General features: G+C 46.7%; 39 protein-coding genes and 1 pseudogene (1 of these 40 running past the window's edge). 8 read left to right on the forward strand and 32 right to left on the reverse strand.

The window, feature by feature from the left end; genetic code table 11:
• Nucleotides 1–460: 460 nt before the first annotated feature.
• From CWB98_RS18030 to dapB, 11 genes and pseudogenes are all read right to left on the reverse strand, one after another.
• A complete protein-coding gene (locus CWB98_RS18030) occupies nucleotides 461–1,432 on the reverse strand; it encodes a transposase (RefSeq protein ID WP_138546118.1) in 972 nt (323 codons plus the stop codon).
• A gap of 214 nt (nucleotides 1,433–1,646) precedes the next feature.
• A pseudogene (locus CWB98_RS24465) lies at nucleotides 1,647–1,760 on the reverse strand (transposase); the annotation flags it as partial.
• 123 nt (nucleotides 1,761–1,883) lie between these two features.
• Nucleotides 1,884–3,191, reverse strand: coding sequence for an anti-phage deoxyguanosine triphosphatase (locus CWB98_RS18035; protein WP_138546119.1), 1,308 nt, complete (start codon nucleotides 3,189–3,191; stop codon nucleotides 1,884–1,886).
• 136 nt (nucleotides 3,192–3,327) lie between these two features.
• A complete protein-coding gene (locus CWB98_RS18040; RefSeq protein WP_138546120.1) occupies nucleotides 3,328–3,618 on the reverse strand; it encodes a hypothetical protein in 291 nt (96 codons plus the stop codon).
• A 173-nt stretch (nucleotides 3,619–3,791) separates the two neighbouring features.
• Nucleotides 3,792–4,337: a hypothetical protein gene (locus tag CWB98_RS18045; RefSeq protein WP_138546121.1), complete on the reverse strand. Its 546-nt coding sequence runs from the start codon at nucleotides 4,335–4,337 to the stop codon at nucleotides 3,792–3,794.
• Nucleotides 4,338–4,742: 405 nt separating this feature from the next.
• A complete protein-coding gene (locus tag CWB98_RS18050) occupies nucleotides 4,743–4,994 on the reverse strand; it encodes a YdcH family protein (protein WP_046003101.1) in 252 nt (83 codons plus the stop codon).
• Nucleotides 4,995–5,007: 13 nt separating this feature from the next.
• Nucleotides 5,008–5,322, reverse strand: a complete 315-nt coding sequence (locus tag CWB98_RS18055; RefSeq protein WP_054017181.1) for a TraR/DksA family transcriptional regulator — start codon at nucleotides 5,320–5,322, stop codon at nucleotides 5,008–5,010.
• Nucleotides 5,323–5,452: 130 nt separating this feature from the next.
• Complete coding sequence (gene greA, locus CWB98_RS18060) at nucleotides 5,453–5,929, reverse strand: transcription elongation factor GreA (RefSeq protein ID WP_046003103.1); 477 nt, start codon at nucleotides 5,927–5,929, stop codon at nucleotides 5,453–5,455.
• Between the two features lie 45 nt (nucleotides 5,930–5,974).
• Nucleotides 5,975–9,193: a carbamoyl-phosphate synthase large subunit gene (carB, locus tag CWB98_RS18065; protein ID WP_054017180.1), complete on the reverse strand. Its 3,219-nt coding sequence runs from the start codon at nucleotides 9,191–9,193 to the stop codon at nucleotides 5,975–5,977.
• 17 nt (nucleotides 9,194–9,210) lie between these two features.
• Nucleotides 9,211–10,347, reverse strand: a complete 1,137-nt coding sequence (gene carA / locus CWB98_RS18070; RefSeq protein ID WP_138546122.1) for a glutamine-hydrolyzing carbamoyl-phosphate synthase small subunit — start codon at nucleotides 10,345–10,347, stop codon at nucleotides 9,211–9,213.
• A 206-nt stretch (nucleotides 10,348–10,553) separates the two neighbouring features.
• On the reverse strand, nucleotides 10,554–11,357 hold the full coding sequence (gene dapB, locus CWB98_RS18075) for a 4-hydroxy-tetrahydrodipicolinate reductase (RefSeq protein WP_138546123.1): 804 nt from the start codon (nucleotides 11,355–11,357) through the stop codon (nucleotides 10,554–10,556).
• 444 nt (nucleotides 11,358–11,801) lie between these two features.
• On the opposite strand from dapB, the gene CWB98_RS18080 reads away from it, so the two are divergent.
• The 6 genes from CWB98_RS18080 to CWB98_RS18105 all read left to right on the forward strand — a co-directional run bounded on the left by CWB98_RS18080 (nucleotide 11,802) and on the right by CWB98_RS18105 (nucleotide 16,177).
• The gene (locus CWB98_RS18080; protein WP_054017177.1) at nucleotides 11,802–13,115 is read left to right on the forward strand and encodes a Na+/H+ antiporter NhaC family protein; all 1,314 of its coding nucleotides are present in this window, start codon (nucleotides 11,802–11,804) and stop codon (nucleotides 13,113–13,115) included.
• 133 nt (nucleotides 13,116–13,248) lie between these two features.
• Nucleotides 13,249–14,034 (forward strand): nucleoside-binding protein, encoded by a 786-nt coding sequence (locus tag CWB98_RS18085; RefSeq protein WP_249364717.1) that lies wholly within the window; start codon nucleotides 13,249–13,251, stop codon nucleotides 14,032–14,034.
• Between the two features lie 142 nt (nucleotides 14,035–14,176).
• Nucleotides 14,177–14,677: a DUF2867 domain-containing protein gene (locus CWB98_RS18090; RefSeq protein ID WP_138546124.1), complete on the forward strand. Its 501-nt coding sequence runs from the start codon at nucleotides 14,177–14,179 to the stop codon at nucleotides 14,675–14,677.
• Complete coding sequence (locus tag CWB98_RS18095; protein WP_138546125.1) at nucleotides 14,674–15,213, forward strand: TetR/AcrR family transcriptional regulator; 540 nt, start codon at nucleotides 14,674–14,676, stop codon at nucleotides 15,211–15,213. The genes CWB98_RS18090 and CWB98_RS18095 overlap by 4 nt, the downstream gene beginning before the upstream one ends.
• Nucleotides 15,210–15,602, forward strand: a complete 393-nt coding sequence (locus tag CWB98_RS18100) for a DUF6463 family protein (protein ID WP_138546126.1) — start codon at nucleotides 15,210–15,212, stop codon at nucleotides 15,600–15,602. Before CWB98_RS18095 ends, CWB98_RS18100 begins: the two co-directional genes overlap by 4 nt.
• A 101-nt stretch (nucleotides 15,603–15,703) precedes the next feature.
• Nucleotides 15,704–16,177 (forward strand): hypothetical protein, encoded by a 474-nt coding sequence (locus CWB98_RS18105; RefSeq protein ID WP_054017172.1) that lies wholly within the window; start codon nucleotides 15,704–15,706, stop codon nucleotides 16,175–16,177.
• 15 nt (nucleotides 16,178–16,192) lie between these two features.
• Here the strand turns inward: CWB98_RS18105 and CWB98_RS18110 are convergent, their stop codons facing one another.
• From CWB98_RS18110 to CWB98_RS18120, 3 genes are all read right to left on the reverse strand, one after another.
• Nucleotides 16,193–16,603, reverse strand: coding sequence for an MAPEG family protein (locus CWB98_RS18110; RefSeq protein ID WP_138546127.1), 411 nt, complete (start codon nucleotides 16,601–16,603; stop codon nucleotides 16,193–16,195).
• Nucleotides 16,604–16,686: 83 nt separating this feature from the next.
• Entirely contained in the window at nucleotides 16,687–19,491 is a 2,805-nt protein-coding gene (locus CWB98_RS18115) for a tetratricopeptide repeat protein (RefSeq protein WP_171045698.1), read from the reverse strand.
• A 260-nt stretch (nucleotides 19,492–19,751) separates the two neighbouring features.
• Entirely contained in the window at nucleotides 19,752–21,374 is a 1,623-nt protein-coding gene (locus tag CWB98_RS18120) for a methyl-accepting chemotaxis protein (protein WP_138546129.1), read from the reverse strand.
• A 206-nt stretch (nucleotides 21,375–21,580) separates the two neighbouring features.
• Between CWB98_RS18120 and CWB98_RS18125 the strand changes: the two genes are divergently transcribed.
• Both CWB98_RS18125 and CWB98_RS18130 read left to right on the forward strand, forming a co-directional pair.
• Nucleotides 21,581–22,654, forward strand: a complete 1,074-nt coding sequence (locus CWB98_RS18125; protein ID WP_138546130.1) for a porin — start codon at nucleotides 21,581–21,583, stop codon at nucleotides 22,652–22,654.
• 10 nt (nucleotides 22,655–22,664) lie between these two features.
• On the forward strand, nucleotides 22,665–23,072 hold the full coding sequence (locus CWB98_RS18130; protein WP_138546131.1) for a phosphate ABC transporter substrate-binding protein: 408 nt from the start codon (nucleotides 22,665–22,667) through the stop codon (nucleotides 23,070–23,072).
• A 210-nt stretch (nucleotides 23,073–23,282) separates the two neighbouring features.
• On the opposite strand, the gene CWB98_RS18135 is transcribed toward CWB98_RS18130, so the two are convergent.
• From CWB98_RS18135 to pepN, 18 genes are all read right to left on the reverse strand, one after another.
• Entirely contained in the window at nucleotides 23,283–23,990 is a 708-nt protein-coding gene (locus CWB98_RS18135) for a hypothetical protein (protein ID WP_138546132.1), read from the reverse strand.
• Nucleotides 23,991–24,185: 195 nt separating this feature from the next.
• Nucleotides 24,186–26,942, reverse strand: coding sequence for an Ig-like domain-containing protein (locus CWB98_RS18140; protein WP_138546133.1), 2,757 nt, complete (start codon nucleotides 26,940–26,942; stop codon nucleotides 24,186–24,188).
• Nucleotides 26,943–27,029: 87 nt separating this feature from the next.
• Complete coding sequence (locus tag CWB98_RS18145; RefSeq protein WP_138546134.1) at nucleotides 27,030–29,672, reverse strand: glycosyl hydrolase family 18 protein; 2,643 nt, start codon at nucleotides 29,670–29,672, stop codon at nucleotides 27,030–27,032.
• 20 nt (nucleotides 29,673–29,692) lie between these two features.
• A complete protein-coding gene (locus CWB98_RS18150) occupies nucleotides 29,693–31,282 on the reverse strand; it encodes a lytic polysaccharide monooxygenase (RefSeq protein WP_138546135.1) in 1,590 nt (529 codons plus the stop codon).
• Nucleotides 31,283–31,330: 48 nt separating this feature from the next.
• Complete coding sequence (locus tag CWB98_RS18155; RefSeq protein WP_138546136.1) at nucleotides 31,331–34,492, reverse strand: glycosyl hydrolase family 18 protein; 3,162 nt, start codon at nucleotides 34,490–34,492, stop codon at nucleotides 31,331–31,333.
• Nucleotides 34,493–35,074: 582 nt separating this feature from the next.
• Nucleotides 35,075–36,796 carry a DUF3466 family protein gene (locus CWB98_RS18160; RefSeq protein ID WP_138546137.1) on the reverse strand — a complete coding sequence of 574 codons (1,722 nt, stop codon included), beginning with the start codon at nucleotides 36,794–36,796 and terminating at the stop codon, nucleotides 35,075–35,077.
• An 11-nt stretch (nucleotides 36,797–36,807) separates the two neighbouring features.
• On the reverse strand, nucleotides 36,808–38,721 hold the full coding sequence (gene uup / locus CWB98_RS18165; protein WP_138546138.1) for an ATP-binding cassette ATPase Uup: 1,914 nt from the start codon (nucleotides 38,719–38,721) through the stop codon (nucleotides 36,808–36,810).
• A gap of 1 nt (nucleotide 38,722) precedes the next feature.
• Complete coding sequence (locus tag CWB98_RS18170; RefSeq protein WP_054017159.1) at nucleotides 38,723–38,953, reverse strand: glutaredoxin family protein; 231 nt, start codon at nucleotides 38,951–38,953, stop codon at nucleotides 38,723–38,725.
• Complete coding sequence (gene rlmKL, locus CWB98_RS18175) at nucleotides 38,946–41,057, reverse strand: bifunctional 23S rRNA (guanine(2069)-N(7))-methyltransferase RlmK/23S rRNA (guanine(2445)-N(2))-methyltransferase RlmL (protein WP_138546139.1); 2,112 nt, start codon at nucleotides 41,055–41,057, stop codon at nucleotides 38,946–38,948. Before rlmKL ends, CWB98_RS18170 begins: the two co-directional genes overlap by 8 nt.
• A gap of 118 nt (nucleotides 41,058–41,175) precedes the next feature.
• A complete protein-coding gene (locus CWB98_RS18180; protein WP_138546140.1) occupies nucleotides 41,176–41,703 on the reverse strand; it encodes a cell division protein ZapC domain-containing protein in 528 nt (175 codons plus the stop codon).
• A gap of 245 nt (nucleotides 41,704–41,948) precedes the next feature.
• Nucleotides 41,949–42,959 carry a quinone-dependent dihydroorotate dehydrogenase gene (pyrD, locus tag CWB98_RS18185; protein ID WP_138546141.1) on the reverse strand — a complete coding sequence of 337 codons (1,011 nt, stop codon included), beginning with the start codon at nucleotides 42,957–42,959 and terminating at the stop codon, nucleotides 41,949–41,951.
• A gap of 251 nt (nucleotides 42,960–43,210) precedes the next feature.
• Complete coding sequence (locus CWB98_RS18190) at nucleotides 43,211–48,049, reverse strand: NAD-glutamate dehydrogenase (protein WP_138546142.1); 4,839 nt, start codon at nucleotides 48,047–48,049, stop codon at nucleotides 43,211–43,213.
• 202 nt (nucleotides 48,050–48,251) lie between these two features.
• Entirely contained in the window at nucleotides 48,252–50,582 is a 2,331-nt protein-coding gene (locus CWB98_RS18195; RefSeq protein ID WP_138546143.1) for an efflux RND transporter permease subunit, read from the reverse strand.
• The gene (locus tag CWB98_RS18200; RefSeq protein ID WP_138546144.1) at nucleotides 50,582–51,580 is read right to left on the reverse strand and encodes a WD40/YVTN/BNR-like repeat-containing protein; all 999 of its coding nucleotides are present in this window, start codon (nucleotides 51,578–51,580) and stop codon (nucleotides 50,582–50,584) included. The genes CWB98_RS18195 and CWB98_RS18200 overlap by 1 nt, the downstream gene beginning before the upstream one ends.
• Nucleotides 51,581–51,689: 109 nt before the next feature.
• The gene (locus CWB98_RS18205) at nucleotides 51,690–53,057 is read right to left on the reverse strand and encodes a DUF1329 domain-containing protein (RefSeq protein WP_138546145.1); all 1,368 of its coding nucleotides are present in this window, start codon (nucleotides 53,055–53,057) and stop codon (nucleotides 51,690–51,692) included.
• Between the two features lie 11 nt (nucleotides 53,058–53,068).
• The gene (locus CWB98_RS18210) at nucleotides 53,069–55,186 is read right to left on the reverse strand and encodes a DUF1302 domain-containing protein (RefSeq protein WP_138546146.1); all 2,118 of its coding nucleotides are present in this window, start codon (nucleotides 55,184–55,186) and stop codon (nucleotides 53,069–53,071) included.
• A 236-nt stretch (nucleotides 55,187–55,422) separates the two neighbouring features.
• Entirely contained in the window at nucleotides 55,423–55,644 is a 222-nt protein-coding gene (locus CWB98_RS18215) for a DUF2835 domain-containing protein (protein ID WP_082353332.1), read from the reverse strand.
• A gap of 42 nt (nucleotides 55,645–55,686) precedes the next feature.
• Nucleotides 55,687–57,671 carry the 3' portion of an aminopeptidase N gene (gene pepN / locus CWB98_RS18220; protein ID WP_138546147.1) on the reverse strand. The gene runs 607 nt beyond the window's last position, so the window shows 1,985 of its 2,592 coding nt (coding positions 608–2,592); the start codon falls outside the window, past its right edge — the gene reads right to left on this strand; the stop codon is at nucleotides 55,687–55,689.

Below are 57,671 nucleotides of genomic sequence, written 5' to 3' on the forward strand. Positions count from 1 at the left end.
TCGTCGGGTTTTACGCAGGCAGGGTTGGACCTTTTTTCATCGTACTTTGGCAAACAGATAAGCGGTTGTCAGTGGCTCACTACACCCACACGGGTTCAATGACCCTTGTCCTCGCCGAGCTCACCTGACAACCTAACCCTTGATACATTGTGTCGCCCCCGATTGTGTATCCAGCCGGTGGGCAGTGGCCACAATGAAGTTTTTAAGTGACACCCACCGGTATAATAAATTTTAAGTGATGAAGTTTTTAAGTGACACCCACCGGTAAATTCGCAGACCAATTGTGGGCAGGTTCAATAAAAAAATGAAAGACTATCAAATGCTGCGCTTTCTATAAGTTCGGAGCAGTGAAAGTCGTAAGTTTAAGCACCAGACCCTGAAGAATAATCAGATTCGAACAATACGAGAACGTACCCAAACCTGAGCTTGGATAAATCGAGATGGTATTTACGTAAAGGTGTTAACCCAGTAATCGCTCGCACTGAGTCAAGTTGGCTCGTCGCCTTTTATGAAGATGTTCACAGTAATCTGTCATCGCTTGCTTTCGCCCTACCGCGCCATGAAAGACCTTCGTAAATTGCGTAGTGAGCTTGAGCCAATTGTCTGGCTCTATTTGCAATCGTGTCAGCAGTGGCTGACTATCGCTGATATAACCCCGCTTATCTGTACGCATGCATCGGCCTGTTAACTCTACCAGTTGAATGTAATAGGTCAGCTCAAACGGCAGTCCTTTGGGCATGTGCTTCCTTGGATTACCCGCAAAACGTAGTAGGCTTTTGGGCTGCTTTCCTTGCTGTGCATGCTCAATACGCTTTTTAATGCTGGTGTAGTCTGACGTTTCCGGTGTATCTGCCATTTTGGCTCTGACTGGATTCAGGTCAACATAAGCCAGGCACGCTGCCAATGCCGCTTCATCCAGCAAGGCTTGTGACTTAAATCGTCCTTCCCAAAACCGGCCTGTGCAACCATCTTCTTTATTGGCTCTGCGGGCAATGTCTTCATTGAGCACCCGCATAAACCAGCTGATGCTCGCAAGACGGAGTCTGAATTCAGCAATATCAGCTGCCAGCATACTATACTCGGATACGCTCAGCTCATCACCACCAATGAACTTGTGCGTCAGCCAGTTGCCCTTAAACAGCTTATGCCAGCGAAGTACTATTGCTTTATCTGATAACCTTTGTGCTTTCTTATCATCCACATACAACACAATATGCGTATGATTGCTCATAACAGCATAGCCACACACATCAATGCAAAACACCTTGCCAAGGGTCAGCAATTTTTCCTCAACCCAGTCTCGCCGATGTTCATAAGACTTGCCCGTGAGGCGGTCTTTGCCGCACAGAAATGCCCGGCGAACACACCGGGATATACAGTGATAGTACTTAGTGTCTGATAAGCTGACCTGCTTCTTCCTTGCAGTTGGCATAATTTGTCATCCTCAATCCATTGAGTATTACCTAAAGGTAGACGGCGTACATCCCGCACGCTATTTTCGGGTGGGTGTCCATTCAACCGTCCTAGTGGCTGATAAGCTGATCTGCTTCTTCCTTGCAGTTGGCATAGTTTGTCATTCTCAATCCGTTGAGCATTACCTAAAAGTAGACGACGTACATTCCGCACGCCAGTTTCGGGTGGGTGTCTCTGTTTGTCTCACTGTCTTTGCCGCACAGAAATGCCCGGCGAACACACCGGGATATACAGTGATAGTACTTAGTGTCTGATAAGCTGACCTGCTTCTTCCTTGCCGTTGGCATAATTTGTCATTCTCAATCCATTGAGCATTACCTAAAGGTAGACGACGTACATTCCGCACGCCAGTTTCGGGTGGGTGTCTCTGTTTGTCTAACCCGTTTGCCTCGGGTGTCAGTGTTTGCCGTTCACATTCTATCGAATATCGACCCCATATCAGGGCTGAATAGTTTATGGTAGAGTTTTGTCGCGTAGCTATCGGTCATACCTGAGATATAATCTGATATTACTCTCTTTGGATTTGGGCTTTCTGAATACTTTTCGTAGGTTGATAAAGGTAATAGACGCTTTGGATTGTCTTGGAGTACTTCAAAAAGACTAAGAACCATCTGTTGTCCTTTATATTCTAAAGTCTGAACCTCTGGGCGTTTTATAACATGCTTGAATACAAAGTCTTTTAGAACTTCTAGTGTTTTTGATGCGTCATCGGACATGACTGCTTGCAAATCAAGTAACGGCGTCTCGAATTTTTTTTGATTTTTTATCGTTATTTCTGGAATAAAATACCCAATTAATTTGCTGATTGCGTGTTTTCTTTCCTTATTGGAGTCTGAAAATAGCTTTTTGGTATAAAAAGCTATATCGTCAGAGATGGCATTGTTTCCGCTAAGCTTATCTATGACTTCATTATTCCACTCTCTTTCTGTGACAAGTCTAAGTGCAAGTGCATCCTCTAAATCATGAACGCCATAAGATATGTCATCAGCAAGCTCCATTATAGATGTGTCAAATGCCTTATACTTAGACTTCAATTTCCCATCTTTTTTCTTTCGAGATCTAAACTCACTCACATCATTTCTTGGAATTCCATCTAATATCCATCGTAATATTTCATCATCATCATCATGAATACATTTTGGTGGTTTATAAGCATCAATGTTGATTTTGGTTCGACATGAGCAAGCATTGTCGTATGATGCAACTTCATTATGAAGGACTGGATATTTCAAAAGTCCAAGCATGGTTCTTCGAGTTAGATCTAAGCCTCTATCGGGTGAGTATTCTCCTAACTGAGATACGATTCTTAAAGTTTGTCCATTTCCTTCAAAACCGCCTAATTCATGCATATAAAAGTTTAAAGCAACTTCTCCACCATGCCCAAATGGAGGATGCCCAATATCATGAGCCAAGCAGATAGCTTCGATTTGACTAAGTGTTGGTATCCAGTCAAGAAACTCTTTTTCAGACGAATATCTTTCTCTTAAGTTTTCGCAAATTCCTGACCCTATTTGGGCGACCTCTAATGAATGGGTTAATCGGGTTCTATAGAAATCACTTTCTCCAATGCCAAGAACTTGAGTTTTTGATTGAAGTCTACGAAAAGCAGAGGAATGTATTAATCTAGCCCTGTCCCTTTGTGCTTCACTATCACCTGTATCAGAGTTAAATGGCTTGGGTTTATACCCATCCAAATACCTTCTTCTATCATCCCACATAATATCTCTCTTAAATTAAATGTTGAGGCTTAATCTGTAATTATAGAACCCTAATAATGGGAAAATTATTGGCTAAAATATTGAGGAACGAAAAACCCAACTTTTCAACCTGATTTTATTGCTTATCATGCGCAATTTACATGGCAAGCATTTTTATTACTTTGAATGAAATAAATTCATTAAATACGTCTTGTACAAGAATATCGCAATCAAAATTATTACCTCGGTAATCGAACTGGATGTTCATCTCTTGTACTGCCTTCCATGACCCCACATCTTTTGCGTCACTCTCTAATTGTGTTAGAAAATCTGTATCATTTTTAAACTTTCCTCCATAAAGGTTGCCCATGCTATCAGTTTTGACTGAATGTAATTCAACTTGATATTTAAAGCCTGACTTTAAAGTTATTTCTCCATATGTAATCATTACATTTCCCTATTGTGAATTAAATTTATTAGTTATTGTATCATTGGTAGTGCTAGATACTGCTTTGCATACAACGCCCCAAGCAGGGGCAATTTTAAAGCAGACAAAAATTAGGAGCGAAGCGACGGGAGCCTGCTTAAAATTGTCCCATTGACTTGGCTTGTTAGCAGTACTTACTTGAATACCGTTAATAATTTTTTAACTAGCTCTTTAGGAATTTTCAGTCCTGCATGTTCAAAATCTTCTTCCTTTAGCTCATTCAGCATTGGCTTTATGGATCTTAATTTTTTAACGGCACCCTGATCTATTTGATGAAGCTGTGCTACTAGCAAAAATGCATGATAGTAATTGTTACTATATTCTTTTAGGTTGGAAATTACTTCCTGTACATTGCACAGGTTTTCAATTGCAAATAATGAAAAATAGGTTGATAGACCTTCATTTAAAACTGTAGTTGGTTTATTTATGTTTGTTACTATATCCATAGTAGGGTAAAGCATATGACATATTTCATGTGATAATTGAAAATGAAATTGTACATTGTCATTTCTAGCTTTCTGGTTTAAAGAAACTACTAGATTGCCAGTATCAGAAAAGTACCTTAAATGGGGTCGCATATTATTAAATTCAATACCTGAATAATTCCACGCATTAACCATTGGACCGTAAAGTTCTTGAGCTACTTTTAGGTAATCTTTTACTATTTCATCGTAATCCAAATTTACACCTTAACAACGCAATTTATGCAAAATGCTTCAGTACTGCTAACAGCTTACTCTATCCCTCTTTAGTAGTTCAAAACACACCAAAGCGGCTCATATCACATAGCTTCATAATTCCACTATTAACTGCCAATGTAAACAGAAAGATAGCATAGCGTTACATCTCATTTTGTCACCTTACCACAAACCTGCGAGTAAGAATGTTATCGGAAGAAACCAGGCACTTTGTAAAAAGCTTACATAGCTTTCGCTACCAAAGTCCGTTCTTCGCTCAAAGCCACCCTTAGCGCAGTTGCATTAACTCATGATAGGTCACAAACAAGTAATAACTAAATCCCCACTTTCAACACAAAACCGTCAGATTAAGCCTTTTCAGCCAAATCTGACAGTTCAAGCTAAGACTTAAGCAACAGTCTGTGCTTTCTTAATGATAGAAAACAGCTGGTCTTTTAGGTGCAGGCGCTGTTTTTTCAGTGATTCGAGATAGTCGTCAGAGGTGTTCTCTGCGCCGGTTTCAATGCGATGTACTTCGTGATCGCACTCGTGGTACTCCTTGAACAAACGAGCAAAATGCGCGTCGTTCATTTTCAGGTGGTGGATCTCGTCTTTGTATTCCGGAAATTCGTGGTGCAAGTCATGTTTTTCAATTGTCATAATACGGTCCTTTCTATTTAGCGCATTTAATACAAGTCGTTGTGTAAGGCAGAGCGTTTAAACGCTCCGGATTGATTTGTTCTTCACAGTGCTGACACAGGCCATAGGTGCCCTGCTCTATTCGCAGTATCGCGTGATTAACCATGACCAGCTCTTGCTTGGCTTCCTGATGAATTTCATCCAGTACATCGTCGTTTTCACGCTCGGTGTTTTGCTCTGCAAAGTTGGCCGACCGGCCCTTTCTGAAATCGGCTTCAATGGCGGCTATCCGTTGACTCAGTTCATTTTGTTTGGATTTGAGAAAACTCGTTAATTGGTCAGCAGTCATGATGTTCTCCTTTGTTAAACTCATCATAACGCGCTGCTTTTGCGGCTCTTTGATCTGGCACAAGGTTAAGGAGTGGGCAATAAAAAACCCGACACTGGGTCGGGTTTTTGGTGCTATAGGTTAGACAAATCTAGACATATTCAACTTCGATGATGTCGTATTCAACGCTACCGTTTGGAGTTTGAATGGTCACTGAATCATCCAGTTCTTTTCCGATAAGACCACGTGCAATAGGCGAGTTAACCGAGATCAGATTGTTTTTAATGTCTGCCTCGTCGTCACCTACGATCTTGTAGGTCACTTCCTCGTCTGTATCAACATTGACTATGGTCACCGTGCTGCCAAAGATCACTTTGCCATTGTTTGCCATTTTAGTGACGTCAATAACCTGTGATGTAGACAGTTTGGCTTCAATTTCCTGGATGCGGCCTTCGCAGAATCCCTGCTGCTCACGTGCAGCGTGGTATTCGGCGTTTTCTTTCAGATCGCCGTGCTCACGCGCTTCCGCGATGTCGGCAACGATCTTAGGACGGACGACTTTCTTTAAATGGTTCAGTTCTTCACGAAGCATTTCTTCGCCTCGTACTGTCATCGGAATTGATTGCATAGTATCTCACTCATTGCCAGGGCTTGCGCCCTGGCCTTGTTCTTCTTAGTTCAAACGCTGGTGTAGCTCCTGAACAGAGTTTACAGAACTTCTGTCGTCAGCCTCATTGGCTGTACAGTTTGCAAACGCTGCGTTGAGCGTAGTGGTGTAGTTAGTCTTATGCTGAAGTGCACCACGACGTAACACCTTCGAATCTTCGATGGCCTGACGGCCTTCTGTGGTATTCACAATGTAGCTGTACTCACCGTTCTTGATGCGGTCAAGAATGTGCGGACGACCTTCAAATACCTTGTTTACGCGACGTACTTCGATGCCGGCGTCTTCCAGAGCTTGTGCTGTACCTTTGGTGGCATCCAGCTCAAAGCCAATGGCTTTCATGGTCTTAGCCAGCTCTACAACACGTGCCTTGTCACCATTGCGAACAGATAGTAGCGCGCGACCACCACGTGGTAAAGCGTTTGATGCACCTAATTGCGCTTTTGCGAAGGCTTCGGCGAAGTTTTCACCAACACCCATTACCTCACCGGTAGAGCGCATCTCAGGACCACGCATTGGGTCAACACCCTGGAACTTAGCAAATGGCAGTACCACTTCTTTTACGCTGTAGTAAGGCGGGATAACTTCTTTCGTCACGCCCTGGCTTTCCAATGACTGGCCAACCATACAACGCGCCGCCACTTTTGCCAGTGCAACACCGGTTGCTTTAGAAACAAACGGTACAGTACGCGCAGCACGCGGGTTCACTTCAATCAGGTAAACCTGACCGTCTTTGACTGCGAACTGAGTATTCATCAGACCAACCACGCCCAGCTCCAGTGCCATGTCGCGCACTTGCTTGCGCATTACGTCCTGAATGTCCTGCGACAGTGAGTGTGCAGGCAGTGAACAGGCAGAGTCACCTGAGTGAACACCGGCTTGCTCAATGTGCTCCATGATGCCACCAATGATGACGTTTTCGCCGTCACAGATCGCATCAACGTCTACTTCGATAGCGTCATCCAGGAAGCGGTCCAGCAATACTGGTGCTTCGTTAGACACAGAAACCGCTTCGGTCATGTAACGACGCAGGTCATCTTCGTCATACACGATTTCCATCGCACGGCCACCCAGTACATAAGAAGGACGTACAACCAGCGGGAAGCCGATTTCCTGAGATTTTGCCACCGCTTCTTCCAGTGACGTAACCGTTGCGTTTTCAGGCTGAAGCAGGTCAAGACGCTCAACCAGCTGTTGGAAGCGCTCACGGTCTTCGGCACGGTCAATCGCATCTGGTGAAGTACCAATTACTGGCACACCATTCGCTTCAAGGTCACGGGCCAGTTTCAGTGGCGTCTGACCACCGTACTGAACAATGACCCCTTTTGGCTTTTCAACGCGCACGATTTCAAGCACATCTTCCAATGTGATTGGCTCGAAGAACAGACGATCTGAGGTATCGTAGTCAGTTGAAACCGTTTCAGGGTTACAGTTCACCATGATGGTCTCGTAGCCGTCTTCACGCATTGCCAGCGCGGCGTGTACACAACAGTAATCGAACTCGATGCCCTGACCGATACGGTTAGGACCCCCACCGATCACCATGATTTTGTCTTTGTCAGACGGCGCGGCTTCACACTCTTCATCGTAAGATGAGTACATGTAAGCGGTATCTGAGCTGAATTCTGCAGCACAAGTATCTACGCGCTTATAAACCGGCAGGATATCCAGCTGGTGACGTTTCTTACGAATTTCTTTTTCAGACACACCCGCAATCTCAGCGATACGTGGATCTGAGAAACCTTTACGCTTAAGGCGTCGCAGGAAGTCTTTATTCAGACCAGCCATGCCCACTTCAGCGATGGTGGCTTCGTCTTTCAGAATGTCTTCAATCTGAACCAGGTACCAACGGTCAACTTTGGTCAGCTCGAACACTTCCTCTACGCTCATACCGTGACGCATTGCATCGGCAATGTACCAGATACGCTCAGCGCCTGGCTCACGTAGCTCGCGAATGATGGTTTCTTTCGCTTTCGGGTCGTCCAGTGCCACAATTGGGTTAAGACCCGTTGCGCCTACTTCCAGACCACGCAGTGCTTTTTGTAGTGATTCTTGCTGGTTACGACCAATGGCCATCACCTCACCCACTGACTTCATCTGGGTAGTCAGACGGTCGTTAGCGCCGGCAAACTTCTCAAAGTTAAAGCGTGGGATCTTAGTCACAACGTAATCGATTGACGGCTCGAATGACGCAGGGGTTGCACCGCCTGTGATGTCATTCTGTAGCTCGTCCAGGGTATAACCCACTGCCAGCTTAGCCGCAATTTTAGCGATCGGGAAACCGGTTGCTTTTGAGGCCAGTGCAGATGAACGTGATACGCGCGGGTTCATTTCAATGATAACCATGCGGCCATCATCCGGGTTAACACCGAACTGAACGTTTGAACCACCGGTTTCTACGCCAATCTCACGCAGTACCGCCATCGAGGCGTTACGCATGAGCTGATATTCTTTATCAGTCAGGGTTTGTGCCGGTGCTACTGTGATTGAGTCGCCCGTGTGAACACCCATAGGGTCGAAGTTTTCGATAGAACACACAATGATGCAGTTGTCGTTTTTGTCACGCACTACTTCCATTTCGTATTCTTTCCAGCCCAGCAAGCTCTCGTCGATCAACAGCTCGTTGGTCGGAGACAAATCAAGACCACGGGTACAAATCTCGTCGAACTCTTCCATGTTGTAGGCAACACCACCACCGGTACCACCCATGGTGAAAGAAGGACGAATGATACACGGGAAGCCAATGCGCGACAGCACGTCGTGCGCTTCATCCATTGAGTGGGCAATCTCTGCACGAGGACACTCAAGGCCAATGTTTTTCATTGCCGCGTCGAAGCGTTCACGGTTTTCTGCTTTGTCGATGGCATCTGCGGTTGCACCGATCAGCTCAACACCGTGTTTAGCCAGTACGCCATGCTTGTCCAGGTCAAGCGCACAGTTTAGGGCTGTCTGACCACCCATAGTGGGTAGTACTGCATCTGGCTTTTCTTTTTCAATGATTTTTTCAACCACTTCCCAGTGAATTGGCTCGATGTAAGTCGCATCTGCCATTTCCGGGTCGGTCATGATGGTTGCCGGGTTTGAGTTCACCAGAATAACCCGGTAGCCCTCTTCTCTTAGCGCTTTACACGCCTGAGCACCAGAGTAGTCAAACTCACAGGCTTGGCCGATGACGATTGGGCCTGCGCCCAGGATCAGTATGCTGTTTAAGTCGGTACGTTTTGGCATTGTTACTCCGGTTCTAATTAGGCTTTACGTGCTTGCATTAATTCAATGAAGTGGTCGAACAGCGGTGCTGCATCGTGCGGACCCGGGCTCGCTTCTGGGTGACCCTGGAAGCTAAATGCCGGCTTGTCGGTACGATGAATGCCCTGTAAGGTTCCGTCGAACAACGACTTATGCGTTGCACGCAGGTTATCTGGCAAAGTTGCTTCATCCGCAGCAAAACCATGGTTCTGTGCGGTGATCATTACCACGTCACGGTCCAGGTCTTTCACCGGGTGGTTACCACCGTGGTGACCGAACTTCATCTTCACCGTTTGTGCACCTGAGGCCAGCGCCAGTAACTGATGGCCCAAACAAATACCAAAGATAGGCGTGTCTGTTTCTAAGAAAGCTTTAATCGCATCGATTGCGTAGGTACAAGGCGCTGGGTCGCCAGGGCCATTAGACAGGAAAATACCGTCTGGATTCATCGCCAGTACTTCTGCAGCGGAGGTTTCTGCTGGTACTACAGTCAGTTTACAGCCACGGTCAACTAACATACGAAGAATGTTCTTTTTCACACCAAAATCATACGCAACAACATGGAATTGCTCATCTTCAGCACTCAGAGTCTGAAAGCCCTGACCTAAAGTCCAGCTTCCTTCACGCCACTCGTAAGTCTGTTCTGTTGTTACGACTTTCGCTAAATCCATCCCTTTAAGGCCTGGGAACGCTTTTGCCGCTTCCAGTGCCTGCTGCTCATCAATCTCATCACCCGCGATGATGCAGCCATTTTGAGCGCCCTTATCACGCAGGATACGCGTCAGCTTACGCGTATCTATATCGGCAATCCCAAGGATATTGCGTGCTTTTAAGTAGTCACTTAACGATTGCTCGTTACGGAAATTACTTGCAAGCAATGGCAAATCCCGAATTACCAGACCCTTAGCCCAGATTTTATCGGCTTCTTCATCCTCACTATTAGTACCGGTATTCCCGATGTGTGGATAAGTCAGCGTCACAATCTGTTCTGCATAAGAAGGATCCGTCAAAATTTCTTGATATCCCGTCATAGACGTATTGAATACTACCTCACCAACGGCCAGGCCGTCAGCGCCAATGGCAGTACCGCGAAACACAGTGCCGTCTTCAAGGACTAAGAGAGCGGATTTAGTCAAGTTAACCTCCTAGATAGTAAAAAACGGGAGCAAGCCAACGCTTGTTTTCCCGTTTACAAAGCGCTTGGTAACACGCAGTTATTAAAATTTTGGCAAATTCGTTATAGTCTACAGCACTTTCTTAGATTCGTCTAACAATTCGCGTAAAAAACAAAAAAATAAGGTTTTTGACGACTTTTACTAACGAACACGCTAAAATAGTAAGCTTACCTCTTCAATCCAAGCACATCTTGCATGGAATAAAGTCCGTTTGGCTTATCTTTTAACCACTGCGCAGCCCTTACAGCACCTGATGCGAAGGTTAATCTTGATGTTGCTTTATGTGTTAATTCCAGCCTTTCTCCCATAGTGGCAAAATAAGCCGTGTGTTCACCAACTATATCGCCAGCTCTGAGCACTGAATAGCCAATTTCTTGTTGACTTTTAGCCTCATGTACCTGAGTTCTGTCATAGCGTGCCACCTGGTCATGATCCCAGCCTTTTGCCTCGGCAATGGCTTCACCAATCGCCAGTGCGGTACCCGACGGGGCGTCGACTTTATTACGGTGATGGGCTTCAAAGATTTCAATGTCCATTTCATCGGCCAGCTTTGCCGCGGCAGTTTGCACCAGGTCCAGCATTAACGTCACACCGACACTAAAGTTACGTGCAAACACAATCGGGATAGACTGAGAGGCGGTTTCCAGTGCCTGCATTTGCTCTGCACTCAGGCCCGTTGTGCCAATCACCATAGGTGTTTTGTTGGCCACAGCCTGTTGCAGGTGGCCAAGCATGCCCTCTGGCAGGGTAAAGTCGATCAGTACATCCAGTTCAGGGTCGAGTTGCTGTTCAGAACTAAAGGTCGACCCGGCGGGTGCTTGCGGCTGTAACGTGGCAATAGGCTGGTTAAGGTGTGGCGAAGACGCTCTGACGAATGCGCTGCCAAGCTGGCAATGCTGAGACTGTTGGACTGCTTCAATCAGCGCCAGGCCCATGCGGCCATTGGCGCCAAAAATACCGATTTGTGTCATTTTACGGTTTTCCTTTGTGTTAGATATGCCACCTTTGAGGTGGTACGGAAACGTATTTTCCCGATTTTCAGCGCAAGAGAGATAAGCTTAATCACCCCGTTTTTATGCCGGGCGATTAATTTTGTGCTCTAGAGTTTACCCTATCTCTGTGTCATAGTCAGTTGACAATAATACCAATCTATCCTGTTTTGCGTGCTCACCACTTAGGTTCGACTATTGAGGTCTCGCCCCCTTTACAATGGGGTTTTCAGCTGTCGCAACCTCTGCTCAGGTTCAAAGTCATGTGCTCAGACAGGTAGATTAATATAATAACTAAACACCATGGACTTTGGACGTCTAACCATATAAACTTCCGCCCTCGCCGATTTCAATTATTGCGGGCGATGTAGTTTAAATGCAGCTAATAATGGATTCGTTGGCTGTGGTTAGTTTTTGGGGAGTGCTATGCAGCCAAACTTAAATCACACACAAGCAAAGCTTTCTTTGCTACCACTTTTAACCTTTGTTGGCCTGTTCCTGGGCGCAGGTCTGTACCTGCAATCACAGGGCGTCGACTATGCTTTTTATCAGCTACCGGCACCGGTTGCCATTTTGCCCGCCATAGTGATCGCGTTTTGGATCAACAAAGGCACCATCAACCAGAGCGTTGAAACCTTTATCAAAGGCGCCGGACACAGCAATATCATCACCATGTGTTTAATTTACTTGCTCGCCGGTGCGTTCTCGTCGGTGGCCAGCGCCACGGGCGGCGTTGATGCCGTTGTCAATGCTGGTTTATCGCTGATCCCGCCAAGCCTGTTGTTACCCGGGCTGTTTTTAATCGCGGCAGTGGTTTCGACGGCGATGGGAACGTCCATGGGTACTATCGGTGCCATCGGCCCAATTGCTTATGCGGTATCTGTTAAAACCGGTATCGATCCCGCCCTGATGGCAGGTACTATTGTCTCCGGTGCGATGTTTGGTGATAACCTGTCTATCATTTCTGATACCACCATTGCAGCAACTCGTACTCAGGGTTGTGAAATGAAAGACAAGTTCAGAGAAAACCTGAAAATTGCCCTGCCCGCTGCTGCGCTTACGGTTGCATTACTGGTGTTTTTAACCCCTGAACCCCAAGCAGTTGAAACCAAGCCGTTTGACTGGCTGCTGGTGCTGCCTTATGCCTTTATTTTGGTACTGGCAGTGATTGGCATTAACGTCTTTGTGGTGCTCTTTAGTGGTATTATCTTTGCCGCACTCATGGGGTTCACCGGCGATTATCAGGGTGCCGCTTTCGTTAAAGACGTATACAAAGGCTTCAGTGACATGCAGGAAATTTTCCTGTTATCTATGTTCATCGGTGGCTTGTCTGAATTTATCCGCGTCAATGGCGGACTGGATTATCTGGCACATAAGATCCAGGCAATTACGGCCATCATTGCCAAATGGCACAGAAAAGTGGCCGATCAGCTGGGTATTGCCGCGCTGGTGCTGACCAGTAACCTGTGTATCGCTAATAACACTGTGAGTATTATTGTCGCCGGTCCGGTTGCTAAAAAGCTGGCGGATGATGGTGAGATCTCTGGTAAGCGTTCAGCCAGCCTGCTGGATATTTTTGCCTGTGTCATGCAGGGCTCGCTGCCTTATGGCGCACAAGCTTTGTTGCTGGGTGCGACCTTTAAGATCAGCCCGTGGGAAGTCTCTACCTCGTCCTTTTACTGCTTTATTCTGGCGTTTACGGCCATTGCCGTTATATGTTTGCGCCGTCATAAAGACTGATCACCAAACAAAAATGGCATCCTGAGGATGCCATTATTTGTTCTAAACCAAGAAAATGCGTGTTTTTATTCCCCTTGTTTGTTGATTTGCGTTTATAATTCAGCTGTTTATAACCCCATACACACGAGAAACAATGAAAACACCTCTTTTTTCTGCGCTTACTGCCAGTCTTATGCTTAGTGCTGGTACCGCTGCGGCGGCTGACTGGAGCAACACTCAGCTTCACCTTAATCACGGTGAGTTTAAAAACCCATTTAGCCAGCAAGAAGCCAATCAGACGATTTATTCTTTGCAACATGCCTCCGGTTACCGCTATGGCGATAACTTCTTCTTTATCGACTACAGCACAGATGATTTAGACGATGGCTATCAGGATGGCGACTTTTATGGCGAGTGGTACTCCACATTTAGCCTGGGGAAACTGGCAGATCTGAAGTTTCATGACTCTGCGCTTCAGGACGTTGGGATTGTGATGGGCTTTAACGCCGCGGGCGATGCCAAGGTCATGAAGTACCTACCAGGCGTAAAGCTTTCCTGGAATATCGACGGGTTTAGCTTCTTCTCTACTACTTTGACAGGTTACATCGACGACAGTCGCGGCGTTAATGCTGGCGGCGCGCCGAAAGAGACCAACAGTTATATGCTGGATGTGGCCTGGGGCTACCCGTTTACCATTGGCGGACAAAAGTTCGAGTTTACAGGTCATGTTGAGTACATTACTGGCCGTGATAACGAAGTGGGCGGTGATGTGAAAGGCTGGCTACTGGCGCAGCCTATTCTGCGCTGGGATCTGGGTCATGCACTGGAGATGCCCGAAAACCAGCTGATGCTGGGTATCGAATGGCAGTACTGGCGCAATAAACTGGGCACAGACACCAACGAGTCAGTGCCTCAGGTGCACCTGGCCTGGACTTTCTAAGCTACGCTTTTTTGCCGGGTCATTACCACTGACCCGGCTTACGCCCCGTTTATTACTCTCGAATAAAAAACACGCAAAACTGTTGCAGAAAAACATACCATACAGTATGGTATGTTCAATTATCATCAAACGGAGTTGTTTTATGTTCAGTCAGATCTTGAGCCTGAAGCCTGAGCACGATCGCCTTCAGGCCAAAGCACGTACACACCATTTTCGTGACGCACTACAGGTCACACTCGATACACCATCCTTAACACCTTCTCAGCTGCAATACCGGATTTTTAATACTATGCCCGGCTGGGTAACACAATTGATGCGACTCAGAAATAAGTTAGTCGCTGTATTTGGCTTTTCAGTCGGGCAAAACACGATGGAGCCTGCCAGTGATGAGCTGGATGTGGGCGATCAGGCAGGTTTTCTGAACGTTTGCGAAAAGCACCCTGAAGAGATCATCAGCAGCGCTGAGGATCGCCATATGGCCTTTTTCCTGAGCGTTAAAAAACAGCAAAATACTGTGGTAATATCTACCTTGGTCAATCCAAAAACGTTAATTGGCCGCACTTATCTCACTGCCATTTTGCCCTTTCATTATGTCATCGCTCGCAGCGTTATTCACAATGCCAAGAAGGCAGGCAGATTATGAGCGATGCAAAACAGAGTTGGCTGGCATTTGCACTAAAAACGCTGATCAGTAACGGGCCGGACGCCCTGACAATAGACCGACTATGCAGCCGTAAAAAAGTAACCAAAGGCTCTTTCTATCATCACTTTAAAAATCGCCAGGCTTTTATCGATGCACTGATGACTTACTGGTATGAACAAGCCACAGCACGCCTGATTAGCATTGCCGATACACAGCCCTGCCCCATGACCAGACTGGAACGCCTCGATGAGGCCATTGCAGCCACGGACATAGAAGCCGAACTGCATATTCGCGCCTGGGCCCTGAAAGATACCAGCATCCAGCATCACTTGTGCACCATAGACGCTCAGCGTCAGCATTACCTTAAAACCTGTTACCTTGATTTAGGTCTGGAGCGAGCTCAGGCAGAACAACTGGCAACCACCAGCTATGCCACTTTTCTGGGACTACAGCAGCTCTACCCTCGCCTGTCCGTTCAGGAGTGCCTGACACTGAGTTCCCGTCAGGCGAAAACGCAACTGGAGGCATTATTATGAATCGCGCTGCTTTTTTAGGGAGTGGCTTGATTGTCACAGGCCTGCTTCACAACCTGGTCGGTTTATTGATGGGCTGGGACGTACTCACTGAAATGCATCAGGAAGGCTGGTTCGCAACAACCGTCGTCAACGGCAGTATGCTATTTGACCGCGAAGCCATCGTGTGGTTTCTAAGCAGTGGGGTGTTGTTTTTACTGCTGGGCTCTGTGCTGCGTCAACTCAGCACATATCAGATACCCGTGCCAGGGCTATTTGCCCCCTCACTCACCTTATTTGGTGTGATACTGGCGATCATAATGCCTTTCTCTGGTGCTTATTTATTGATTTTGCTTGGCGCCCTCCCGATATTAAAAGACAAATTCTGGCGCAGGCCGTCGCACTTGTCGTGACTTTTGTCCTAAAGATGTCCAATTAAATGTCGATATAAATTAAGATAAAAGTATTAATCTATACTGTGTATGTTTAGCCAAGCGTGATCAGGGAAAGTGCTATGACATTTATAATTCACCAAACATCCAGAGACATTACCGCTTTTCAGAGTAAACCTGCAGCCACCGCGACAGACGAAGTGGCTGCAACCAAAGAACAACAGACGACGCCGTCTGCAACAGATACCGCAGAAGAAGCCCAGGGCATAACTTTATCTAATGAAGACAAGCATGTACTGTCCGGGGAAAAAGCCAAAGAAGACGCTGAGGAATTTGAAGATGTCCCTGCCTATATCCAGCGAATGCTGGAGCGTCTGGAAAAGCTCAAAGAAGAAATGACCTTACTCAAAGAAGAGTTAATGGCATTGCAAACAGAGCGAGAACCGGATGAGGCGACTCAGCAACTGACAGAAATGAAAAGCCAGTATCTGATGCAGTTGCAGGAGCAGTATTTTGACATGATCAAAAACATTCAGGAGGCGCTGAAAAAAGAAGGGATCACCGATCCCGGCATCATAATTCGCGCTATAACCTGAATACACACGCCAGCATTAACTTAACCAGGCGGTCATACCACTAATAAAAATAGCCAACAGGCTGAGATAACAGACGCCGAAAGAGATACTTCGCAATAGTTTCAGGTCTAAGTAGTAACACACCATATGCCCGACTCTGGACAGCAGATATGTGACAGCTAATCCGTTTAGCCAACCCGGATGTGTACCCGAGAAAACCGCAAAAAGCACCACCAGTAGCAAGATCCCCACTGTTTCGTTGCTATTGGCAAATACGCGGTTACTACGAAACAACAGCGTTTGAGGGTCCTGCGTGACCGCCACGCCGGGCGGATGCTTTTGCTTAATTGCGATAATATCAACAATCGCCAGTTGAATTAAAAACAAACCACCCGTTAACCCGAGCACCAGAATAGTCAGTTGATATGGGACCAGTAACTCTGTCACGCAGAGCTCCTTATTGTATTTATTTTGGGTGCATATACATTGACCTAAAGAATCGATTAATTCAACTAAGTCACTGCAAAAATCTATAGTCTTTTTGACGGAAAAACCAACTCGAATGTGCAGCCCTTTGGCACATTGGGTTTGCACTGGATACTGCCATTCAGTACATAGGTCGCCAAATTAAACACCATATATAAACCCAGACCCACGTTGCCTTTATGGCGCGCAGTAGTATGAAATGGCTCAAAAATTTGCGTAAGTTCAGCCTCATCAATCCCCTTACCATTATCTGAGAACTGCATGGTTATCATTTCTCCTTGTTGTCTGACTTGAATCAAAATATGGCCCTCTGCTGCGTTGAAGCCATGGTTCATCGCATTTGAAAGCAGGTCTTCGAGTATTTTCTCGAGTGCCTGACCGTTACTACGTATATTGATTGGGCCATGACAGTCAAGCTCAACCTTTACTTTGCTTTCCTTTGTCCGGTAGGCCAAAAACGTCTTGAGAAATGATTTCAGTTCTATTGGGTCGTCACTGCTGACATACTCATGTGCAGATGCCTGCTTAAAGCGCTTAACCAGCTGAGCAGCACGTGTTGTATTGCCATCCATTAATTGCGCACTAGACTCTGAAACTTCGATAAAGGCCTGAGCGTCGCTCAATGTCAGCTTGCCACTGTCCAGTTTATCCTTAAAGCTTCGCAAAGACTGAGTTAATACTGAGTTTGCTGTTATTGCTGTGCCCAGTGGTGTGTTGAGCTCATGAGCAACACCGCTGACCAGACGTCCAAGAGACGCCATTTTTTGTGCTTCTACCAGCGTAGATTGCGTTGCAGTGAGCTCTTTCAGGGTATGTGCCAGCTCATCTCGGGATTGTTGCAAACGCTCGGTTCGTTCTTCAACTCGCTTTTCAAGGGATTTATTAAGCTCTGCCAGCGCCAGCTCTGTGGCCTTAAGTTCTGAAATATCCTTGATTGTGCCACACGCTCTGATGGCTTCGTCACCCTCGTTGCGTGCTGTAACTTTGCCCCTGTCCAACACCCACAACCAGTTACCCTGCTTGTCTTTAACCCGGTAACTCACCTCATAATAGTCACTTTCTCCGCTTAGGTGTGCGTTAAAGGCCGCCTGTAACCTTGGGTAGTCTTGTGGATGAACGGACGCTTTGAGTGTGCCAAGATCAGAGCCTATGTGTGCGTCAGGTAAATGCAAGTTACCCAGTCGGTTATCTCGCGTGATAACACCTGCTGCTAAATCCCAGTCCCATAGTTCATCCCCACTGCCCCATAAAGCCAATCGCAGGCGCTCTTTTGCATCACTCACTTGTTGCAATGCGCGTTGCTCTACCTTAAGTTGTTTGTTTTTGCTGTACCAAAAATACAAAAAGAAGACGGTGCCAAATGCCAGCACCAACGCAATCAGAACAACGCCTTTTTGGAATGCCTGTTTTTCTATTTCTAAATCTTTAATTCGGTTTTCCTGAACCAGAGCAGCAATTTCACGTTCCTTTTCTTCTACGTCAAACTCCACACTCAACGCACTAAGCCGATACTGGTTATTCCTGTCTTCCCACTCGGTTTGACGCCGTAAATATGCGTTCAGATACTTGAGCGCTTCCTGCGCCTGACCAACACGCTCATAGACCTGTGCAAGCTCACGATGATATTGCAGCACCAGGGTGTCTCTTTGATGCCGATGGGCAATTTCAATGGCTCTGAGATAGTGCTCAATCGCCTGGTCTGCTTCTCCTCGCTGCAACGACAATTGCGCGAATGCCTGATAGATCTCAGCTATACGATCTTCCCACGGTGACCCCAGATACAACGGCAAACTTTTGTTTAGATAGTCTTCCGCTTTTTTCAGTTCTCCAGTATCTATGTGCAATCGCCCCAGATCCAGGTACGTGGATATGTTGGTATCAAAGCGATTGATCTCCTGCTTCAAACGCTGTGCCTCCAGAAGGCTATTTTCAGCGTTTCTATAGTCTTTCGCTAAACGATATGCGGAGCCCAGGCGATTGTAGGTGTGGATCATACCCATTTTGTAGTCTAGGACTCTCCTATACGCCAAAGATTTAAGGTACGACTCTATGGCGCTGTTATAGTCACCAATCTCCTCAAAGTAAGTACCCATGTTGCTGTAATAAACTCCCAGCTTTCTGTCATCTTTGAGCTGTAACGCGATCTGGATAGCCTTGTTCTGATGAAACAACACCTTTTCGTAGAGATTCATTCTTCTGTATAAAGACGCCAGACTTTGGTGAATAGAAGATGCTCTGTAGATATCCTGTAAGTTGCGATATAAATTCAGGCTATAAAGAAAATCGGCTAATGCATCATCAAAACGCATCACACGTACATTGAGTACGCCTGATAACTGGTGCGCGCGTGCAAGATACCTGTCGTGCCCTATCTGCGTTGCTAATTCGATAGCAGAATCAAGCTCTGTCTGAGCCAATGCTTGATCTCGTTGCCGTGTTGCAACATCCGCAGAAACCAGCTTAGCCAGCACCTGGTTTGACACAATGCCGCTTCTCAGTGCCTGATGATTCGCCTGATCAGCAGAATCTCTTGCTTGCTTAAGATCACGCTTAGATATGTACGCACGCGCCATATGACTTAATAGTCTGGCAGCCTGATCGGCGTTTGGCTTCTCTTTCAGTAAATCCAGGCCCAGCAATCCATATTCTAATGACTGGCTGGTATGAAAATGAAAGTGTGTTGCAACATACTCGATGATCGCCTCGACTTTTTCATGTCCATTACTGTGCTCAATCTTTTCGGCCATACTCTCAGGTGTGGCAGAGGGTTCTGCCACACCCAATGGACCAAATGCAAGACAAAACAATAGACACACGATGCGTTTAAAGCGAAATGTGTATTCAGCCATGATACTACCTGAAACAGTTACTTTTGCTGTTGCCAAAGCGTACATCAATTATCAACATTTATTGAACTAAGACTTGCGTCCGATGACTTTTTACTCGAATGTAGACAAAAACATACAAGACGATATGCTCAGTAAAGCAACTGCACGAGCCGAAACCGATGAAGATCACTAAACACTGCCATAGTATCCCCAAAACAGGAAAACACCTTTGAAGTGCGCAATGAAATCAATCAAACAACCACTACTCTCTGTTGTTTGTGTTACACCTTAAATTTAGACGTTGAGCTGAGCAAGTTATCTGACAGTTTATGTAGATTCTGGGCCACATCACCCACTTGAGACAGAGCAGTCATGGTTTCTTCAAACGAGCTATGCATGTTAGATACATTAGTCACGACCATAGCAGCAACGGAGGTCTGCTCCTCGGTGGCGGTCGCTATTTGCGAGTTCATCCCGTTGATAGCAAGGATCTGCTCTGAGATTAACTGAATAGATGCGCCTGTTGCTTGCGCGGCCTCCGCATTATTGGTTGCCATATCCCGCGCACTGTTCATGGCTTTTACCGAATCGGATGCCGCCACGGTCAGCACATTAATGAGCTCACGTATTTCATTCGTTGACTTTGCTGTACGCGAAGCCAGCTCTCTTACTTCGTCAGCGACCACCGCAAATCCACGCCCCTGCTCACCCGCACGAGCGGCCTCTATTGCGGCATTTAGCGCCAGCAGGTTCGTTTGCTCGGCGATTGAGGTAATTACATTTAAGATTTGAGTGACATTCTGGGTGTCGTCCGCCAGTTTGTTGATCGTGCTGGCGGCCTTATTGATCTCCGCACTGAGTTCCTGCGACTGAGCAACCGACACATCGATTTGCTTCATACTTTCATCAACCGCACCTTCGGCCAGCTCAGCGGCCTGAAATGCACTCGCAGCCGACTGAGAAATATCTCCCACACTTTGTTTCATTTCTTCCATAGATTGCCTGACAACTTCTGCATCGCTGGACTGTCTTTGCGTAGCATGCTCAGCAGACTGCATGCCCTCTACCAGTCGCGTTGAGTTTTTGGTCAAAGGCTCGACTACGGCAACAACGTCCACCACGGTTGCTCTTAGTAGCCCTATAAAAGCGTTAAAGTTTTTTGAAACCTGACCAATTTCGTCTTCTGAGTGTACCGTTAGCTGCGAGCTGAGTGACCCCTTTCCTTCGGCGAGCAGGTGCAGGTTGCTGGCCGCTTCTTTGGCCGCTGAGCTTATCCCTTTTGCAATCAGTACGGCGAGAATAATCACGATGATTAAAGACACGATTGCGACAATAAACATCATCCCCAATGCACTATCGGCATTCATTTTGGTGTTGTTCACCAGCTCAAAAAAGCGCGCATCGGCACGTTTCTGATCATCACTAAGGCGCTGCATCACACCTTCAAACAGGTCTCTCTTTTGGTTTGCTTTTTGTGGCAGGGTCGAAAAGTCAGCGGTGCCGTCGAGCATACTACTGGCGATATTTCTGGCGATGGTCTCATAGGCTCTGATGTCATCTATGGTAGAGGCAGTCGGAAAGTTTTCATTTAACGCAGGTATCTGACGCAGGCTATCGAGTAACTCAGCACTCATATTTTGAGCTTTTTCAATCAATTCAGCGTCCCCAAAGGTGACTGACTGCGTATACGTTTCGTCAATGACTTGCATTGTGGTGACATTCTTCGACGTTAAAATGAGCAGCTTGTAAGTCTGGTTTTCCAGCTCATCCAAAGACCGTTGATTTTCAAGCAAAGAGGTATAATTGATCATCACCAGAACAACAAAAGCAGCAACGGCGACCACGGTAAGAGCATGTATTTTCTTGGAAATACTTAAGTTTTTTAAGCCAGACAGTATCGACATATCACACCTTATAAGCTGACGCTAAATTAGCGTAAAAACGATTCTGATGTACAACAGGCCAGCCTGACTCCTTGCGCCTACCACTTTAACATACACCCATCAAGCTAAAGCTTAGCGCTGTTCGTAATTTATTCAATAAAACTTTCTTTTTCGCATATTTAACTATACTTAGCCGTGCCAATAACACGAGTTTAGCGGAGCTATCCATGAAACTAAAATATACTCTCTTGGTCGCAGCTTTATCGTCGACAGCGCTTCATGCCGAGGTCAACATATCCGGGTTTGCCAGTATCACAGGAGGTCAGGTCCTAAGTGGTTCGGGCGTGCCTCAGTTTGGCCTGGAGCCCACTTTTTTAGCAGATTACCCCATAGTCAGTGCCTATAAAGAAGACTTTTCACTCTCGCCGGAATCCTTAATCGGATTACAGGTCAGCGGCGATCTTGGTGAAGGGTTAAGCGTCACGGGACAGATCGTTGCCCGCGGTGCCAATGACTATGATGCCGAATTTGAATGGGCCTATGTCTCATACGACATTAACGACAGCTGGACACTGCAAGCCGGTAAAAAGCGTCTGCCCTTATTCTACTACTCTGACTTTTATGACGTGGGTTACGCCTATGTATGGATGCGAGCCCCTGCCGACAACTACACCTGGCAAATCTTTAACTATGAGGGTGTCAACCTGTTATATAGCGGGTCAATCGGTGACTGGGGGGTGACTGCTAACGTCTATACCGGACGTGAGGATGACACCGAAAATAAACTCCTTTCTGAGTTTTTCTTCCAGACGCCAACCCGCGAGATCTGGGAAGACATTTTAGGTGGAGTAGTACAACTCAGTTACGACTGGCTTGAACTGCGCTTTACGCATATGCGCTACACCAACAAGCGCTTCCGTAACGGTGAGCCTGAAATGTGGAATGGTTCGGATTCGCGAGATGGTAAGTTCTATGGTCTGGCCGCCAACGCTGACTTTGGTAATGTCTTTATTCTATCTGAATTTAACCGCCTTGATCTGGATGGTGACCTGGATACCTATATGATCAGTGCAGGTTACCGCTTTGACAGTATCACCCCCTATATTATGTACTCCAACTTTGAGCAAAAAGATGGTGACGACCCGGAAAAACACGACACCCGTGCCGTTGGGGTCAGATGGGATTTTCATCCATCAGCCGCCTTTAAGGTACAGTACGACAAAGTCGAAGACGACTCCACAGCACTGGCTGTAGCAGGCGACAGCGAATCACTCACGCTTGGTATTGATTTAGTTTTTTAGGGGAAATGACATGAAAAAATTAATAGGTGTAGTGTTATTGTCGTCGGCGCTGAATGCCTTTGCCGGCGTATCCGTTGTAGTTCACCCCAGCAATGATAGTAGTTTCGATACCTCAACAATTAAGCGTATATTTACAGGTAAAGAGAAGTCATTCTCCAACGGAAACAAAGCGATACCGGTTTCACAAGAAGCCGGAAATGCAGTCACCGATGAGTTTAATAACAAAGCGCTCAGTAAGTCGTCTGCGCAGCTCAAAGCGTATTGGTCAAAACTTATTTTTACCGGCAAAGGAACGCCACCCAAAGAAGTATCAAATGATGCTGAGGTGCTCAAGATGGTCTCAGCAAACCCAGATACCATTGGTTTTGTATCATCCGATGCGGTGACGGATGCCGTTAAGGTAGTACAGCAGTACTAGCTTTCCAGGATAGAGTAACCTCGATGTAAAAGCCGGATTATTTGCTCCGGCTTTTACATCAAAACGTCTTTAGTAAACGGGCCCTTATCTGCATTATATCTGCTTGCATGGCACATTGTTGATGAGCATATATTTTTGACCTTCCGTTGCACTCAGGAACACTGAAAACAATCGATTGGTACAACCACACCCCCATAACTCATCCAGGCTTTACATATCGATACGCTTAAGGGCAACTTCTTGTGTTTCAAGGGAGAAGATTTTGCCATTGTCTAATTCAATTTCGATATAAAAAGTCATATTTACTGGATAGTCTGGCCCGCTATTCAACACCAGATTGCGTGTAAACCCGGCATTTAGCCCACCATTAGCCCGACCATATTGCACATACTCCTCAACTGTAAAAAACGTTTTCGTCTCGTTTTTGTAGGAGTAGTACTTATTCAGTGCATCAGCGTAAGTTACCGAGAATAGCCCATTTAGATTGCTACCAGACGGATATGCCTGGCTAAAGTCTGTGGCTGAAGTAATGTCAATTGAGACGATGTTTTCTTCTGTTTGAGGCGGTACGGGTGACAACGCATAGGCTTTTTTGATCAATGAAAACGAATGAGGTATGTCAAGCCAGGATGCCGTTGTGACCGGCATCGTTTGAGTGTCCAGCCCAAAAATAATATCCTGATAGGCCACTTCCTCAGCTACCTGATACGGTGTGTCTCGAATATATTCTGGGTTTTGTGTGTCTTGTTCCGCCATTCGATTGAAAATGTGAACCTCAAACCCTTGGGTGACCGTTTTGGATTTTTGTGCGCTGGGCTTTGGTGGCTCATCGGGACCCGATGTAGTGCCATTGCTTCCCGAACCACAGCCAGCCAGCATGCCCGATAGCGCCAGCGCGCACAGTGTTTGTATCTTCATTGATTGTTATCCTTACTTTACTTCTTCGGCATATTCTATCTGTATGAGTTTGGGTAACAATCGATTGCGTGTTATTAAATGTTACCCTCTGCTCAGGAAAAGGATATATTCGGCTGTAGCAACGCTGACTTCATGGCTCGAGCAATTAGGTTGATACGGGCCCAAAGCAAACGCTGCTCGGGCCCTTATTGTTATTTACTTGCAATCACCTTTGGCTTTCCACACTGCCCAGCGGCTAGAGTTGTCGGCAGGATTCTGGTTGCGTGTCCACCACTTGGCCTCAAACAATCGACCGTTAAAACTCACCTGATCGCCAGCGGTATAAATCGCATTGGCGGACCAGGCACCGACCCGACATCCGGGAGTCTTCGTTTTGACGCTTATGTTGTGCGTGGCTGAGCGAGTTTGTAGCCCACTTTTATCGCTGGCCACCGCAAATACCTCATATGCACCCGCTTCGCTCAAGGTCACCGATGTAGAGTAAGGTTTTGTGTGACTGCTTGCCACCTGTTTGTCATTAACAAAATAGCGGATCTGAGCCAAGTCACCATCCCTGTCAAACGCGCTGACTTGCAATGCTATTGGCTGCCCCGGGGCAAACTCACTGCCATTTTTAGGGCTGTTCAGAGTTACTTCTGGTGCATGGGTCTCACTTTTTGCTGCATTCACTTTGATTGTGCGTGTCGCCACTGCGGAGCGGGCATCCTTGTTATCTATGGCAACCGCGCTCAGTGTGTATTTTCCAGCTTGTTTTGCGTTGAAGTTAAATGCATAAGGTGCTTGAGTCAGCTCACTCAGCAGCTGCCCATTGACACTAACGAGTACCTGTTTAATTGTGCCATCTCTGTCGGTTGCATTTAATGCCACCGCCACCTTACTGCCTTCACTCACTTCGAGGTGATTATCTGGTGATAAAAAGGCCAATTCAGGTATCTGATTTGGCTGCTCCTGAGTGACACCGCACTCAACACCACGCTGCCATACGCCCCAGGAACCCGAGTTATGCTCGGGACTCTGGCCTCGGTTCCACCATTTGGCGATATATTCATAGCCATCAAAGGCAGCTTTATTGCCCTGTACATAGACCTGATTTTCTCTCCACGGAGGAGTCTGACATTGTGCAGGGTCTATTAAAGTAAATTGCACAGGCTCTGAGGTGACTGTCAGCCCTTCGTTATCTTCTACGACAGCATTGAGTTGATAGATACCGGTTTCATCGCTTTGCCAGCGCACCTCAAACGGTTCAGCGGTCAATGTCCGATATTGTTTACCGTTCACCATAAAGGTCACTCTTGCAACCTCACCATAGTCATCTTTTGCATCAGCACTGAAGGTCAGCACTGAGTTAATCTTAAAGCGACTCCCCTCACCCGGATTTGTTATGGTAATTTCCGGTGCTTTATTTTCTGTACAGGCAAAGACCCCCACTTGTTTAAACGCGTCGCCAACCTCTTTTATGTCGTAGCCCAGCTCCTCGGCAGCATCTGTTACCCCGCAAGCCAGCGACTCAAAATTGCCGTTGTAAACCCAATAGTGTTTGTTGGCATGTAACATCACTTCATAGGCTTTTTTCACCCCCCAACCGGGCGTATTGGCCAGATGATAAAATGCTTTGTTAAACACCCCCGAGCTATAGTGGACATCCAGCCCTATGGTGTAGTCATCCGCATGACCAATGGACTTTCCGTCTTTCGTCGGGTCATCCATATAACGCAGCGCTGCGCGGTTTTTGAAAATGCTGGCGCCTATTAACCAATCCACTTCACAATTGCCATCAGCGTCTTGATTCAAAAAGCACTCCAGTGCTTCCGATGTCATATCTGAAAACGCTTCGTTCACACCGCCAGACATACTGCTGTACACCAGTCTTGAGTTTTGTGACGTCACACCATGGGCAATTTCATGGGCGACCACGCCCAGCGATGTAAAAGGATACACGCCATAACGAGATAAATTTCCGTCACCAAAAGTCACCTCCTTGCCATTCCAAAATGCATTCAGGTAATTTTCACGGTAATGAACACGCATCACTAAATCGCCTTCCAGTGCGCGGCTGCTGTACCAGTCATCAAACATCTCCAGCGTTGCTTTACCATAATACATGGCATCATTGAGTGGAGAATAAGCACCGTTAACTGACTTATGCTGGTTCTCATGGCAATCAAACACAAAGGTCTCTGTATTACTGATGTCGTGTTCCATGTCGATCACGCGAATATCATCATGCGCCAGGGCACAACGTCCATCTGCACGCTCTGTGGCATAAAACTTTGGCTTGTCCTCACCATAATAGTGGCGGCCGATTTTTTCATTGCCGCCCGGACCTGTGCCAATTTTGCCGTGAGTCAGGGTCTCACCATGACTCAATACCTCTGCACTATGGGCATCAATAAAGAACTCCGGTCGGCTGGGTGCTTGCTCTGTCTCAGCAAAAAAGCTGATCCGATAGGCCAATCTGAACCCATTCTGATAGGGGTACACCACCAGTTCAATCTGTTCGTCCCGGGTCAGCAAAAGGTTCGGGATACTGGCTTTTGCGCTACGCAAAGCTCGCGCTTCATCAATTGACGCCACAACCGAATCCAGCTTAGGCGCCGGGACCACTGAGCCACTGACACCCGTGATATTCCCCTCAGGGGAAAACCACACACTGAGCAGGTTTTGCGCATCATGATGGGTCACAATTTCACCACCGTGTACCCGTATTCCCTGGTAATACTGACTGCGACGCAGGTGCTTGCCATCTTCGCTACGGCTGTGGGTTTTAAATTCAAAATCTGGCTGAGTACTTGCCTGACGGGACTGGAAAAAGCGCGTTGACTGCTGCAACTGTTCAATCAGCTGAGATTCCAGCTGTTTGTTACTGTGGACACTGATCGGTGCGGTGTTTGCAGTAGCACCAAATACACTCACTGCAGCGAGAAAAGACGCTATGGGTGATAACTTATACATGATTTTACTCTTTTTGTTCGTTGTTTTTATTTATCTTTGGAAGCGCATCCCTGCGCTCACAGGCGTTATCCGTAACAGTCGATTAATTTATAGCTTGCGCCACACACCGTTACTGCCAGGCGCCTGACCACGGGTCCACCAGCGTGCCTGCCAGGTTTCGCCGCCATGTGTTACTTTGTCACCGCCGGTATAAACCAGGTCACTGCGCCAGGCACGCACTTTGCCATCGTCTGGAATGATCTCCTGCCATACACCGCCATTGGAAGGCAACGCACCTCGTGTCCACCAGCGAGCGCGATATTCCACACCTTTGTAAAACACCTTGTCGCCGCCTACATACACTTTATTGGCATCCCAGGTGGTGTTGCCGTCACCTGGTGTCGGCTCAGGTGTTTCAGTCAGATTGTTTATTGTGACATTGAATTGACGTCGTACTTCATAGACGCCATCGCTGACGGTCACAGTCCCGGTCACAGTCTGTGTTTTAGCTACTTCAGAGGCGGTCAAAGTGACAGACGCGCCCTGACCACTGATTGTGTGACCAGGCACATTCCATTGATAACTCAGTGCTTTACCTTCAGGATCAGAGGCCCCCACAGTCAGCGTTTTGCTAGACTTTTCATCCAGGCTAATACTCGCTATGTCTCCAACAACGGGGGCTTTGTTTTCAACTACCGGTGCCTTCACCTGTACTTTGACTTGTCGCTGTACTTGGTTTACCCCATCGGAGACCTGTAAGTTGACAGTAAACACCGCGTCCTGAGTGACATTGGGCGCCGTCACGATAACGCTGTCATGCTCGCTTTGCAGATTCAGCTGAGCATCGCCTGACCAGCGATAGGTCAGCGCTTTACTTTCAGGATCTCGCGCGTCGGCAGTCAGGATATAGATGTCACCCGCCGTCAACGTCAGGCTTGCAGGTATTGTGACTATGGGTGCTTTGTTCACAGGTACCGGCTCAGTCACTTTCCCGGCCAGCCCTTCGTGCATGGCATTGAGAATATCGCCATTATCCGCATCAATTTCCCAGGCAAACAAACCACCCAGATTGTGTTCACGGACATACTGACCCTTGGCTTTTACCGAACGCGGGCTGTCATAGGTCACCAGGGTGCCTGTATCGCGATTCCACACATAGGCCGCTTCAGCGGTGGAGTCATAACCCACTTCAAAGCCATTAATGCCCTGCTCACCACTGCCAATCATGTGCGCCTTTAGACCTTTATAGTCGATGACACCCGCTTCCCAGACGCCCTGTGACGTGCTGCCTCGTAACTTACCATTGGCCGGTGCCGTCATCGGGTTGTCGGCGATTTTGGCATTTTTGGGATATACCCCTTCCCAGCCACGTCCGTACATGGCTGCACCGACGACCAGTTTTTCGCTGGGAACGCCTTGCTTGAGTAGTAACTGAATGGCATTGTCCAGCGTATAAGCAGGGCCTTTCCTTGCTTCACCTTGCTCATCAACACCTGTGCCCCGGCATTCATCTGAACTCAGATGTGAACCACAGTAAATGCCCGTCTGATGGCCTGTTTCGTTATTCCAGCCGCCGTAAAAGTCATAGGTCATGGCAAAGATGTAGTCCATGTACTGGGCAGCATCGCGATAATCAACATCTTCGATTTTGTCCCAGCCAGTACCAATGGCCGAAGTTAATTCGTATTCACGACCGGTTTGAACTTCCAGCTCGTCCAACATCTCTCTGAGTTCTTTCATCAGCAACACATAGGTTTCGCCATCCGTGCTGGCGCCCAAATCAGGGTGAGCACCATCACCACCGGGGAACTCCCAATCAATGTCTACGCCGTCATAAAATTTCCAGGTAGTCAGAAACTCGCGCATTGACTTCACAAAGGTGTCGCGGTTTGCTTTGTCCGTGAAATCAAAGAAGGGATCGGATAAAGTCCAGCCCCCCACCGACGGCAAGATCTTCAGATCCGGGTTGCGTTGTTTCAGCGCCATTAATTGCGCATAGGTGCCACGAATTGGATCTTTACTGCTGATCCCCGGCAGGGCTTTTTGCACCGCAGCCCAGGGGTCATGGATCACCACTTCATAGTCTTTAGAGCTGCCACAGGCCAGCTTTAAGGCACGCAGACTATTGCCATTTTCAATCTCAGCCAGCGAGTCATTGGGGCCACAAATAGGAATAAAGCCATATAAAAGGTGGGTCAGGTTATCCGCCGGGATTTGGGTCACATCAAAGCTTCGGCCGTATATGCCCCACTCAACAAAATAGGCACCTACCACGGTATTGGGGTCGGTGTCATATTGCTTGTTATTTGGGTTGACGTTTAGCTTGAGTGGTTCCAGGTGCCCGCCATCGGTATCCGCAATTACGATGGGCTTACTGGCAGAGGTCGTACAACCCGACGCATCACACAATGCAATGCGCAATTCATGCCGCCCTGATTTATGATAAGGGAAGCGGATCACCCCACTGGTGGTGCCTTTCGCCAGCTGCCCTTCATTAACCACCTCGTCATCAAAGTACACTTTGTAACTGTCACCCCCTTTGCCCGACCAGGCATTCCATTCGATAGCGATATCCACTACCTCTTTGGCCTGGATCAGCTGTTTGTAGGAGCCTCTGCCATAAATGTTCACATCCACAAAGGAGTAGTTTTGTGGTTTCCAGTTGATGCTCGGGGTTGATGGTGCAGCGACTGCTGTCGCTACTGATAAAGCTGACGCGACCGCAGCCGCACTGATCAAATAGTTAAACATGTTTTTTCCTCGTTTTGTTGTTATAGTTTTTTCCACACGCTGTGCTTGCCAGGTTGCTGGCCTCGGGTCCACCAGCGCGCCTGATAACGCTCGCCCTGATAGCGCACAATTGCGCCGCCGGCGTAAGCCACGGAGGCTTGCCATTGGTCTTTTGGTTCAGAAGGCGGTGCAATGCGCTCCCAGGCATGGCTGATATCGGGACGTTGCCCGCGAACCCACCATTTGGCGCGATATTGGCTGCCGTTAAAGCTGACAATATCTCCGCCTGTATAGACCTTATCCGCCTGCCAGGCATCACTATCGGGCGGTGCCGGGGTATCATTTTGGTTGGTCACGGCAATGACTAGATTGACTGAGGTGCTAAGTTGCCCGTCGGAAACAGTGACTTTGCCGCTAAATTGTGTGTCTTTATCTACTTGTGGGGCCGTAACTGTGATGGTTGCCCCGTTGCCGGTGTAACTGACTTGGGCAGGCAACTGCCAGTCGAAATCCAGTCTGCTTTGCTGGTCATCAAAGGCATGCACATGCAAATGTGCGCTTTGTCCTTCTTGCACTGTCAATACGGCCGGGGTATGCACTGTCGGTGGTGTATTCACAGGCTTTGCAACCACGCTGAGATTAAAGGTATGCGTCTGGTCGCTCACAAAAACCTGATTGCTCGCCAGATTGGTTGCATCAAAGTGAATATTGCCATGCTCATCTTGCACCCCAATACGGATCAGTGCAGCAAACACCTCATTGAGCTGAGTCGCAAAATACGCTGGCCAGTCGGCAACACGCTGCTCAGAAATGGTGAGCTTTTCCTGAATAAGTTCTTTGCCGTTGCCGTCGAACGCCCGCAGCCAGACCGTGTCGCCAATATTGGCCTGCTGCCCCTGACGCAGATAATACCCGGCGCTATGCCAGCTTTGTGGCGGCTGGGGTTCAGCGTCTCTGATGAGAGTAATATCACTGCAGTTGTAAAAACCTTCTCCGACCACATCATCCCTTTGCCAGCGACTGTACAGCACAGCATCGCCTGAAAACTTGTCAGGAATGGCCACTGTCATCTCGTAGTAACGTTTGCCGTCGGGTGCCATAAAAAAGTCAATATTGCCATGACTTTGCACCAGCTCCAGATCAGCCCAGCTGAGCGCTTTGTTTTCAAAATCAACACCCGGCCTGGTCAGATAGAACTGCCAAAAACTCGGGTTGTGCGGCGTTGTGGCGCGATAACGGATCTTGATTTGCCCTTTACCATCGACCGTCACAGGGGTTTTCTGCCAGTCTTTTGAGGGTAAGCCCATGCCAGCTTTGTTTTTATCACCGGCATGGCATAAAGTCCCATCGGGAATATTGGCCTCGACCGCACTTTGATCGTTAAACTCTGCCGTATTGACGGCAAATTCATGCTTCTGGATAAACTGCACATGGCCGGATTTCAAAAATGCGGCACGGCAAGCTGCATTGGGGATTTTGGAACCATCTTTTGGCCACCAGAAACCGCCCTGCTCCTGACAAATCGCCTGACGGGCCTTCGGAAAGTCCATATAGCCATGTGCAAGCGCCTGATTGGCACCAGCCAAGGTCATCCCCACGGCCATAGCCGATAGGGTTTTATTATATTTCATAGGGTTATCTCCTACGGTGGCAGTGATGCCACCGCTATTTTTTGAGGATTAAAGCGAGCAAACCTGCTGCCAGGCACCACCATTAGACGGTGTTGCATTGGTCCACCACTTTGCTTTGTAGACGTAACCGTTATGGATCAGCATATCGCCACCGAGCGCATGGCTCGGTGTACCTGCCCAATTAGTGCGAGGCCACTGGGGATACTGGTTGATATTGCTCAGCTCAACGCCCTGACAACGTGAGCCCTGTGGTGGATTACCACCGGATGTGTCGTCCGACTTTTTCGCTACAGGTAGTTGGGGGTATTCACTACTGAAGGCATATTGCTTACCATTTTTTTCAATGACAAAGTTAACGGGCCCCGTGATCGGCATGTAGTACATAACCTGAGCATTCACGGTCTCGCCAGGCTTAAACGACTCCAGCTGGCCACCCCACTCGTTTTTCAGGGTAATTGAAAAACGATGGAATTCGTTGTCAAAGCCACCAATGTTATTACCGCGTGTGTTGCTGGCATCATGCTCTACTTTCATGCCCAGCTTTTTGCGGGCGTTCCAGCTGGACTTGAAAATCGCAGAGGTTGATACTGGCACATTGAAGCTGATAGTTGCCCCGCTCAGGTCTAGCTCCGAGTGGTTGGTGAACGCGAATGTAGGTCTGATCGGGTAGTTCTGATCGCCGACGGGGAAGTCTTTGGCATTAAAACGAATATCAACTGCCATCTCAGGTAACGCGAACTCGGCATCACCCTGTGCCGTTGCGTAGTCAGTTCCATCTTGATTGAAGGTGTTGTAAGCAAGGCTCGTCATGGTCGAGCCCATGAAGTACTCGCCTTTGTCCGCATGGTAGTCGAAGTCGCCAGCCAGCTCCCAGAACATCACGCCACCCAGACCTTTTTCAACCACGTAATTGAGCTTAGTCTGCATGGATTCTGTATCTTCCATCGAGAGGAAGACTTTTTTCTGCGCATTGTACAGCCAGGGTGCGACAGCGATGTCATCGTAATGCCGCACATAATCGCCACGCAGTACATCATCCGGATCTGTAGCAGGTGTCAGGCCATAATCGGTCAGGTAGCTTGGGTTGATACCGTGTTGCAAGTTCTTTGCGTGCCATAAAGGGTTAGAACCTGCTGCAACTTCTTTCCCGTTTTCAACGTCATGCCAGAGGTTGTCTATGCCAATGGCACCATTACCACATTTGTTTTTCTCGCCAATCCCCGTCCCTTTCGGACACGCATTTTGATCCGGCAGAGGTGCTCTCCCCCAAAGGCCGTTTTCACCGCCACGCACATCTTTGAATCCGCGGGTGTAATAAGGGATACCTATGTTGATCCGCCCCGCAGGCAATGCACCTCTGAAATAATTCACGGCCCAATCTGTATTGAGATAACCAATTCCCCCAAATTCTCTGGTGCCATAGACATTCCAGGTTTTCAGCTCGGTGTCTTTACCCGTGTCATACAAAGGCGCGTTGTGGCCAACATGGTCATTCCAGGCGCCGTGCAGGTCGTAACTCATGATGTTAACAAAATCAAGATATTGTGCAGTCTGGAAAGTTTCCATTCCTCTTAGCAAATAGCCTGAGGACGGAGAAGCAATGGTCAGCATATAGTGCTTACCATCCTGCTCACCCGCCTTGTCCAGTGCTTCACGCAGTGACTTCATCAAAACCTGATAAGATTGATTCAGGCCAGCACGGCGCTGGTTACTGATCTCAAAATCTTCAGGGTGGCCCGAGTCCTTCATTGATGACGGGTATTCGTAGTCAATGTCCAGTCCATCGAAGCCATACTGACGTAAGAAGGCCACAGAGCTTGCGACAAATGCTTGTATCCCTTCGTGATTAACACTGCCATCGGCGTGGGTGGTCATGGTGTAGAACCCACCGCTATTGACGCGTTTGCCTGTTTCATCAAAGTAACCGCCCGTCTCAGCCCAGCCGCCAACGGAGATCATGGTTTTGACGTGTGGATACTGCTTTTTGTAACGATTCAATAAGTTAAAGTGACCGGTATACGGCAGACTAGGGTCCATTTCGGCACCGGCTTCGCCCGGCCAGGTCATATTGGTTGCCGCATTGCCCTCAGCTTTAGGGTCGCCAATACTGAGCTCATTCTGACTGTTTACATGGGCAAAGGCATAGTTGATGTGGGTGATCTTGTCCCAGGGGATATCATTAACCAGATAGCTTGGCTGATTATTTTTACCATGGCGCCAGCTGGTAAAGTAACCAATCACGCGCCGAGGATGATCAGCACCCATCTTCTCCCGACCTTCACTATCGTATACATCACAATAGGCACTGGTTACGCCGGGCGTGCGATATAGACCGGCCGGTAAACAGTCCAGCTGACTTGTTTGACCGTCCCCAGCTTCTTTGACAATAAAGGTACGGTGGATGGACTCCGACACCAGGCCATGCTCGTCCGTTGCCTGCAAAGTAAACTCATGACGCCCAGCAGATGAAGCAGACCACTCATAATGCGCTTCAGTCAACTCTGTGCGTTTAATCTCTTGACCATTAAGCGTCAGTACCTGAGTTAACCTGTCATTTTCTTTATCATGACTTCGCAATGTGAGGCGAACTGCACTGCCAACTTCCAGTTCACTAGGCAGTTCAGCTGTCAGACGTGACACAGGTGCGGTGTTTTTTTCTTCCGGCGGTACGGCTGTCACCTGCACTGAGCGCTTTGCCGATACCGACTTTGCACCATCGTCATCAATGGCGACTGCATGAAAAACATGCTCACCAACACGCGCCTTCCAGTTGAGCACATAAGGCGCCTGGTCTAGTACCTTAACCAAAACCTCATTGTGATAGACTGAAACCTGCTTGACGACGCCATCGCTGTCGTGTGCACTGAAAACAAACTGAAGCTTTTCACCTTCTGTCACCTTCATATCACTATCCGGCTGCTTCAGGTCAATCACAGGTGATTGGTTGGGTTGCTCATCCCCGTGACAAGCACCCAGTTTGTGCCACTCCTGCCATTGCCCGGAGCGCAGCTTAGGTGATGAGCGATTCCACCAATTTGCCCTGTATGCAACGTTATCTTGTTGCACTTTATGGCCGGACGTATATACCTTTCCAGCCTGCCACTGGGGTATCCCACTACAATCCACTGCCGCACTCGCGTTGTGTGCCGATAATGCCAGCGCTATTGCACTGAGCTTAACAGCTGGCTTTTTCATGTTAATTAGTTGCATAAATGCATCCTCACTGTTTTTATTTTTAACCTGACGTCAATGGAAATGGCATTATTTCCTATCATCGGTGCAGGCGGAGGCAGTGTATCGACACAAAAAAACATAACAAGTAACTAATTAAAAATAATAATCTAGTACATTATTACTTTGATTTATCTCTTGTGAGCACACTGAAATATCAGTAGATCTTTGTTTACTATAAAGATTATTTATTTGTTGCACTTTTATGAATAACAATATATTTGAAACCTTCCCTGGTGGAATTTATTGTTTACAAATGGCACTGGTAAGAACAGACGTAAGGATGGCTAAAATAAAAATACTTAGCACTTTGTGATTGGATTTATCTCATGCATAATTTTTTACGAGGAGAAGGTTGGCTATTTAATTATGCAGATTGAGATCAGAAAGCGTGCGGATCTGCCTACCAGTCTCCACGAAACAAACGATAGAAGATTCTAAGTGAAAAGTCTTTAATGCAGATAGTATCAGATTAAACAAGATGTAAGTGAGGTGTTGACCGGGTCAATCAGGCAAATGACAAGGGCCAGCCGCAAACGGCTGTGCCCTTGCTGGAGGATGTTATTTGCGGCGTCTGCGACGTGTCCATGCCAATGGCAGCGCAAGTAAAGATAACCATCCCAAAGATGCTGACTGACGCTCATACGTTTCCGTTTCAGGCGCAACACACTGCTCCAGCTCCGTGCTACCGGTTTGAGTCAGCACTACAGGCACCACGACAGACTCCAATGCTACATTACCATCCGAGTCCTTGTCAGGGTTGCCAAATGAGTCTAGCTTTGTCACCGTTTTGGCCGCAACTGCATATATCGTGTTGTCATCCGTGATCCGGATCGCTTCAGATACGGTATATGGAAAGTCATCGCTTTTACAAGGCAGTAAGTCATTGATGTTTGTCAGCTTTTCATCACCAATTTTATACATGAAGGCTTCAGTACGAGGGTTAGTAACATTTTTCTCAACCTCGCCTTCACCAACCATATATCCGACATTGTTAATGTCTCTGACACGGGTGTCTGAGCCACTGAAATAAATAGGGAGCTCTACAAACTTTTTATCGTTCATGTCGTAGTAAAACCCAGTCACATCGAATAAGGAGCCCTGGATTTGTCTACCTACATAACCCGCAATCACGTTGCTGTCATTGATATCAAGAGCAAACCCTGACTGATAAAAATCATCATGCTCACGTAAAGTGAAAAACTGACCATCCTGATAATAGCCTGGCTCTTCAAAGGCTTTAAGGCTATCATCGATCCTGATTCTGGATTTACCTATGGCAATCCCCGCCTTGTTGATAGCATAAGCGGAACTATAGAACGGATTATTTTCATCGTCCTTGCGCTCCAAACCAATACCCAGGTCTTTAGTATCAATGACATTGAAATCTTTATCCAAGGTCCATTGGTAAGCTCGCAAATCATAGACCCCACGCCCCTGACGCCAGATACAAGCCGCTTCAGGCTCGCTTTTGTCATCACAGTTGTCGGTAATCGTGGTTTGGCTGTTTTCGGGTAAGCCTATAGAGGCCTGACCAACGACCAGGTAGTTGCCTTCATCTGTCAACGTAATATCATTCGCGATGCTGTAGCCACCATATTGAGTGAACGGAGGATCCAGAATGATGCGCTTGCCACCCGGAGATATGACTATCCCCCGAGCATGCCAATCACGAACAAAGTAGGTTTTTGCCTCGCTTTCTCCCTCTGGCGTGAAAGTGATCTTTTTAAAAGGCGCTGACCCCCAACCAACCACCGTACCATCAGCGGCAACCGCAGTCAGTGCATTGCTGACTGAGCGTGTTAAACCCGCATAATCAGGCGATTCGACATCAAATATATCAATCAGGTTAACACTGTTACCCGCATATTCGAGCCCAGCCACTGAACTGACCTTTTGAAATTCAGCACTAGCGCCTTGTGCACCAGACGATAAATATCCCAGCATAAACGTGAGTGCTTCGGCGTCTGTTGAGAGCGCGTCACCATTTTGTATATCGTCTAATGTGAAAGAGATGGTTTCGTCTCTATCTTCCAGGAGTCCCTTATAGTTATCGTAGTAACTAGTGATAGAGTTGTCTTGAAAGTCTATGTAGGTGATGTCAACAGGCAAGTTATACAGGTTCGTCACGCGGCCAATGGCGTCGCCGCTTTCATTGACATCGGTAACATAGTGCATTTTGCCAATGTCGCTGGTTGGTAATTCAGTGAGTTTGTACGGTGCGGCAATTGCCTGACCAGATAGGCCGAAAATAATACTGGCGGCCATAAGTGAATATTTCATTTCAATCCTTACTACTGATTCTGTAATGCTTCTAATTCTTCCCAACGCTCAAACGCGGCTTCAAGCTTGGACTCAAGGTCAGCCAAATGGTTCAACGCGGTTTGGGTCGTTTCAGGATCTTGCTTAAAAAACTCCGGTGAGTTCACCAGGTTTTGTTGCTCTTCCAGCTCGTTTTCCAGAGCCTCTACTTTACCCGGCAATGCTTCCAGTTCAAGCTTTAATTTGTAGCTTAACTTGCCAGTTTTGCTTTTATTGGCAGTCTTTTTGTTATCGTTAGCCTGTTGCTTCTCTTTGTCGAGCTTTTCCAACGCTTTTTGCTGCTGCAATCGTTGCGCCCGGTACGCCTCAAAATCACTATAACCACCGACAATCTCAGTGACTCTGCCATCGCCTTCAAATGCCCACACACTGTTACAAGTATTATCAATGAACTCCCGATCGTGGCTAACAATCAGGATTGTTCCCTGATATTGGTTAATGATTTCTTCGAGTAATTCCAGTGTTTCAATATCCAGGTCATTGGTCGGCTCATCCAGCACAAGAACGTTCGAGGGTTTCAGAAACAGCTTAGCTAGCAGCAAACGATTCTTCTCTCCCCCCGACAAAGCCTTCACGGGCGTGCGGGCTCGTGCTGGCGGGAACAAGAAGTCTTGCAGATAACCGAGAACATGACGGCTTCTGCCCCCCATTTGTACTTCCTGTTTACCTTCGGCGACATTGTCCTGAACCGTTTTCTCCTCATCCAGCTTTTCCCGGTACTGGTCAAAATAGGCGACTTCGAGATTAACACCCTGCTTGACCTTACCGTTATCTGGAGCGATATCACCAAAGAGAATTTTAAGTAGCGTCGTTTTACCTACTCCGTTGGGACCAATTAAGCCAACCCGATCGCCGCGCATCACCAAGGTCGAGAATTCTTCGACTATGCGCTTTTCTTTGAAAGCATGGCCAATGTGTTGCGCCTCAAATACCAATTTGCCTGAACGCTCGGCTGATTCAATATTAAAGTCAGTCTTCCCGACTTGCTCAATACGTTGCTTGCGCTCTACCCGCAATGCTTTGAGGGCTCTGACCCGGCCCTCATTTCGCGTACGTCGGGCTTTTATCCCTTGCCGTATCCAGGCTTCTTCCTCAGCAAGCTTTTTATCGAACAGTGCATTTTGCGCTTCTTCTACTTTAAGGTCATGCGCCTTTTGCTCCAGGTACTTAGCATAATCGCCTGGATATGAAATAAGCTTACCGCGGTCCAGATCAAGAATACGAGTCGCAACACCGCGGATAAATGCCCGGTCATGCGATATAAAAACAATCCCGCCTTTAAACTCTTTCAGGAACTGCTCAAGCCATTCAACACTACTCATATCAAGGTGGTTGGTCGGTTCATCCAGCAGTAACAGATCTGGATCGCTCACCAAGGCCTTAGCTAAAGCGACTTTGCGTAGCCAGCCACCAGATAATTTTTCTAGTTTCATATTGGCGCTAAGCTGCAGCTGAGTTAAAACTAGCTTTATACGACTTTCAAACCGCCAGGCATCTTTCGCTTCAATATCGGCGGATAAACGCTCCAAACGACTCAAAAGATTGCTCGAATGATCTGTCTGCAAAGCTTCACTGACGTTGTGATAGTCAATCAGCAGTTGGGCAATATCAGGCAGACCACCGGCTACGTAATCGAATACACTGCCCTGAGCGCCTTTTGGGGGATCTTGCTCTAACCGTGAAACCTTTAAACCCGATACTCGGTTGATTTCTCCATCATCCAGTTGAATCTGGCCATCCAGAACCTTTAACAGAGTAGACTTTCCGGCACCATTACGACCGACAATACAGACCCGTTCCCCGGCTTCAATCACCGCATCGGCTTGGTCTAACAAGGGGTGGGTACCAAAAGCCAGCTGGGCTCTCGCAATTCTGATTAAATCCATCTTACTTTAACAACTCTTTTATATCTTGTTCTGTAAAAGGCCAGAACAAAGCTCTGGCGCTATCTGTTAACTTAAGTACAGGGATTGATGTCTGATACTCCGCCATCAACTGAGGATCGTCCACTATGTCCTTATGTATTACTGCGTCACTGGTGACACACCTAAGCACCAGCTCATAAGCCTGCTCACAAAGGTGACAGCCGTCAGTATAAAATAGTGTGAGTTTAGCCATGGGTGATCAACCAACTGTTGTGGATTTGTTTGTTACGCTTAAAATCCGGCGATAAGGTTTTATCTGAGACATTCTCTGCTTTGAGGCCTAACCCCATCAAACCGACTTCATCCATCTTAAAGCCTCGCTTGTTATTGGAGAACAGCAAAGTACCACCCGGGCTAAGGATTTTCTTCACCCATTCAAGCAACTGGATATGGTCGCGCTGAACGTCAAACACCTCTTTCATACGCTTTGAATTTGAAAAGGTCGGCGGATCGAGGAAAATTAAGTCATATTGCCCTTGTGCGTGCTCCAGCCATTTGAGGCAGTCTGCCTGCTCAAACCTAAAACGAGGGTTTCTAAGCTCATTTAAGGCAAAGTTGTCTTCCGCCCACTTCAGGTAGGTTTTTGACATATCCACCGTTGTTACAGCTTTTGCTCCGCCCAGAGCCGCATGCACTGAGGCACTGCCCGTATAGGCAAACAGATTCAGGACACGTTTGTTCTTCGCGTTTTGCTGAATATAACGTCTGGCGAGTCTGTGATCCAAAAACAAGCCGGTATCAAGATAGTCGAACAAGTTAACCTTAAACTTAGCGCCAAACTCTTCAACGACTTGCACACGGTTTTGTTTACTGAGCGCGTTATATTGCTCCTGGCCTTTTTGTTTTTTACGTACCTTAACTGCAATATTACTGGGGTCGATATCTAAGGTCTCAGCAGTGAGCGTAATAATGTCTTGAAGACGCTTATTTGCAATCTGCTCATCTATTTCTTTCGGAGCAGCATACTCAAACACCACAGCGCTGTCGCCATAGATATCCACCGCGACGTTATACTCTGGAATATCCGCATCATAGACGCGATACGCCTGAACCTGCTCCTTTTTAAGCCAGCTTTTTAAAGACTGCTTGTTCTTTTTCACCCGGTTAGCAAAGGCCCGAGATTGCTCAAAATGCAACGCCCCCGACTGTTCATTTTGTGCCACCTGGCGCTCGTCCATATCATACAGATACAGTGCAACGTCGAGCGGGCCGTTTTTAAACTTATAGCGTTTTTTAGATGACAGCTTCAATGTTTTAAACAGTGCTTCGTCTGTGCCAAGTAACGCCAAAGACCAGTCTTTGTAATGCTTTTTAAAGCGCTCGCCCATGCCTCGATATAGATTGATCAGCTCCGCCATTGACCCTAAACGCTCACCATAAGGTAAGTTACTTAGTAATGTCCCCGGACGCTTAGCAACACATGTCAGTTTACTGGCATCCCCTTCGCTAAAGCGAATGATGTCCTCCAGTCCAGCTCGCTTCGCATTTCCTCTGGCGGTATCCAAGACCTGGACATCAATATCCTGACCAATGATCCACAAGGGCTTTTCCAGTTGAGCCTGTTTTAACTCAGTTTTCAGTTCCTTAAATTTAGCATCACGAAAACCGGGTAAGCGCTTGAAGGCAAAATCTTTGTTCAGATTGGCAGGGATGTTCAGTGCCATACTAGCTGCTTCAATCAGTAAAGTGCCTGAACCACAGCACGGATCAAACAGAGGTTTTGATGTATCGCTCAGCCAACCACTGCGCTGCACCAAAGCGGCAGCCAAGTTTTCACGGATAGGTGCTCTACCCTGTTTAGTGCGATAACCTCTGTCCGACAGACGCGGACCGGAATAATCGATATAAAGCGCAATCTTTTGCTTATTGAGCTTTGCGATAACACGAACATTGGCATCTTGCTTATCGACTGATGGACGCTGTTCATAAAGGTCCTGAAAATAATCAACAATGGCATCTTTAATCACTAGGCCAGAAAATTGCGTGTTTTTCAGTTCACGGTTAGTACCGTTAAATTCAATCGCAAACGTCTGCTTTGGACCAAACCACTCTTGCCAGCCCTGAAAGCGAGCAAATTTATATAAGTCATCTTTGTTGTTGATGTTTTCATGCTCATCAATCAGCATCATCACACGCGTTGCGAAGCGTGTCGTCATACAGAATTTCTGAACTGCCAGGCTATCCGCGGTAAAACGAACTGAGCCAACAGTTTGTTTGACGACTTCAAGCCCCTGAGACTGAAGCTCTTCAAGCAAAAGGTTTTCAATACCGATAGACGTTAAGGCGATAAACTGCAATGTAAATACTCAATAATTTCAATTGCAGCGAGTATAACACAGCAAGCAGCAGACTGGGATATCAGAGTGGATGTGCGCACTGTCGCCTCATAAAGGTGACGAGCATCACTATCAGGTATCAGGCAGTTTGGGTTAACTTATGTGCTTGGATCAGAGGGTGTATTCGGTCGTTCAGAACTTTAATGGCCTGAAACTGCTCCAGTTCAATGTTCTCATCCAGCATAAACCCGTGAGTAAGATTGATGCACAGACTACTCTCGTGATTGTGATCCACAATCAAAAATTCACCGAGCTGGCACTTCGAGTGCAATGTGATAACCGCGTCCACTAGAGGCTGACCACCCGTATAGTTTTTAAAAAACCAGCTTTTAGCTTGCACGGGAAGTAAATGAAATTTAGCCGCCGTCGCATTTAGCGCGATTTGGCAACACTGAGGCTCGGACCATACTTTAAATCCAAGTAAATAGTCGTACACATTTCGATAGAAAGCGGCTTCATCAACACTTAAATCGACACTGTGTAGAGAATCTTCCGTAAGTTGTCTTAGACGATACGGCGTACACAACTGAAGGTCATCGCCCAAGTCCACAAGCAGTCTGTTTCTGTGGCTACATCTTATCCAACGCCACTCTTTGGATGCTTGCAAAACTGACCTCCTGATATCAATGTGTTACGTATTTAAGACTTGATCAGAAGTATATCGCGAATTATCACAGTGTAAAAATTTTTGTAATAACAAATTGTTTTAGATCTTTTCGCTATATGAATGATCTTTATAAGGAAAAAACGATCTTTTACGCGAAGAAAAGATCGTTTTTCAAATTAGCTCGGAATTCGCCTATGTATTACAGAATAATTACAAATGATTTCATGAGCTTATAAAACAGCCTGTTAGATCTCAGTGAGGATCTTTTTGATCAACTGAGGTCCTTCATAGATAAAGCCTGTATAAACCTGCACTAAATCAGCGCCTGCATTGAGCTTTTCTTTTGCCGCTGCTGCGCTGTCGATCCCGCCAACACCTATTATAGGCAGCTTGCCTTCTGTCATTCGTTTTAACTCACTAACGACTTGTGTGGATTTTTCACGTACCGGGCGACCCGATAAACCACCTGCTTCTTCGGCGTGCTCTAGCCCTTTAACGGCTTCTCTCGATAAGGTCGTATTAGTTGCAATTACGCCATCAATACGATTGTTGACTAATGACTCGGCAATTTGCTGTAATTGCACGGCGTCCACATCTGGGGCAATTTTTACCAGCATAGGTACAGACTTTTTATGCTTCTCAATCAAATCGACCTGTTCATTTTTCAGACTTTGTAACAAGTCATCTAACGCTTCACCGTACTGTAAATCCCTTAATCCAGGCGTATTAGGCGAGGAAATATTGACTGTGATATATGACGCGTGCTCGAATACTTTGCGCATACAATGGATATAGTCGTCTTTACCCTGCTCGTTTGGCGTGTCTTTGTTTTTACCAATATTGATACCCAGGATCCCCTGATATCTTGCTGCTTTGACATTCGCAACCAGATTATCAACCCCCTTGTTATTAAAGCCCATGCGGTTAATGATGGCATTGGCTTCTGGCAAACGAAATATGCGTGGCTTGTCATTACCGACCTGAGGTCTGGGTGTAACCGTACCCACTTCAATAAAGCCGAAACCCATCTGGCTGAACGCATCAATACATTCCGCATTTTTATCGAGTCCCGCAGCTAACCCAACTGGGTTGTCGAATTCCAGACCAAGGAAGTTAACCGGCTTCTTTGGAAGTGACTGTGACCAGGCCATACTTAATGGGGTATTCGCGAAGCGACGTAAATTTCCGAGCGCAAAATCATGAGCCCACTCGGCATCTTTACTGAACATATAGCGACGCGCTAAATCATAAAACATTGAGACTCCTTAAGTTCCTAGTAACGTATGACACCAATCAGCATTTATGCATATCTACTTTGATGGATAAAAACCTGCCGAATACTATATTAAAAGTTTCTATTTAATACACCAAACAGACCATTTTTCCAGCTAATCGCCAAGGTTTTCTTGCCACAAATTGGTCGTTCAATGCTGCGACTTGGTATCAATTTCAAATCTGGGATAAAAAAATACCCCAGCAAAGCCGGGGTATTTTAACGAGTTATTTTCTATTTGGAAGTATCACAGTTGTGACTCAACAGCATTAGCTCACGTAATGCCACTGAGAACTTCGCAAAATCATGACTTTGCGACGTCTTGAACTCCGCCAGCATCTGCTGCCAACGCAGCAATAAGGTAGACTGGTTTTCCATCCACTGATTTATCAGTGAATCGACATCGTGGTCATCTCCTTCAAAGCTGTTCAATACAACTTCAGACAGGGCGCGTTGCTGCCAGTCCAGCTCTTCACGGTAAGATGCACGCGCCAGAGCCTGCCAGTGATTAGCAACTGGTTGTGCAGTGATCTGATCCAGGAACCAGTGCAGACCCATATTCGCGCCTAGTTTGAAGTAAGTGTTAGACACGACATCAATCGCGCGACCTGAGCTTGCAGCCACTTCTGCCAGATCCATTACAGAGAACAGACTAGACAGAGAAACAATGCGCATAGCAATTTGCTCTGGTACGCCTTGTGCGACAAGTGCATCAGATTTCTCTGCCAGGCGAGCGCTTTCTTCTGCAACCATGTAGCTATTCAGGTTTTTGCTCAGATCTGCAAAGGTCGGCGCAAAGAACGCGATGGTTTGCTCAATTGTCATACCTTTGTTGCGGTGACGCAGGAACCAACGCGTTGTGCGACGTACAGTGCGGCGCAGCTGGTACAACATTTCAGTCTGAACTGCTGATGGAATATGGTTATCCAGTGCTGCAATTGACTGCCAGGTATCCTTCATTTCAAAAATTTCGCTGGCAATTGAGTAGCACAGCGCAATTTCCGCTTCCGTTGCACCCGTTTCTTCGTGCATACGGACCATGAAGTTCAGACCCATGTCGTTGACTATGTTGTTGGCCAGTTTAGTTGCAATAATTTCTTTACGCAGTGGATGGTTATCCATCGCCGTATTAAAGCGCTCACGCAGTGGCACCGGGAATGAATTCACTAACAGCTGACGGTAGTACGGGTTTTCTGAAATTTCATCAGCAACCAACGATTCTTTCAACACCATCTTAGAGTAAGAAACCAATACAGATAGCTCTGGACGAGTCAGGTCAGAACCTGCCGCAGCGCGCTCTGCCAATTCTTCATCTGTTGGTAAGAACTCGATAGTACGATCTAGTTTGCCCTCTTTCTCCAGCGCATGGATAAAGCGGATCTTCTCTTTCAGTGTTGCCGGACCCTTGGACTTAGTGATAGACAGGGTATGTGTTTGACGGTAACAGTCTGCCAATACCAGTTCAGACACTTCGTCCGTCATGGCATACAGTAATTCATCACGCTGTTTCTTGGTCAGATCACCTTCCGCTACCAGACCGTTCAACAGGATCTTGATGTTTACTTCGTTATCCGAACACGCCACACCACCTACGTTATCGATGAAGTCGGTGTTAATGCGTCCGCCCTTCTCTGCAAACTCGATACGACCCAGTTGCGTTGCACCCAGGTTACCACCTTCACCAAAGATCTTAGCACCTAACTCTGAACCATCGATACGTAAGCCGTCGTTCGCACGGTCGCCTACGTCAGCATTGGATTCAGACTTAGCTTTAATGTAAGTACCGATACCACCGTTCCACAACAGATCAGCGGGCATCTTAAGCAAGGCTTTGATTAACTCGTTGGGCGTCATGCTGGCTTTTTTGGTACCAAGCATCTTTTTCATTTCAGCCGTCAAGTTGATTGACTTGGCCGCACGCGAGAATACTCCGCCCCCTTCTGAGATCAGCTCTTTGTTGTAATCTTCCCAGCTTGAACGAGGCAGATTAAACAAGCGCTCACGCTCTACATACGAGCTGGCTGCATCTGGATTTGGGTCGATGAAAATGTGCATGTGGTTAAAGGCTGCCTGCAGGCGAATGTGCTTAGACAGCAACATACCATTACCAAATACGTCACCACCCATGTCACCAATAGCAACCGCGGTAAAGTCTGTAGTCTGGCAGTCAATGTCCATTTCACGGAAATGACGTTTAACCGACTCCCAGGCACCTTTGGCTGTAATACCCATTTTCTTGTGGTCATAACCAATTGAACCACCAGAGGCAAATGCATCACCCAACCAGAAGTTGTATTCTTCAGCGATGCCATTAGCAATATCAGAGAAAGTCGCAGTACCTTTGTCGGCGGCTACAACCAGATACGGGTCGTCTTCGTCATGACGGACAACGTCGACCGGTGGTACGATTTCACCGTGGATAATGTTGTCTGTGATATCCAACAGACCACGGATGAACATCTTGTAGCATTCCTGCCCTTCTTTAAAGAAGCCTTCACGGTCATTAGGCAGTTGTTTACATACAAATCCACCTTTTGAGCCAACAGGAACAATTACCGTGTTTTTAACCTGCTGAGCTTTAACCAGGCCCAAAACCTCAGTACGGAAATCTTCACGACGGTCAGACCAGCGAAGGCCACCACGAGCTACTTTACCACCACGTAAGTGCACACCTTCTACGCGCGGTGAGTAGACGAAGATTTCAAAAGCCGGTAACGGAAGCGGCATATCTGGGATAGCATGCGGGTTAATCTTAAATGAAATATATGATTTGTTCGCGCCATCCGCTTCTTTCTGATAGAAGTTAGTACGTAGTGTTGCATTGATCATGTCAACATACATACGAATGATACGGTCATCATCGAGGTTCGCAACGTTTTCCAGTTCCAGGTAGATCTTCTCGATCAGCTTATCCAGCGTCTTTTGTGCCGCTTTCTTCGCTGGGGAGAATTTCTTCACAAACAACTCAACAATCTGCGCCGCAATATGAGGATAGTGCTCAAAGGTATTTTCGATATAAGATTGCGAGAATGTCACACCGATCTGACGCATATATTTAGCGTATGCTCGCAAAATAGACGCTTCACGGCCTGTCATGCCACCCAACAATACCATGCGGTTAAAACCATCGCTTTCCAGACGATTATTCCACACGTTTGTCAATGCTGCGCGAAAACGTGCAGATACTTTATCGAAGTCAGCAATGCCTTTTGAGTCGATCATCATAGAGAAATCCATGATCCAGTTTACTTGACCATCACTGCTCTTGATTGCATAAGGCGTTTCACCAATGACGCGCAGGCCAAAGTTTTCCAACATAGGCATAACATCAGACAGGTGAATTGGTACATCTTTGTGGAACAGGCTCAGACGAACGATTTCGCTGTTTGCTTCTTCCTGAGGACGATAGAAAAGCATTTCCAGCTTTTTCTCATCGCTCAATTGTTCCAGCTTCTCGATGTCAACTACAGCTGCACTAGGCAATACCTGGTCTTTGTATGAGTGTGGAAACGCGTTAGCATATTTACGGTTTAGCTCGTTACCGCGGGTTTCACCATTGCTGCCAAGTAATGCAGACTGTAGTTTATCTTCCCAAGTGCGAGCGGCTTCTGCCAGGTTGTTTTCGATGTCTTTCACGTTGTACTTAATACTGTTATCTGCCACACGCACGATGTAATGCGTTCTCGCCAGTGTGGACTCTGAGAAAAAGGTCGTAAACTCAACTTTTTCATTGGACTTAAATGCATCTGCCAATAGCTTTTGAGTTTCACGACGTAGTGCCGTGTTATAGCGCTCACGTGGTACGTAAACCATACAAGAGAAGAAGCGCCCGTAAACATCACGACGAACGAACAGACGACACATGTCGCGTTCCTGAATTTGTAACACGCCGGTCGCAACTTCTAATAGCTCGGCTTCACGCGCCTGAACTAACTCGTCGCGAGGATACGTTTCAAGCAAGTTCAGTACGGCCTTATAAGCGTGTGTGCCCTCTGCAAAATCACATTGCTCCATAATGCGCTGGATCTTGCTCTTGAGGACAGGTACATCTGCCGCACTATTGTTGTAGAAGCTCGATGAGAACAAGCCAATGAAGCGATCTTCGCCGATCACATTGCCCTGCTCATCAAAACGTTTGATACCAACATAATCAATATAGGCCGGACGGTGAACACGAGACAGAGAGTTAGTCTTAGTCAAAATCAGCAGGTTTTTGCTACGTGCTTCTTTACGGGCAACTTCTGGCAGCTCAGAAAGCAAGCGACCGCCATCGTGGCTGGAGTTTTTCATCAAACCCAGGCTGGTGTCTGGCACTGCGCGCAGTTCGTGGTCACCTTGTACAGGCACCAAGTCGTACTGGCGATAGCCCATAAAGGTAAAGTTATCTGAAGATAGCCATTCAAGGAACTCAACCGCTTCATCGACCTCTGCCTGAGAGCAGTCATGGTGACGCGTTGGGATTTCTTTACTGACTGCAACCAGCTTATCGCGAATTGGCTTCCAATCTTCAACGGCCACAGACACGTCTTTCAATACTGATTCCAGTTCTTCAGTGAACTCTTTAATTGCCTTGGCATCGGTCTGACGATCTATCTCAATGAAGAATACCGTTTTGGTCGACGATGATTCTTGATCTGCTTTTAAATTTGATAATGCAGTGATCTTATTATTACCGTCGCGCTTGATTTTAAGCGGGCTATGTAACAGTAAGTGAGACACGATGTTTTTGCGGCTAAGCGCCATGCGTACAGAATCAACCAAAAATGGCATGTCTTTCGCGATGATCTCGACGATCGTGTGAGAGGATTGCCAGCCATCTTTGGCGACTTCAGGGTTGAAAACGCGAATAACCGCATCGTCGTTGGCATTCTTTTCAAGAGAATTCCAAAGACTCAATGCGGCTCCGTATAAGTCACTGTCGTTACGATGTGCCAAGTCCTCTTTAGACATATTGCTGTACAAGGCTTTGGCAAAAGTTTCAACGAGCGACACGTTTTCGGCATGAACTTTTTTGTGGATCAGCTTGGTGACGTTATCCAGGATAACCGATGCTGGACCTTCATTTTGTGTCATTATGTGTTCCTTAATCTATACCACCTTTGAACGGTAGATTATTTGTACAGCCATTTATTAGCGTGGAGTCATGTGAATTTTAACCTTTCTGGCGCTAATAAAAAGCCTTTTCGACGAAAACATTATAGCCTTTTCAGCCGGTTGGTCAGATATTCACTAAATATAGATATAAATGGCCGAAACCGGCCATTTATAAGCACTTTTATTCACACTTTTTTTTCTGGTCTGTCCAGATTAAGGTTCCTATTGCAGGTAATAATAAAACCGCACCCAACATATTAACCAGGAACATAAAGGTTAATAATATCCCCATATCTACCTGGAACTTGAGCGCCGAGAAAATCCAAGTGCTGACACCTATCGCTAATGTGATCCCGGTGAACAACACTGCACTGCCTCGTTCAGCCAATGCATTACGATACGCATGTGAAAGTGGCATACCCTGTTTGAGCTGTGTCATCATGGAGGACAGGATATAGATACCATAGTCAACGCCAATACCTACTCCCAATGCAATTACTGGTAAGGTAGATACCGTCAGGCCGATTTCCAGTTTGACCATCAGCGCTTGTGCCAGAGTCGATACTATATACAAAGGCAATACGACGGCGATAGTCGCACGTATACTTCTGAAACTAATTAGACACAGTATAATCACCGCACCGTAAACGTAGATCATCATAGGCAGCTGCGCCGCCGATACCGATTCGTTAGTTGCAGCCATTACACCAATAGGACCAGATGCAAGTTTAAATTGTACTAAGTCTGTGCCCTCTTCCTTAGCAAAGGCTTTTATTTGAGACACCACATTATCTATCGTTTGGGCCTTGTGATCGGCCATGAAAATGATAATAGGCATGACTGAACAATCACCATTAAGCAGGCCGGTACTCGTTTCTACACGAGAGGTAGCCTGTACCAGAGATGCGCTATTACGTGGTAGAGTTTGCCATTTCAGATTACCCTCATTGTAACCCGCGTTGACGGACTGCGCGACTGAGCTCAAAGACACAGCTGACTGAACACCTGGTAAGTTCTCTACACGCCATTGGAAACGACTGATCCTATCCATTGTATCATGCTCGGTACAAGCAGCAGGATACGCCTCAACAAGTACTTTAAGGATGTCAGATGAGATTGCGTAACGATCAGAGATCAGGAAAGTATCTTGATTGTAACGTGCATCTTCATGCAGTGCCGGCGCTCCGGCATGTAGATCACCAATTTGCATATGCTGAGATTGCCAGTAGCCCAGACCAAACAGGACCGCACTCACCAGCAAAATAACACGTGCAACACGTTTATCAGTGGTTTTGACTAAGGCTTCACGCATTGCTGTAAATAATCGGTGGCTTAGAGAATTGCCATCATCTACGCGGTGAATTTTGCTGGAATTATAGTAAGAAGCAAGAACTGGCAACAAGATGAGGTTAGTGAAAATGATCACTGCCACACCGAGACTCGCGGTGATGGCCAGCTCACGAATTATACCGATGTCAATCGCGAGCAAGGTCAAAAACCCCACTGTGTCTGATAACAAAGCGATACCGCCGGGGATTAACAAGGCTTTAAAACTCGCTTCTGCAGCAACTTTACTGCTAACACCTTCCGCAACTTTTTTACCAATCGCGTTGATCATTTGCACACCGTGGCTTACCCCAATTGCAAAAACAAGGAAAGGCACCAGAATAGACATTGGGTCCAGACCAAACCCTAATACAGTGAGCAGACCCATTTGCCAGACAACCGCTATTAAGGAGCACATAATAGGCAAAAGCGTTAACTTAAAGCTCTTACAGAATAGCCACACCATCACGAAGGTGAACAGAATCGCGACTGCAAAAAACAGTACAACGCCTTTAGCCCCATCAGCGATATCACCTGCCATCTTGGCAAAGCCAATAATATGGATAGAAACTTTATCTGTGCTCAGTGGCGCGCGAATTTCACTTTCCAGCTTCTTAGCAAACGTCAATGTATCGAGCTTTTCCTGCGTTTGTGGGTCAATTTCCATTAACTGGGCTGTCACCATCGCGCAGGAATAATCACTGGCCACCATACGACCAACGACCTTGGCTTTTTCTATGTTTTGTTTAACAACTGCGAGACCCGCCTCGTCAGCCGTAAAATTGGCTGGAATAATGGGCCCGCCGGCAAAGCCATCTTCTACAACCTCAACAAATCGCGCGCTGGGCGCGAAAATTGAGTTCACGAGAGGGCGATTGACCCCGGGAATAAAATACAGTTGATCATGAACTGCTTTTAACTGAGTAAAAAATTCTGGGTTAAAGATATCGCCATCTGCGTCACACACCGAAATAAGGATGCTGTTCGCTCCGCCAAATTGCTTTTCATGCTTGAGGTATACTTTCATATACTCATGATTTAACGGAATGTTTTTATTAAAAGAAGCATCTAGTTGGATTTGAGTTGCGCGATAACCCAAAAACAAAGTGGCCACAATGAACATAAAGATCATCGCAACTCTGTGTCTGAACACAACGTATACTAGTTGGTTTAACAATGACTGCATTAGTGTTTAGCCTCTACTATCTGGATCCCTTGTTCAGTCGCCAAAACCAGTTTTCCATTGAACAAAACGCCAGCCATAATGGATTTGCCATTTTTAAGCTGCTCACTGGACAATTCATCTTGCATTCGATTAAAAATCACACCACTATTTGCGAAGAGGTACTGCCGCTTCCCAACAGACAAAACCTGGTTGATGGTTGCGGTTTTGTTTAGTGCCAATCGATTAAACGAAGTAAGTTCAGGGTTTGAAATAAACGCGTTTCCACGCAGCCCGGCTGCGAGGATACGGCCATCAGACGTTTTATTTACTGAAAACAGCGAGCCTGCATAAAAACTTGGTATTTTCTGCCAGCTTTCACCGGCGTCTTTGCTGATGGCAAATAGTCCCATTTCACCAGTCAGATAGTAGTCTGAACCATCAATCATAAGAGAGTTAAAATGAGGTAAAATGAAGGCTGTTTCGTCTTCATAAGCGACAGGGTCGTCTTCTTTTAGTTCGGCCAGATAGTCGATGTCATCCGGGTGGACGAAGGCATCAATAAAACGTTTTTGCCAATTCTTACCGCCGTCTGTGGTCTCATACATCATGCCATAGGCGCCCACAGCATAGCCAATTTGCTCATTGGCAAAGGTAATATCCAGGCACGGCTTTTCAATGTCAGGTAAATGTTGCTGGATCTGCCAGCTCTGACCACCGTCCTCAGTGCTCAGAATTGTTGCGTCATGACCACACGCCCAGCCTCTGTTTTCACTTGCAAAGGTCACTGCTGTTAACAAGCTTTGCACAGGAACCTGAGCTTGTTGCCATTGACTCCCATCGCGGCTTGTAACAATCGTGCCATGTTTTCCAACGGCAACGAGCCGGGAGCCTGTAAAGCTAATATCTGTTAGTAATGTGCGCTGTGGATGTGCCACCATTAGTGCATCAGAAGCTGCGACTACTGCATCACTTTGCATTGCCAGAGCAGCAATCGTGGTTGCGACTAACTTCTTAATCATGATGAATACTCGATAATTAATGTGAGAGAGAATAGGAAGTGCATGTTCAGGAGCCACTACCGTGGCTCCTGAGGAGTTGTGCATTGCCAGCACTCGCCGGCAGCTGCGCTTATCGTCTACCCTCGCGGCGTAAAGCGCTTTGTGTAAATTCATTGTCCTGGAAAGACTGACTGAAATCATACATGCTTTCTTCATTATCCAGGCCGATTGCCAGGTAACGACGAGAGTTGAGATCATGATAGACGTCTAACGTACTCCAGTGTGTAGGAACTTCATAGTAGTTCAAACCGTGTGCCATCGCCACGCGATACATTTGGTCACGGTTATCGTACAGATCAGCGATATGGATTTGCCAGCTGTCTTCATCAATATAGAATACTCGCTTCTTATAGATGTGACGTGTACCTTCTTTGAGGTTTGCTTCGACCACCCAGACACGGTGCTTTTCATAGCGAACATGCTCTGGATTTACGTGACCGGCCATCAAAATATCATCATACTTTAGCTTGTCACTGTGAAGCTTATAGCTGTTATACGGAATATAAAGTTCCTGCTTTCCTTTTAATGTCCAGTTGTAACGGTTTGGCGAGCCATTGAACATATCGAAATCGTCTGTCGTACGTAGGCTGTCTGACGCAGTTCCTGGTGCATCATATGCTACATTTGGTGCACGACGAACTCGGCGTTGGCCCGTGTTGTATGTCCAGGCCTGACGAGGTGTCAGGATCTGGTCCATCGTTTCATGCACCAATAAAGCAGTACCAGCAAGACGTGCAGGCTCAGTGACCTTTTGCTTAAACTTAAACAGAACATTAGACTCTTTTAGCTCTTCAGGCGTCACTTCCGGGCTGGAATACTTTACCAGTAGCTTTTCATCAAAGCCGATGATGTTGTATGCACCCGAAGCCGTTGGCATTGCCTGCCCGCCGAAGCGTGCAATCGATAAACCGCGATAGCGTAGCAAGTGGTTCCAGATTGCCTCTAGGCCATTCTTAGGGATAGGGAATGGAATACCAATGGCGGTGTCTTTGATACCGTTACCATCTTCGATCAGCTGTGCTGTTGCTGCATATTTTTTGGTTGCATCGTAAACAAACTGAGGATAAGCAGCACTACGTCGAGTTGGGTAGATGTGCATCTTAAAGGTATCCGGGTAAGTTTCAAACAAAGCAACCTGCCCCGGGCTCAGCTTATCTTTGTGCTTGTCCAGATTGGTTTTATCAATCGTAAACAATACTTTGTCGTCTGCGAACGGGTCTGGGTGGTGCATGCCCACTTTATATCCCGCAGGTGGCTTAGTAATACCACCTGTCCATGCCGGAATACTACCGTCTGCGTTACCCGCTTTTTCCGCCCCAATTGGCGTCAGGTCAGCGCCCAGGCGCGCAATTTCTTCTGGGGTCATTTTTGCAAATGCCCCCGGTGCTGCCATCATTGTTATAATTGTCGCAGCAAGCATAGTAGGTTTTCTAAACATATTGAAAGCCCTTAAATTGAATACTTGATATTAAATGAAACAAAGTCACGGTCTGAGAATGTATTGGTCTTACCACCACCCCAGAATGCGTTATAACCAAAGTCAAATGACCAGGCATTTTGATAACTGAAGTTTAGCGTCATGCCCAGTGATTTACGGTCCTCAACAAACAAGAACATTGGGTCTGGCGTGATACCGTTAACATCGTGAGAAAACACAATGCGCGGCGACACATTGACACCGGCAAACAAGTTGTTGTATTCGCCTTTAGCAATAAGTCGATAACCCCAGGCAGATGCCGTTGGGAATGGATTCACCTCAGGACCATTTGAAATCGCCTTATGGAGCAAGTCATACTCGTATTTCTTGACTCCTTCGATTGTGCCGCTTCGACCAGTTCCGGCAACATTCAAACGTAACTCATCATAACTCGGCATATCTTTAATGGTTACACCACCTACTTCACCAACCAATGCCCAACTATCCGCCCCCAAAGAAGGGCCGAACAAATGTGTAGCGGTAAACTGTAGTTGCATGGTGTCTTTCAATATATAGCCCTGTGCAATTTCGCCAGGATTAACATAAGCGGTTTGGTCGCCCTGACTCAACTGAGACAGGCCTGAAACATCTTCGCGTATGCCAGCCAATGCAAGCTGCTCCAACATACCCGCATAAAGTAGCTCTACATCATCGATCTGAAGCGGCTCGTCCTGACGATATGCAAATTCACCAGAAAACGCCGTCTCACCGATAGCGGTATTAAAGCTCAAACCGTATAGTTTGATATCTTCAGGATATTCGATCAGGCCCTGAGTAAAGGCATTCAGATTAGTGAAATTCTCAGCATCGAGCGTATTGTTTTTAATGTAGTCGAGATCAGCAGCAATAGCCTGAGCAGTGAAATCAGACGCTTTACCAGAAATCAGCGGTCGACGCGCATGATAATTAATGTAGTAAAGGGCAAACTCAGTATCATTTAGTTCAGGCGCAAACATGCCTAAACGGATACCAAACTGACCACTGTCTTTTGGCTCTTTCTTACCGTTATGACCTTTACCCTTAAGAGCTACTTTGGTTGGATAAGCCAGGTACATCGACGTTAATTGAGAAATAGCTTCTTCACTTTTCAGTACATTTTCGTCAGTAACATCCAAGCCTTGAGCTGCTAATGCCCCCATCCAGTTTGTATGCAAGTTATTAAGCGCTTCCGTCAGGTGAGCCAAATCAATATCAGGGTTAGCGGTAAAACCGAGCTGAATATTCTGGTTGTAGCCATTTTCAGAAGCAAAGTCGTTTGTAGAGAAATAACTGCCCGTCGCCGGAAGACGCGTTTCATGCCACTCATACTGGTAAAACGCTTCAAGCGTCACATTGTCTGTCAAGCCCAGAGACGCCCACAGCATGCCAACAGGAATGAAGGCTTCTTTAAGTTCCGCACCAGGCGCTTTTAAACGATCAATATCAACAGGGTTTACGTTAATGCCGTGACTGATCAGGGTACTTTCACCCCAGTTGACAACCTGACGACCCAGCCTTACGGACAACGGGTTTTGACCACCATTGAGATCAAAATCAGCCCAGACGAATGCATCTAACAAACGAAAGTCTGAACACACTTGCTCCTTGGTATTGTCATCCGCGCAGGGATCCACTTTTTGACCTGATACTGGGTTGGTGTATGCAAAATCACCGTCTTCCATTGCGAAATCTTTGAAATACATGAAGCGAGAGAAGAAACCGTAGTTGTCCTTCGTAATGCCAAGTTCATGTGTCCCTTTTAGCAACTGAGAAAACGTGTCACCTGCGTCGAAGTTTAAATCGCCTGCATCACCGTTATTTGAGTATGCACCCTGCTGCGACCAGATCTGAGAAGATGAGTAAATGGTGTTGCCTAAAGAGGCGTTATAACCGGTCCAGTTGTAGCGTGGATGATTACTTTTACCAATATGGTCAAAATCGCGATCTTCTACACGAATACTCTGACCATAAGAAAACGTAGAATCAAAGGTTACATCAAAATCACCAACTTGGAACGTGGCGGCTTGCGCAGCAGTGCCAGCGACACCAAGACATGCTGCACTTAGGCCCAGCATTATCTTGTTCTTCACAAAGCGCGATGTTTTTATCATTATTTCTCCCCCCTTTGGCGGGTAATTCTTATCAAGTTATTGTTTTTTGTTGTCGTAACGATAGAAGCGATAGCTTTAAATTACAAATAATACGCGTCTGATCGGTGCATTTTTATCTCATTGGAGCGCATTTCACTCATGGTAAGACGTCCTACCAGAGTAGTTATAACACGTAATTTAAGTTTAAAACAAACCGATTTAACAAAAATACTTTATGTCTCGTCGCATAATTGTCATCAAACTACTTTTTCCAACGCTACGAAGCGGTTATTTTCATCAAGCAGTAAACGAAAGCGCCCACGGACCCCTAAACTTGAGACATGCCGACGGATATGATGCGCGGGAAAGCGGATCCGCTTCCCACCATCCTCAACGACCTGTATAAACTCAACGTGTCCATGGTAATACGCCATACACTGTTCATGGCTCAAATCCATGTAAAAGTAATACTCATGCATTGTGTGGATAAAAACCTTTACATATCACAACTAAAAGCGCCGTTAGTTCAGCGCTTTGTCGATTTTTTCGTACAAGTCATCACTCAATTCAGGCAATCGTGCTAATTTCTCTAACTGTGCTTTCATCAGGCCCTGTCGGGTATCATCAAAACGTTTAAAAGACAGTAAGGGAGTGATGATCCTGGCAGCATTTTGCGGGTTTACCTGATTTAGCTCTGCGATTAAATCGCCAAGCAACGCATAGCCCTGGCCATCTTCGCGATGGAAGTGACGCGGATTAGTGCGAGTGAAAGCACCTATGAGTGCTCGCACGCGATTTGGGTTTGCTTTGTCAAAACAGGGATGGGTATAAAGTGACAGAATGTTGTCTATGCAGTTGTCATCGCGTCGACTTGCCTGCAAGGCAAACCATTTGTCCATTACCAACAGATCTGACTGCCACTGTTTATCAAAATCGTCTAACAACAACTGCGTCAGTACGTGCTGGCCATTCACAGCAGCTCTGAGTGCTCCCAGTTTTAATGTCATGTTGTGGCTTTCACTTTGCGCCTGTATCCAGCCTTGGATCTGCGAGTCCGATACTTGAGCAAGATAAAACAAGCATTTGTTTTTCATTGTGCGAATAGCCACAGCTTTAGCGTCAAGGCTACCGTCATCCTGGAGCTTAGAATAGGTTGCACACCAGGCTGGCTTAAGTTGTTCTGCTATTTGGTACTCTACGGTAGAAATAGCCTGGTCCAGCTGTGCGACTGGAACCGGGGTATAGTCTGCACTGAGCGCGTCAAACCCGGGGACGGTAAATAGCTCAGCTAAAATTGATAAATCACCGCTGAGATCATCAAGTAACAGAGTCAGTGCTTGCGTCAAACATTCGGGCAACTGATACTCAGAAAACATCTGTGTGTTTACCAGCGCCTTAATTTCCGCTTTGTAAAGTTGCTGAATGGCTTCCCAACGCGCGTAATCGCTGCTTGCATACTTGGCAATATGGAGCAATTGGTGCTGCTGATAATCGTAACTCAATAAACAAGGTGCTGAGAATCCTTCAAGTAACACAATCACAGGCTCGCTGTCGAGTCCACAGAATACAAAGCTCTGTTGTTTCTCGGTCAACTCTATGACTTTGCCCTGTTTGGCAATCGACTCAGGTACCGTAATGACCTGCCCTTGCTTATCAAGCAGCTCTATAGCAACCGGAATATGCAGTGGGGCTTCTACCGGATCATTATCCGCGTGGCTTTGCGCCAGATGGAGTGTAAACTCCCCTTGTTGTTCATCAAAACTTGTGCGAGCACTGACCTTTGGCGTGCCAACCTGGTTATACCAGAGTTTAAACTGGCTTAAATCTTTACCATTAGCATCACTCATGGCGGCTACAAAGTCATCACAGGTCACAGCCTGTCCATCGTGACGCTCAAAGTAGAGCTTCATACCCTGCTGAAAACCTGCCTCACCCAATATAGTGTGCATCATTCTGATCACTTCAGCGCCTTTGTTATACACAGTGACGGTGTAGAAATTATTCATTTCGATCACTTGCTGTGGTCTGATTGGATGCGCCATAGGCCCCGCGTCCTCAGCAAACTGATGTGTACGGACTGTATTGACGGCATCTATCCGGTTCAGAGCGCGAGAGCCCAGGTCACTACTGAATTCCTGATCACGAAATACCGTAAGACCCTCTTTTAGGCTCAGCTGAAACCAATCCCGACAGGTCACACGGTTACCTGTCCAATTGTGAAAATACTCGTGACCGACAATAGACTCTATGATATGGAAATCCCGATCTGTTGCAGTCTCCTGATTTGCCAGTACACAAGCACTATTGAAAACATTCAGACCTTTGTTCTCCATCGCGCCCATATTGAAGAAGTCGACCGCCACTATCATATAAATATCGAGGTCGTATTCCAGGTCAAAGCGTTGTTCATCCCAGGCCATAGCCTTTTTCAAAGAAGTCATTGCATGCGGTGCTTTGCTCAGATTTCCTTTATCAACGAACAGCTGTAAATCAACTTTACGCCCTG

The organism is Pseudoalteromonas rubra, assembly GCF_005887115.1.
In the GTDB taxonomy this organism is placed as follows: Bacteria; Pseudomonadota; Gammaproteobacteria; order Enterobacterales; family Alteromonadaceae; genus Pseudoalteromonas; species Pseudoalteromonas rubra_F.

Excerpts from the sequence above, each read along its gene's own strand:
- CWB98_RS18030 (WP_138546118.1), bottom strand. The coding sequence starts at position 1,432 with ATGCCAACTGCAAGGAAGAAGCAGGTCAGCTTATCAGACACTAAGTAC.
- CWB98_RS18035 (WP_138546119.1), bottom strand. The coding sequence starts at position 3,191 with ATGTGGGATGATAGAAGAAGGTATTTGGATGGGTATAAACCCAAGCCA.
- CWB98_RS18040 (WP_138546120.1), bottom strand. The coding sequence starts at position 3,618 with ATGATTACATATGGAGAAATAACTTTAAAGTCAGGCTTTAAATATCAA.
- CWB98_RS18050 (WP_046003101.1), bottom strand. The coding sequence starts at position 4,994 with ATGACAATTGAAAAACATGACTTGCACCACGAATTTCCGGAATACAAA.
- CWB98_RS18055 (WP_054017181.1), bottom strand. The coding sequence starts at position 5,322 with ATGACTGCTGACCAATTAACGAGTTTTCTCAAATCCAAACAAAATGAA.
- greA (WP_046003103.1), bottom strand. The coding sequence starts at position 5,929 with ATGCAATCAATTCCGATGACAGTACGAGGCGAAGAAATGCTTCGTGAA.
- carB (WP_054017180.1), bottom strand. The coding sequence starts at position 9,193 with ATGCCAAAACGTACCGACTTAAACAGCATACTGATCCTGGGCGCAGGC.
- dapB (WP_138546123.1), bottom strand. The coding sequence starts at position 11,357 with ATGACACAAATCGGTATTTTTGGCGCCAATGGCCGCATGGGCCTGGCG.
- CWB98_RS18080 (WP_054017177.1), top strand. The coding sequence starts at position 11,802 with ATGCAGCCAAACTTAAATCACACACAAGCAAAGCTTTCTTTGCTACCA.
- CWB98_RS18085 (WP_249364717.1), top strand. The coding sequence starts at position 13,249 with ATGAAAACACCTCTTTTTTCTGCGCTTACTGCCAGTCTTATGCTTAGT.
- CWB98_RS18090 (WP_138546124.1), top strand. The coding sequence starts at position 14,177 with ATGTTCAGTCAGATCTTGAGCCTGAAGCCTGAGCACGATCGCCTTCAG.
- CWB98_RS18095 (WP_138546125.1), top strand. The coding sequence starts at position 14,674 with ATGAGCGATGCAAAACAGAGTTGGCTGGCATTTGCACTAAAAACGCTG.
- CWB98_RS18100 (WP_138546126.1), top strand. The coding sequence starts at position 15,210 with ATGAATCGCGCTGCTTTTTTAGGGAGTGGCTTGATTGTCACAGGCCTG.
- CWB98_RS18105 (WP_054017172.1), top strand. The coding sequence starts at position 15,704 with ATGACATTTATAATTCACCAAACATCCAGAGACATTACCGCTTTTCAG.
- CWB98_RS18115 (WP_171045698.1), bottom strand. The coding sequence starts at position 19,491 with ATGGCTGAATACACATTTCGCTTTAAACGCATCGTGTGTCTATTGTTT.
- CWB98_RS18120 (WP_138546129.1), bottom strand. The coding sequence starts at position 21,374 with ATGTCGATACTGTCTGGCTTAAAAAACTTAAGTATTTCCAAGAAAATA.
- CWB98_RS18125 (WP_138546130.1), top strand. The coding sequence starts at position 21,581 with ATGAAACTAAAATATACTCTCTTGGTCGCAGCTTTATCGTCGACAGCG.
- CWB98_RS18130 (WP_138546131.1), top strand. The coding sequence starts at position 22,665 with ATGAAAAAATTAATAGGTGTAGTGTTATTGTCGTCGGCGCTGAATGCC.
- CWB98_RS18135 (WP_138546132.1), bottom strand. The coding sequence starts at position 23,990 with ATGAAGATACAAACACTGTGCGCGCTGGCGCTATCGGGCATGCTGGCT.
- CWB98_RS18140 (WP_138546133.1), bottom strand. The coding sequence starts at position 26,942 with ATGTATAAGTTATCACCCATAGCGTCTTTTCTCGCTGCAGTGAGTGTA.
- CWB98_RS18145 (WP_138546134.1), bottom strand. The coding sequence starts at position 29,672 with ATGTTTAACTATTTGATCAGTGCGGCTGCGGTCGCGTCAGCTTTATCA.
- CWB98_RS18150 (WP_138546135.1), bottom strand. The coding sequence starts at position 31,282 with ATGAAATATAATAAAACCCTATCGGCTATGGCCGTGGGGATGACCTTG.
- CWB98_RS18155 (WP_138546136.1), bottom strand. The coding sequence starts at position 34,492 with ATGCAACTAATTAACATGAAAAAGCCAGCTGTTAAGCTCAGTGCAATA.
- CWB98_RS18160 (WP_138546137.1), bottom strand. The coding sequence starts at position 36,796 with ATGAAATATTCACTTATGGCCGCCAGTATTATTTTCGGCCTATCTGGT.
- uup (WP_138546138.1), bottom strand. The coding sequence starts at position 38,721 with ATGGATTTAATCAGAATTGCGAGAGCCCAGCTGGCTTTTGGTACCCAC.
- CWB98_RS18170 (WP_054017159.1), bottom strand. The coding sequence starts at position 38,953 with ATGGCTAAACTCACACTATTTTATACTGACGGCTGTCACCTTTGTGAG.
- pyrD (WP_138546141.1), bottom strand. The coding sequence starts at position 42,959 with ATGTTTTATGATTTAGCGCGTCGCTATATGTTCAGTAAAGATGCCGAG.
- CWB98_RS18190 (WP_138546142.1), bottom strand. The coding sequence starts at position 48,049 with ATGACACAAAATGAAGGTCCAGCATCGGTTATCCTGGATAACGTCACC.
- CWB98_RS18195 (WP_138546143.1), bottom strand. The coding sequence starts at position 50,582 with ATGCAGTCATTGTTAAACCAACTAGTATACGTTGTGTTCAGACACAGA.
- CWB98_RS18200 (WP_138546144.1), bottom strand. The coding sequence starts at position 51,580 with ATGATTAAGAAGTTAGTCGCAACCACGATTGCTGCTCTGGCAATGCAA.
- CWB98_RS18205 (WP_138546145.1), bottom strand. The coding sequence starts at position 53,057 with ATGTTTAGAAAACCTACTATGCTTGCTGCGACAATTATAACAATGATG.
- CWB98_RS18210 (WP_138546146.1), bottom strand. The coding sequence starts at position 55,186 with ATGATAAAAACATCGCGCTTTGTGAAGAACAAGATAATGCTGGGCCTA.
- CWB98_RS18215 (WP_082353332.1), bottom strand. The coding sequence starts at position 55,644 with ATGCATGAGTATTACTTTTACATGGATTTGAGCCATGAACAGTGTATG.